This window comes from Pseudovibrio ascidiaceicola (assembly GCF_900114245.1).
In the GTDB taxonomy this organism is placed as follows: domain Bacteria; phylum Pseudomonadota; class Alphaproteobacteria; order Rhizobiales; family Stappiaceae; genus Pseudovibrio; species Pseudovibrio ascidiaceicola.
Window position 1 is genome coordinate 172,418 of sequence record NZ_FOSK01000008.1, and the last position, 54,576, is coordinate 226,993.

38 protein-coding genes and 4 tRNA genes (1 of these 42 running past the window's edge) are annotated in these 54,576 nt (G+C 51.2%); 21 read left to right on the forward strand and 21 right to left on the reverse strand.

The window, feature by feature from the left end; all coding sequences use genetic code 11:
• Positions 1-2,328: the 3' portion of a valine--tRNA ligase gene (locus tag BM231_RS16270; protein ID WP_093520980.1), read on the forward strand. Its footprint begins 510 nt before the window's first position; the window shows 2,328 of its 2,838 coding nt (coding positions 511-2,838); its start codon lies off the left edge, out of view; it ends in the stop codon at positions 2,326-2,328.
• A gap of 57 nt (positions 2,329-2,385) precedes the next feature.
• Here BM231_RS16270 and BM231_RS16275 read toward each other — a convergent pair whose 3' ends face one another.
• On the reverse strand, positions 2,386-4,473 hold the full coding sequence (locus BM231_RS16275; RefSeq protein WP_208860431.1) for a mechanosensitive ion channel family protein: 2,088 nt from the start codon (positions 4,471-4,473) through the stop codon (positions 2,386-2,388).
• A gap of 252 nt (positions 4,474-4,725) precedes the next feature.
• Between BM231_RS16275 and BM231_RS16280 the strand changes: the two genes are divergently transcribed.
• Positions 4,726-5,271: a DUF2155 domain-containing protein gene (locus BM231_RS16280; protein WP_063289056.1), complete on the forward strand. Its 546-nt coding sequence runs from the start codon at positions 4,726-4,728 to the stop codon at positions 5,269-5,271.
• A 13-nt stretch (positions 5,272-5,284) separates the two neighbouring features.
• Here BM231_RS16280 and aat read toward each other — a convergent pair whose 3' ends face one another.
• The 5 genes from aat to BM231_RS16305 all read right to left on the reverse strand — a co-directional run bounded on the left by aat (position 5,285) and on the right by BM231_RS16305 (position 10,633).
• Positions 5,285-5,974 (reverse strand): leucyl/phenylalanyl-tRNA--protein transferase, encoded by a 690-nt coding sequence (gene aat, locus BM231_RS16285; RefSeq protein ID WP_093520982.1) that lies wholly within the window; start codon positions 5,972-5,974, stop codon positions 5,285-5,287.
• A gap of 31 nt (positions 5,975-6,005) precedes the next feature.
• Positions 6,006-7,373, reverse strand: a complete 1,368-nt coding sequence (gene accC / locus BM231_RS16290) for an acetyl-CoA carboxylase biotin carboxylase subunit (RefSeq protein WP_063311518.1) — start codon at positions 7,371-7,373, stop codon at positions 6,006-6,008.
• Between the two features lie 14 nt (positions 7,374-7,387).
• A complete protein-coding gene (accB, locus tag BM231_RS16295; protein WP_093520984.1) occupies positions 7,388-7,870 on the reverse strand; it encodes an acetyl-CoA carboxylase biotin carboxyl carrier protein in 483 nt (160 codons plus the stop codon).
• A 525-nt stretch (positions 7,871-8,395) separates the two neighbouring features.
• Positions 8,396-9,139, reverse strand: coding sequence for a DsbA family protein (locus BM231_RS16300; RefSeq protein ID WP_093520986.1), 744 nt, complete (start codon positions 9,137-9,139; stop codon positions 8,396-8,398).
• Positions 9,140-9,190: 51 nt separating this feature from the next.
• Entirely contained in the window at positions 9,191-10,633 is a 1,443-nt protein-coding gene (locus BM231_RS16305) for a M48 family metalloprotease (protein WP_093520988.1), read from the reverse strand.
• Positions 10,634-10,818: 185 nt separating this feature from the next.
• Between BM231_RS16305 and BM231_RS16310 the strand changes: the two genes are divergently transcribed.
• A complete protein-coding gene (locus tag BM231_RS16310; RefSeq protein WP_093520990.1) occupies positions 10,819-11,961 on the forward strand; it encodes a pyridoxal phosphate-dependent aminotransferase in 1,143 nt (380 codons plus the stop codon).
• 57 nt (positions 11,962-12,018) lie between these two features.
• Here the strand turns inward: BM231_RS16310 and BM231_RS16315 are convergent, their stop codons facing one another.
• Positions 12,019-15,033: a ribonuclease E/G gene (locus BM231_RS16315; RefSeq protein WP_093520992.1), complete on the reverse strand. Its 3,015-nt coding sequence runs from the start codon at positions 15,031-15,033 to the stop codon at positions 12,019-12,021.
• Between the two features lie 805 nt (positions 15,034-15,838).
• On the opposite strand from BM231_RS16315, the gene BM231_RS16325 reads away from it, so the two are divergent.
• The 3 genes from BM231_RS16325 to prfB all read left to right on the forward strand — a co-directional run bounded on the left by BM231_RS16325 (position 15,839) and on the right by prfB (position 21,091).
• Positions 15,839-17,092, forward strand: a complete 1,254-nt coding sequence (locus tag BM231_RS16325; RefSeq protein ID WP_093520996.1) for an N-acetylmuramoyl-L-alanine amidase — start codon at positions 15,839-15,841, stop codon at positions 17,090-17,092.
• A 268-nt stretch (positions 17,093-17,360) separates the two neighbouring features.
• Positions 17,361-19,811 carry a penicillin-binding protein 1A gene (locus BM231_RS16330; protein ID WP_093520998.1) on the forward strand — a complete coding sequence of 817 codons (2,451 nt, stop codon included), beginning with the start codon at positions 17,361-17,363 and terminating at the stop codon, positions 19,809-19,811.
• Positions 19,812-19,959: 148 nt separating this feature from the next.
• Positions 19,960-21,091 (forward strand): peptide chain release factor 2 gene (gene prfB, locus BM231_RS16340; protein ID WP_099049688.1). Its coding sequence is split into 2 segments (ribosomal slippage): positions 19,960-20,028 and positions 20,030-21,091, totalling 1,131 coding nucleotides; the frame shifts between segments, so codons are not numbered across the junction.
• A 71-nt stretch (positions 21,092-21,162) separates the two neighbouring features.
• On the opposite strand, the gene BM231_RS16345 is transcribed toward prfB, so the two are convergent.
• The 3 genes from BM231_RS16345 to bcp form a co-directional block, all read right to left on the reverse strand.
• Positions 21,163-22,383 (reverse strand): M23 family metallopeptidase, encoded by a 1,221-nt coding sequence (locus tag BM231_RS16345; RefSeq protein WP_093521004.1) that lies wholly within the window; start codon positions 22,381-22,383, stop codon positions 21,163-21,165.
• A 154-nt stretch (positions 22,384-22,537) separates the two neighbouring features.
• Positions 22,538-23,425, reverse strand: a complete 888-nt coding sequence (locus tag BM231_RS16350; protein ID WP_093521006.1) for a ferritin-like domain-containing protein — start codon at positions 23,423-23,425, stop codon at positions 22,538-22,540.
• A gap of 3 nt (positions 23,426-23,428) precedes the next feature.
• Positions 23,429-23,926, reverse strand: coding sequence for a thioredoxin-dependent thiol peroxidase (gene bcp / locus BM231_RS16355; protein WP_063289046.1), 498 nt, complete (start codon positions 23,924-23,926; stop codon positions 23,429-23,431).
• Positions 23,927-24,221: 295 nt separating this feature from the next.
• Between bcp and BM231_RS16360 the strand changes: the two genes are divergently transcribed.
• Positions 24,222-27,392 (forward strand): YhdP family protein, encoded by a 3,171-nt coding sequence (locus tag BM231_RS16360; protein WP_093521008.1) that lies wholly within the window; start codon positions 24,222-24,224, stop codon positions 27,390-27,392.
• Here the strand turns inward: BM231_RS16360 and BM231_RS16365 are convergent.
• The 3 genes from BM231_RS16365 to BM231_RS16375 all read right to left on the reverse strand — a co-directional run bounded on the left by BM231_RS16365 (position 27,385) and on the right by BM231_RS16375 (position 30,135).
• On the reverse strand, positions 27,385-28,146 hold the full coding sequence (locus BM231_RS16365) for a class I SAM-dependent methyltransferase (protein ID WP_093521010.1): 762 nt from the start codon (positions 28,144-28,146) through the stop codon (positions 27,385-27,387). The genes BM231_RS16360 and BM231_RS16365 overlap by 8 nt on opposite strands.
• A gap of 159 nt (positions 28,147-28,305) precedes the next feature.
• Positions 28,306-29,559, reverse strand: a complete 1,254-nt coding sequence (gene tyrS, locus BM231_RS16370; protein ID WP_093521012.1) for a tyrosine--tRNA ligase — start codon at positions 29,557-29,559, stop codon at positions 28,306-28,308.
• Between the two features lie 192 nt (positions 29,560-29,751).
• Positions 29,752-30,135, reverse strand: a complete 384-nt coding sequence (locus tag BM231_RS16375) for a bleomycin resistance protein (protein WP_093521014.1) — start codon at positions 30,133-30,135, stop codon at positions 29,752-29,754.
• A 900-nt stretch (positions 30,136-31,035) separates the two neighbouring features.
• Between BM231_RS16375 and BM231_RS16385 the strand changes: the two genes are divergently transcribed.
• A complete protein-coding gene (locus BM231_RS16385; protein ID WP_093521018.1) occupies positions 31,036-31,908 on the forward strand; it encodes a hypothetical protein in 873 nt (290 codons plus the stop codon).
• Between the two features lie 191 nt (positions 31,909-32,099).
• Here BM231_RS16385 and glnA read toward each other — a convergent pair whose 3' ends face one another.
• Together glnA and BM231_RS16395 are read right to left on the reverse strand one after the other, a co-directional pair.
• Positions 32,100-33,509, reverse strand: a complete 1,410-nt coding sequence (gene glnA, locus BM231_RS16390) for a type I glutamate--ammonia ligase (protein ID WP_093521020.1) — start codon at positions 33,507-33,509, stop codon at positions 32,100-32,102.
• Positions 33,510-33,630: 121 nt separating this feature from the next.
• Complete coding sequence (locus tag BM231_RS16395; RefSeq protein WP_057461792.1) at positions 33,631-33,969, reverse strand: P-II family nitrogen regulator; 339 nt, start codon at positions 33,967-33,969, stop codon at positions 33,631-33,633.
• Between the two features lie 403 nt (positions 33,970-34,372).
• Between BM231_RS16395 and BM231_RS16400 the strand changes: the two genes are divergently transcribed.
• Positions 34,373-34,825, forward strand: a complete 453-nt coding sequence (locus tag BM231_RS16400) for a VOC family protein (protein WP_208860433.1) — start codon at positions 34,373-34,375, stop codon at positions 34,823-34,825.
• Positions 34,826-34,854: 29 nt separating this feature from the next.
• On the opposite strand, the gene BM231_RS16405 is transcribed toward BM231_RS16400, so the two are convergent.
• The 3 genes from BM231_RS16405 to BM231_RS16415 all read right to left on the reverse strand — a co-directional run bounded on the left by BM231_RS16405 (position 34,855) and on the right by BM231_RS16415 (position 38,512).
• Positions 34,855-36,585, reverse strand: coding sequence for a protein kinase domain-containing protein (locus tag BM231_RS16405; RefSeq protein WP_093521024.1), 1,731 nt, complete (start codon positions 36,583-36,585; stop codon positions 34,855-34,857).
• A gap of 171 nt (positions 36,586-36,756) precedes the next feature.
• On the reverse strand, positions 36,757-37,932 hold the full coding sequence (locus BM231_RS16410; protein WP_208860434.1) for a protein kinase domain-containing protein: 1,176 nt from the start codon (positions 37,930-37,932) through the stop codon (positions 36,757-36,759).
• Positions 37,933-38,062: 130 nt separating this feature from the next.
• A complete protein-coding gene (locus BM231_RS16415; RefSeq protein ID WP_208860435.1) occupies positions 38,063-38,512 on the reverse strand; it encodes a type III secretion system chaperone in 450 nt (149 codons plus the stop codon).
• Between the two features lie 210 nt (positions 38,513-38,722).
• Between BM231_RS16415 and BM231_RS16420 the strand changes: the two genes are divergently transcribed.
• The 11 genes from BM231_RS16420 to BM231_RS16475 all read left to right on the forward strand — a co-directional run bounded on the left by BM231_RS16420 (position 38,723) and on the right by BM231_RS16475 (position 49,889).
• A complete protein-coding gene (locus tag BM231_RS16420; RefSeq protein WP_244527186.1) occupies positions 38,723-40,243 on the forward strand; it encodes an NAD(P)H-hydrate dehydratase in 1,521 nt (506 codons plus the stop codon).
• Between the two features lie 200 nt (positions 40,244-40,443).
• Complete coding sequence (locus BM231_RS16425; protein WP_093521030.1) at positions 40,444-40,803, forward strand: helix-turn-helix domain-containing protein; 360 nt, start codon at positions 40,444-40,446, stop codon at positions 40,801-40,803.
• A 204-nt stretch (positions 40,804-41,007) separates the two neighbouring features.
• A tRNA-Leu gene (locus tag BM231_RS16430) sits at positions 41,008-41,090 on the forward strand.
• 233 nt (positions 41,091-41,323) lie between these two features.
• Positions 41,324-42,670, forward strand: a complete 1,347-nt coding sequence (gene tig, locus BM231_RS16435) for a trigger factor (RefSeq protein ID WP_063297429.1) — start codon at positions 41,324-41,326, stop codon at positions 42,668-42,670.
• A 348-nt stretch (positions 42,671-43,018) separates the two neighbouring features.
• Positions 43,019-43,654 (forward strand): ATP-dependent Clp endopeptidase proteolytic subunit ClpP, encoded by a 636-nt coding sequence (gene clpP / locus BM231_RS16440; RefSeq protein ID WP_093521032.1) that lies wholly within the window; start codon positions 43,019-43,021, stop codon positions 43,652-43,654.
• Positions 43,655-43,911: 257 nt separating this feature from the next.
• Positions 43,912-45,177, forward strand: coding sequence for an ATP-dependent Clp protease ATP-binding subunit ClpX (gene clpX, locus BM231_RS16445; RefSeq protein ID WP_093521034.1), 1,266 nt, complete (start codon positions 43,912-43,914; stop codon positions 45,175-45,177).
• Between the two features lie 461 nt (positions 45,178-45,638).
• Positions 45,639-48,068 (forward strand): endopeptidase La, encoded by a 2,430-nt coding sequence (gene lon, locus BM231_RS16450; RefSeq protein ID WP_093521036.1) that lies wholly within the window; start codon positions 45,639-45,641, stop codon positions 48,066-48,068.
• A gap of 191 nt (positions 48,069-48,259) precedes the next feature.
• Positions 48,260-48,535: an HU family DNA-binding protein gene (locus tag BM231_RS16455; RefSeq protein WP_008546789.1), complete on the forward strand. Its 276-nt coding sequence runs from the start codon at positions 48,260-48,262 to the stop codon at positions 48,533-48,535.
• 256 nt (positions 48,536-48,791) lie between these two features.
• Positions 48,792-48,867: transfer RNA gene (locus BM231_RS16465), tRNA-Val, on the forward strand.
• 33 nt (positions 48,868-48,900) lie between these two features.
• Positions 48,901-48,976, forward strand: a tRNA-Val gene (locus BM231_RS16470).
• 430 nt (positions 48,977-49,406) lie between these two features.
• A complete protein-coding gene (locus tag BM231_RS16475) occupies positions 49,407-49,889 on the forward strand; it encodes a hypothetical protein (RefSeq protein WP_057461782.1) in 483 nt (160 codons plus the stop codon).
• 79 nt (positions 49,890-49,968) lie between these two features.
• Here the strand turns inward: BM231_RS16475 and BM231_RS16480 are convergent, their stop codons facing one another.
• The 3 genes from BM231_RS16480 to BM231_RS16490 form a co-directional block, all read right to left on the reverse strand.
• The gene (locus tag BM231_RS16480; RefSeq protein WP_159437970.1) at positions 49,969-51,168 is read right to left on the reverse strand and encodes a peptidoglycan-binding domain-containing protein; all 1,200 of its coding nucleotides are present in this window, start codon (positions 51,166-51,168) and stop codon (positions 49,969-49,971) included.
• Positions 51,169-51,549: 381 nt separating this feature from the next.
• Positions 51,550-52,815: a hypothetical protein gene (locus BM231_RS16485; protein WP_093521042.1), complete on the reverse strand. Its 1,266-nt coding sequence runs from the start codon at positions 52,813-52,815 to the stop codon at positions 51,550-51,552.
• Between the two features lie 182 nt (positions 52,816-52,997).
• Positions 52,998-54,116, reverse strand: coding sequence for a peptidoglycan-binding domain-containing protein (locus BM231_RS16490; RefSeq protein WP_093521044.1), 1,119 nt, complete (start codon positions 54,114-54,116; stop codon positions 52,998-53,000).
• A 380-nt stretch (positions 54,117-54,496) separates the two neighbouring features.
• Here BM231_RS16490 and BM231_RS16495 point away from each other — a divergent pair.
• A tRNA-Asp gene (locus BM231_RS16495) sits at positions 54,497-54,573 on the forward strand.
• Positions 54,574-54,576: the final 3 nt, after the last annotated feature.

Below are 54,576 nucleotides of genomic sequence, written 5' to 3' on the forward strand. Positions count from 1 at the left end.
TACAAGGACAAGCGCCTTGTGAACTGGGACCCTAAACTTCTGACTGCGATTTCCGATCTGGAAGTTGAACAGAAGGAGATGCAGGGCAACATGTGGCACTTCCGCTATCCGTTGGCGGATGGCGCGACGTATCAGCATCCTGTTGCGTTTGATGAAGACGGTAAGGCGACCGAGTTTGAGACGCGTGATTACATTGTGATTGCGACCACTCGCCCGGAAACCATGCTGGGTGATACTGCTGTTATCGTCCACCCTGATGATGAGCGCTTTAAAGAGCTGCAGGGCAAAGACATTATCCTTCCGCTGGTTGGTCGCCGTATTCCGATCATCGCGGATGACTATGTTGATCTTGAAACCGGTACGGGCGCAATGAAAGTGACGCCTGCGCACGATTTCAATGACTTTGACATTGGTAAGCGTCATTCCTTGCGTCAGATTTCCATCATGGACCGTGAAGCCAATATTGTTCTGCGTGAAGCAGAAGGCTTTATGGACGGATTGGAGCTGACTGATGAGCTCAACAAGACACTGGAAACACTTGAAGGTGTTGAGCGCTTTGCTGCTCGTAAGCTGATTGTTTCCATGCTGGATGAAAAAGGTCTGCTGGATGAGGTCGTTGATCACCTGAACATGGTTCCGCATGGTGACCGTGGCGGCGTGCCAATTGAGCCTATGCTGACTGATCAGTGGTATGTTGATGCCAAGACCATGGCTCAGCCTGCTATTGCCTCCGTTCGTGAAGGCCGTACCAAGTTTGTACCTGCTAACTGGGACAAGACCTATTACGAGTGGATGGATAATATCCAGCCATGGTGTATTTCCCGTCAGTTGTGGTGGGGACACCGTATACCTGCGTGGTATGGCCCGGAAGGCAAGTTCTTCGTTGAAAAGAGCGAAGAAGAAGCACTGGCTGTGGCTGCGGAGTTTTATGGCAAGCCTGTAAAGCTTATGGAACAGAACGACGCTATAGCTGCGCATGATGCTGGTGAAGCCGACTTTGTTGCCATGTACCGTGATGAAGATGTTCTGGACACCTGGTTCTCTTCTGCGTTGTGGCCGTTCTCGACTATGGGCTGGCCGGATAAAACAGCTGAGCTTGCACGCTATTACCCAACGTCTGTTCTTGTTACCGGCTTTGACATCATCTTCTTCTGGGTTGCCCGCATGATGATGATGGGCAAGCACTACATGAAGACTGAGCCTTTCGACACGGTTTACATCCACGCCCTCGTTCGTGACGAGAATGGCGCGAAGATGTCCAAGTCCAAGGGCAACGTGATTGATCCGCTGGCGCTGATCGAAGAGTACAGTGCAGATGCTCTGCGCTTCACTCTGGCAGCCATGGCTGCACAGGGCCGTGATATCAAGCTGGCGACCTCTCGTGTTGCTGGTTATCGTAACTTCACCACCAAGCTCTGGAACGTTTGCCGCTTTGCTGAGATGAACGAGTGTCATGCTGTAGACGGCTTTGACCCTGCGCTTGTTAAGCAGACCGTGAACCGCTGGATCGTGACTGAAACAAGCCGCGCTATTCGCGAAGTTTCTGAGGCGATTGATACGTACCGCTTCAACGATGCAGCTGGTGGTGCATACCGCTTTGTGTGGAACACATTCTGTGACTGGTACGTTGAGCTGACCAAGCCGATCTTCTACAGCGATGATGAAGCGGCTAAGGAAGAAGTTCGTGCCACAACAGCCTGGGCTCGTGATGAGATCCTGAAGCTTCTGCACCCATTCATGCCTTTCATTACGGAAGAGCTTTGGATGCGTACGGTTGAAGATGGCGAGAACAAGCGTGAGAAGCTTCTGGCGCTTTCTGCTTGGCCAACTTCCATTGGTGAAGATGGAGAGGCTGCTGCTGAGATCAACTGGCTGATCGACATGATCGTCCAGATCCGCTCTGTTCGTTCTGAAATGAACGTTCCGGCTGGAGCGAAGGTTCCTGTTGTTCTGTGTGATGCTTCTGAGCAGACCAAGGCCCGTCTTGGTATCCACGAAGCAGCGATCATGAAGAACGCACGCGCTGAGACCGTGACAACTGCTGATGAGATCCCGCAGGGTTCTGCTCAGATTGTTGTTGGTGAAGCGACCGTTTGTCTGCCGCTTGCTGGTGTTATTGATCTGGATGCGGAAAAGGCCCGTCTTGGCAAGTCTTTGGACAAGATCGTTGGTGAACTGACCAAGATTTCCAAGAAGCTGGAAAATGAGCGCTTCCTTGCAAAAGCTCCGGAAGAAGTTGTTGCTGCTGAAAAAGAGAAAGTGGCTGAACTTGCTGAGCGTAAGGAAAAGATGGAAGCCGCTCTGGAGCGCCTTGCTGCCCTGGGCTAAAGCTCTTACATCCTTTGAAATCTACAAAACGCGGCTCCTCGAGGCCGCGTTTTTTTGTTAGGCCTTCCTCTTTTTTTCCTTTGGAGTTTTGGTTTTGGGCTTAGACCCCGCTTGCGGGCTGGATTCTTGCTTCGGCTTCACCACAGGGGAGCTTGGTGTTTCTGGCGGTTGGAGGGCGCTGTTTTCGCCGTAGTTGGTGACGAAGGGGTGGGCGACTTCGATGTTTTGGTCTGAAATGAGTTTCAGGGTGCGGATGATGATGCTCTCCTGAATGGCGAGATACTCATCACGAGTTGCGGCCTGAACGCTGTCTTCGATCTGGATTACAATGCCGTTCTCATCAATGTTCTCGAGTCTCACCTTTGCTGCATCTGGTTGGGACAGCGGATGTTTGGCCAGCATTCGTTTGATCTTGGTGATGAGCTTTTCCAGTTGCTCTGCGCTGGTGTCGTACTTCAATGCAAATCTCAGAACGACGCGGAAGTGATCTTTCAGCGTGTAGTTCATGAAGTTCATCTTGGCGAGGTCGGCGTTAGGAATAGTGACCAGTGTTCTGTCCGTGGTTCTAATCCGAGTTGAGCGCATACCGATGGATTCCACGTGTCCGCGCACCTTGTTGAACTCGCAATAATCTCCGACACGGACAATGCCGTCCGCATAGAGGATCAGTCCGCCGAGAAGGTTTTCGAGCGTGGGTTGAGCGGCCAGCGCGATCGCGAGACCGCCAACACTGATACCTGCGATGATGCCGTAGAGCGGGATATTCAGGCGGGTTGCGCCGTAAGTGAGCAAGATGAGGGCGCACAGGATGGCGAAGAACTGTGTTGCTGTGCGGATGATGCTGCGGTCGATGGAGGCTACGCCTCGGTTCTTGAGCAGCACCAGCTCGCTCAGGAGGCGCAGGACCTTGTAAATGATGACGGCGCCGCCAATCCAGACGAGCGTTTCGATGGTCAGGTCATAGACTTGCAGAACCGGGCCACCGATATTGATTTGATAGTCAGCCAAATAACGCAGGAAAATGAGAGAGCCGACAATGACGCCGGAAGTGATGATGCTGAGCACTTGCCGCCGAACCGGCTTTTTGCGATCTGGTAGGCGCCGCATGATGGTGATGAAGAAGAAAAGAATGACTGCGGCAATTGCTGTGATCAGGATCAGCGCGAACCATTGCCAGACGGCTTGTCCATAATACAGCTCCAATAGCCATGGAGGCTGGCTTTCAATCAGTGAGAACCAGGCTGGCGGAAGCAGGTGCCCAGGACTGCTGGCAAAGAAGTGATACAGGTCTTGCGGAATGGGAGAGCGGGACGGGAGCGCTTTGACTTCCTCATAAAACTCTGGAATCCGGTCCACTGTTTGTGCAGAGAAAACATACTCCCCTTGCTGCGGTCCTTCAGTCATCTTGGTGATGACGATTTGAGTGAATGGGATCGTCCAAGAGTTTTCTAAATCGGCCTGATTGAAGTCGTAAGTGCCTGCGGTCGTTCCGGGTATATCCGGGAAAGGCGGAAGTGGGATGCGGTCCAGTATCTCTTTGAGCTGCAGGACTAGCTCAAGTGATGTTTGCTGGCGTGTTGCGCTGGGGAGCCCGGAAAGATCAAAGCAGCCTCTGGCGCGTTCCAGAAGAATTTCGGCGAGATGGATCTTGTTTTGTATGTGCTCATGGTTCTTGCTCATGCCGAGCGTTTCCATAGAGAACGCCCCCATGCCGGTGTTCTCTTCATAAGCTTCCTGAATGAGGTGGTTTGTTTCCTCCATGATGTCGAGGAAGCTGTCCAGTGTTGCTCTTGGGGAGCTGGTGTCGGCAGGTGCGAGAGGGAACATCCCGATGATATCTTTTGCGCGGAACTCCATCAGCGGCATTGCTGGCATGCGTAGAGTCTCCGGCATGCCGTTCTCATCAGATGGCATTTCTGGCTTCTCGGAGGGAGCTTTCAGGATCTCTTTTTGCTGCTGTTTTATGTACTTTTGGTAGAGCGACTGGGCCGGTGCATGGCTGGGAAGTGCCACAAACAAAAGAACGCACAAAATCGCATAAATAACGCGCGCAACGCACAAATAACGCAAATCAACGCAAAGCACACTGGCGGCGCGGTATGTCCGTTGTTGTTGGGTTATCGGTTGCGGTTGCTCTGGTTGCATCTAGGTCTCGGTTGATGTCAGTTTCCTGTTCTATGAAACCAGCCACTCAAGACCATTTGGACAATCCACGCCCTGTTATTTAAGTAAAATTTGCCGGTGGGTTATCGTGGCTTTCGCGCAACGCCTGTGGGTTAGCTGAGATTCCTCAGCGATTGCCGCGTCTTTGCCTCGTTCTGGCCTTTTCCCCGTAGCATTCCAGTGCTAAGCCCTTTACAGCTCGGGCGTTTGAATCACTAGCTGCTGGAAATTTTTATGGGTTTTACAATGCGTAAATATCTTGGGCGCGCTGCATCTTGCGCACTTGCTGCGTTGATCGGTGGGGCAGCGTTTGCATTGCCGGCTCAAGCTCAGACACCAATTAAAAACCCGGTTGCAGTGTTCAAAGGGCTGGATAAAATCACCGGCCGTATTACAACGTTTGATGTCTACATTGACGAGACAGTCCAGTTTGGTGCGCTTCAGGTGACGCCGCGCGTTTGCAATTCCCGGCCACGGACAGAGGCTTCTCAAACGACTGCGTTTATTGAGGTTGATGAACTTACGCTGGACAGCAAGGTTCGCCGGATCTTCAGTGGCTGGATGTTTGCAAGCAACCCTGGTGTGCATGCTGTTGAGCATAGCGTCTATGATATCTGGCTGATCAACTGTAAGAAGACAACTTCTGTGCCTCCGCCAGAAGGGTACGCTGGTCCAGCTGTTGACTTGGTCTCCGAAGAGGATGATCTGGCTGGAAAAGACTTTGTTTCTTCAGGGGAAATCCCGGTGCCACGACCGAAGGTTGTTGCAACACTGCGATAAATAATGCGGCCTCTCAGATGAGGCCGTTTTTGGTTTTAGTTGGAGCAGGGCGCATATCCTCGATGATCTGTAGAACCAGCTTGCCAGAGCTTTCTTGCGGCAACGCATGGAAATCTCCGTGAACCATCAAGGCATTTTCCAGCAGCTTGCCATATTGTTCTTTAGGAACTTCGGTCGCGCCGAACTGTTCCAGATGCTCTGTCACGAACTGAGCGTCCAGTAACCTGTAGCCTCCATAGAGCAGGCGGCCATACAAATGTACAAGGGCAACCTTGGAGGCATCCCGCTCCAGCGAGAACATACTCTCCCCAAAGAACGCTCCGCCCAGAGATACACCGTAAAGGCCTCCAACAAGCTCGTCAGAAGCGTTGTAGACTTCGATTGTGTGGCAATACCCCATAGCAAAAAGCGCAGTGTAGAGCTTGCGGATCTCAGCGTTGATCCATGTCTCTTTGCGCTCTGAGGTGGTTGTCGCGCAGTGAGAGATTACTGCTTTGAAATCACGGGAGGCTCGAACGACAAATTTGTCGGAGCGGACGGTTCTTGCGAGCCGTTTGGGGATGTGAAATGAATCGAGCGGCAAGATACCTCGCCGCTCGGGATCAATCCAGAAAAGATCAGGAGAGTCAGCAGTCTCAGCCATTGGAAAGATGCCACAAGCGTATGCTTTAAGCAGAATTTGTGGGGTAATCTTAAATTCCATGCTGGTCTGCTTTTGACCTCCCTAAATCTCCTCAGTCTTCTTCGGAGTTCTGTGCTGCAATGTGCGCGTCCAGGAACTTCTCAAGCCAATGGATATCATAGGCGCCATTGGCGATATCCTGATTGTCCAGAAGCTCTGTGAAGAGCGGAACTGTTGTATTGATACCATCAACCACAAACTCGCTCAGAGCGCGACGCAGACGCATCATACATTCCACGCGGGTCCGGCCATGAACGATCAGCTTACCGATCAGGCTGTCATAATGCGGAGGAATTTTGTAGCCCTGATAAACGCCGGAATCTACGCGCACGCCCAAGCCACCTGGTGGGTGGTAGTAGGTGATTGTGCCCGGAGATGGAGCAAAGGTCAGTGGATGTTCTGCATTGATACGGCACTCAATCGCATGACCGGAGAAGCGAACTTCATCCTGGCTGATTGAAAGAGTAGAGCCTCCAGCAATACGGATCTGTTCGATCACAAGATCAATGCCGGTGACCATCTCTGTTACAGGGTGTTCCACCTGCAAACGAGTGTTCATTTCAATGAAGTAGAACTCACCGTTTTCATAGAGGAATTCGATGGTGCCTGCGCCGCGATACTTGAGCTTACGCATAGCGTCTGCACAAACTTCGCCGATCTCCATACGTTGTTCTTCATTCAGCGCAGGGGATGGACACTCTTCGAATACCTTCTGATGGCGGCGCTGCAAGGAACAGTCGCGCTCACCAAGGTGGATCGCGTTGCCCTGACCGTCACCCAGAACCTGCACCTCAATGTGGCGTGGTTTGCCGAGGTACTTTTCCATGTACAGAGCATCATCGCCAAAGGCTGCTTTGGATTCGGAGCGTGCGGTTGAAATCGCAGTATCCAGATCTTCTGCTGTCAGAGCGACCTTCATGCCACGGCCACCGCCGCCTGCTGCCGCTTTTACGAGAACCGGATAACCGATTTCCTTAGCGATTGCATGGACGTCGTCTTCAGGGGTGATGCCACCATCGGAACCTGGCACAACTGGAATACCCAGTTCTTTTGCCGTGGTCTTTGCCTGAATCTTATCGCCCATCACACGGATGTGCTCTGAGGTAGGGCCGATAAAGGTGATACCGTGTGCCTCAAGAATTTCCGCAAAGCGTGCATTCTCGGAAAGGAAACCATAACCGGGATGCACAGCGTCGGCGCCAGTGATTTCACAGGCAGCCAGAATTTGCGGGATATTGAGATAACTGTCACGCGCTACTGGCGGACCAATACAAACGCTTTCGTCAGCCAGACGCACGTGCATCGCATCTTCGTCAGCAGTAGAGTGGACCGCAACAGTGCGAATGCCAAGCTCTTTACATGCCCGAAGGATGCGGAGTGCGATCTCGCCGCGGTTTGCGATGAGGATCTTTGAGAACATAGAGACTTCGCCTGTTATTCGATGATGATAAGTGGTTCGCCGAATTCAACTGGCTGACCATCTTCAACCAGAATTGCAGTCACAGTGCCTGACTTTGGTGAAGGGATCTGATTCATGGTCTTCATCGCTTCAATGATCAGAATGGTGTCGCCCTTCTTGATGGACTTACCTACTTCAATAAAGACTGACGCGCCTGGCTCTGGTGCCAGATAGGCTGTGCCAACCATTGGAGAAGTTACTGCGCCCGGATGATTTGCAGCATCTGCAGAAACTGCAATCTCTACAGGTGCAGCGGCTGCTGGTGCCGGTGCTGGAGCAGCGACAGGAGCAGGTGCTGCTACTGGTGCCACTGCACCCACTGTCAGCTGACGAGCGACACGAACGCGGAGATCTTTTTGTTCCACCTCGATTTCGGTCAGGTTGGTTTCGTCCAGCACATTTGCAAGCTGGCGGATCATTTCCTGATCAAACTTAGTTTCTTTCGTCATCGTTTTCATCGTCCAGTTCGAAATGCCCTGACTAATGCCAGGAGCCTTCGGTTTGGCCCCCAAAGCGACTGTGCAGCAAGGATGGCCTTTTAATAATCTGTGAAAATCCAATTGCTCAGAGCAAATGCGGACTTTCTGACTGAATGAACTACGTAAGCAGTTGGTTATTAACTGCTTAGATAGCCATTAATTCTCTAGTTGCGAGATGCTGTCTTTTAAAAAGTATGCATCCGGAGTGCCTAGGCTGCGCATAAGGCAATATCATGTTTATTAGCGCAGAAAGGCACATAACGCTTTAGATTTACTCAGAAGTACACAAATGTAGTTGCGTCTACGCAACCAATCTGTTCTCAAAAACTCTGTGTAACAATCTAGGTTTACTTGACGTATTGGTAAAGTGTAGCCAGGCAAATAAACATAACTGGCCCTCTTATATGGTCAGAGCGGACCAAGGAAAAGACCTTTGTCCGCTCTGAGTTGAGTTCTTAAGGATAAAGCTGCGAAAATGCGTTGATATGCGCGGTTGAGATCAATCTACTCGCGTTCAGCTGCAATTTTTTCCTTCAAAGTGTCATAGCCAACGGCTCCAACAATCACTTCTTCACCCAAAATGTAAGAAGGAGTTCCGGTGATGCCGAGTTGCTCAGCAATAGTGAATACTTCCTGGAAGGTTTCGGCTGCGCGGTTGGACTTCATTGATTTTTCCAGATCTGCATCAGAGATCCCGAGATCTTTTGCAACTTTCAGGCTGCTCGCGAGGTTTGCACGGCCAGGCTGGCCCAGAAGTGCGAGGTGGAAGTCCTCGTATTTTTCTGGTGCAACTTCAGCAACTGCGATCGCAACGCGTGCAGCTTCCTGAGATGCTTTGCCCAGTACAGGGAATTCTTTCAAGACAACGCGGAGGTTCTTGTCTTCGTCAACGAGGCGAACAAGGTCAGACAGTGCGCGCTTACAGTAACCGCAGTTGTAATCGAACAGTTCAACAAGAGTGACGTCGCCGTCTGGGTTGCCGAGGACAATCTGGTAGTCGCTGTTGTAGATCTCATCAGAGAGGCTGGAGATAGCGCCTTTGCGTGCGCTTTCTTCTTCTGCGAGACGGCGCTTATCAAGTTCCTGAAGCGCTTCCAGCACGATTTCCGGATTTGCGACAAGGTATTCCTTGATGATTGTTTCGACTTCAGCGCGGTTCACCGATTCTGCTTGTGCAGAAAAGGTTGCTGGCAGCAGAGCGAGTGTTGCAGCACATGTGATCGCAGCTCGGCGAATGAGTTTCTTCATGACGTCTCCTGTAACCCTGTTCGGGTGCGTGGTTTTTATCAGTCTGATTTATTAGCGGCGTTTGAGCTGAGGCACTTTGACTGACAGTATATCGTCAGCTTGTTGCCAGGCAGGTGAGCCGACCTTTAACTTTTTTTGAGCCCGTTTCGCATAACGCTGTGCGCTGCGAATATCACCACGGGTCATATGGCTTTGTGCGGTTGCCAGATCTGCACCAGCAATGTCGCCCAGACGGGCATTTGCGATTGCAAGTTGCGCATAGCCGTTCATGGAATATCTGTCTTTTCGCAGAGCTCTGGTCAAAATGCTCTTTGCTTCTTTCAGGTACCGCTTGTCATCGGATGCGACCATTGCGAAGCCCAGCCAGATTTCAAAATGCGGATTGCCAGGATAAAGTGCCAGCGCTTTGCGGAATGGTGCAATTGCGGCTTTTGGTTTGCCACCCTCGAGCAGCGCCTGTCCTTTGATTTCATAAAAATACGGATATTCCGGCGCTTTTGAGATCAAGGCGTCGATTTTTCTGACGGCTTTTGATGCTTTGTCGGACCTCATGCTTGCAATGGCACGGGCATATTGCGCGGGGAGACTTTTGTCTCTTTCCGGATAGGCGCGGTAAACTGAGTTTCTATGACTGGTGAATGCCAGTAGTTTGGCTTTGACCATGTCATGCTTCAATTGAAGGCGCTCGGGATCCTTCTTATTGAAGTGTTTTGCCTTTTGCGCCTTGTTTTGAAGCGCGTTGAAACGGGCGCGTGGCATGGGGTGGCTGAGCGCGTATGGGTCTACATACTGCGCTGAGAACAGAGCCTGATCCGCCATGCGTTCAAATGTTGTGAGCATGCCCTTGGCAGAAACGCCAACGCGATCGAGGTAGCGCAGGGCTGCCTGGTCAGCTGATGATTCTTCAGATCTGCGATAGGACAAGAAATTTCGTTGGGCAAGCGCTCCGCCACCGGAGACTGCTGCTGCACCACCGCGTGCGATGGAGCTGTTGCCTGTGGTTGCACCTGCTGCCATAGCGCCAGCACCCAAAATCATGCCGATAACTGACATGATCTGTGCGTTCGAGGCTGCCTGGCGCATGCGAACCAGATGGTTGCCTGCAATATGGCCGGTTTCGTGTGCGATCACGCCAATCACTTCGCTTGGCGTTTTGGCATCCATGATGACGCCGAGGTTGATAAACATCCTGCGGCTGTCTGGAACGAAAGCGTTAAAGCTCTTGTCATTGACCAAAATGATCTCAACCTGATTGGCAGGAAGTCCAGCTGCCCGGAAGATCGGTTTGGCGTATTCGCGCAGCAGGTCTTCAGTTTCTGCATCGCGAACGAGGGGGAGCCCCTTCTTTTGTTGAGCTTGAGCTGTGGTGATTGCCACATTAGGTACAACCAGAGAAAGTGCGGTTGCTGTTATAAGAAATTTGCGCGCAAACTTTGTTGCTTGTGATTTGACTGGTTCAATCACACGTTTCAATGCATTGTTCTTAAATTGCACGTCAAGTCCCCTTAATTGGCTTGGCAGGCGCAGAGCGGTTCGCACTTAAAGTACTACATAGACTTTCAAATAAGCCTTAACCACCCAAGATAGGCAGTTATTAGGCAAAATTGCTAGGTAGCCCGAAAAATTAAAGCACAGGCTCTGAGAAGAAGAAATAAGAGGGAATGCATTTGTCAGTATTAATGGGATCAAAACGTAGTGAAGTCCTGCCTTTTCAAGCTATGGAAGTGCTGAATGCTGCTAACCGCCTTGAGCAGAACGGAGAACACGTGCTGCACATGGAAGTGGGACAGCCGGGAGCGCCTGTTCCTGACTCGGTTTTGAAGGTTGCGCATGATCATCTGTCTTCTGGCCGATTGGGATATACGGAAGCGCAGGGCATTCCGTTGCTGAAGAAGAGCATTGCTCGCTACTATAAGCAAACCTTTGGATTGGAGGTTCCTGAATCTCGCATCTTTGCAACCACTGGTTCTTCTGCTGGTTTCAACCTTGCTTTTCTTGCCGGATTTGACAGAGGGGACCGCATTGCAATTACCTCTCCCGGCTATCCGGCCTACCGCAATATCATTGAGGTGTTGGGGTTGGAGTGTGTTGAGATTGAGGTTGGGCCGGAAACACGCTGGTCACTCACCCCTGAGATTCTTGAGGCGGTGCATAAAGAGAAGCCGCTAAAAGGTGTGCTTGTGGCCAGCCCGGCGAACCCGACTGGGACCATGATGTCTCCTGAGGCGCTTAAGGCACTGGTTGAAGCTTGTGAGGCGATGGACTTGTGGTTCATCTCCGATGAGATTTACCATGGACTTGCCTATGACATGGAGGAGGAGACGGCGCTTCGCTTTACGGACAAAGCGATTATCGTCAATAGCTTTTCCAAATACTATTGCATGACGGGTTGGCGTATTGGCTGGATGGTGCTGCCTGAGGTGCTTGTGCGTCCGATTGAGCGAATTGCGCAGAGCCTCTACATCTCGCCGCCTGAATTGGCGCAAGTGACTGCGGCTGCTGCTTTTGATGCGACTGAGGACTATGAGAAGATCAAGGCTGGGTATGCTGCCAACAGGCAGGTGCTGCTTGATCATCTTCCTCAGCTTGGGTTTGACGTGTTGCCGGTTGATGGTGCGTTCTATGTGTATGCGGGTGTTTCTCAGCTCACTAACGATTCCATGGAGTTCTGTCAGAAGATGTTGGCAGAGACACACATTGCTGCAACGCCTGGCGTTGATTTCGATCTGACGCGCGGAAATCAATTCATGCGCTTTTCCTTTGCGGGGAAGGAGCCTGATATCAAGCTTGCGGTAGAGCGGTTGGAAAACTGGCTCAAGTAACAGGCAATAAAAAAGCCCGCTCAGTTGAGCGGGCTTTTTTATTGAACTTGTTTTCTCTTAGAAGAAAGAACGGCGTTGCCACCAGCCTGTGCGGCGCGGCGAGTCATCATCGCCTTCAACGGCAACGGTTTCCCCTTCAACAACCTTATGCGATGTCACGACCGGTTTGGTCGGAGCTTTCGGTTTTGCTGGTGCTTCGGCCTCAACTTCTGCTTCTGCAGCTTTGGGGGCCTCGACAGCCGGAGCTTCTTCTTTCACTTCAACCTTTGCGACTTCCGCAGGCTTTTCTTCTTTAGGCTGCTCAACAACCGGTTCCGCAGGCTTGCTCACTGGTTCTGCTGGAGCTTCTGCAGGTTGTTCTGCTTGCTGCGTTGCCACTTCTGCCGGAGCTTCTTTCACCGCAACGTCGGAAGCTTCTTCTGCCTGTGGAGCTGGGGTCTCGGATGCTTCTGCTGAAGCTTCCTTCTCAGCTGTTTCCTCAGGCGCAGGTTTTACTCTGCGACGACGGCGAGGCTTGCGAGTTTCTTTCTTCGGCTCTTCTTCAGCTGCTGCCTCTGCTACCGGCTCTGCAGGAGCAGCAGTGTCTTCTGCAGCTGCTGCTTCATCTGCGGTTCCAGATTTTGCGTCTGCGATGATCTCTTCAACGCTATCCGCAGAGCTTTCTTTTGAGCCTTCTGCTTCCTCGGAGCTTTCACCGTTCTCGCCGTTTTCATCAGATCCGCTTCTGCGACGGGAGCGGCGGCCACCACGGCGACCACGGCGACGCTTGCGGCGGCGATCTTCTTCCTCGTCTGTTAGCTCGGTACACTCCGCGTCAGCTGATTTCTCTTCAGAGGAGGTGTCCTCTTCAGCAGACGGCTCTTCAGAGCTTGCTGATGTTTCCTGCTGTTCGGCTTCGTCTTTCTCGTTGCCAGTGCGACGACGACGGCGACGACGGCGACGACGACGATCATTGCTGTCGTCTTCAGCTGTCTCTTGTTTTTCTTCCTCTGGAGCCTCTTCAACGATGTCTTCCTCTTCCTCCTCAACGGGGAAGATGGTGTCTGGCTGAACTGTAGCTGGTAGAGGCTGTGTGCGCTCGCTTGGTGTTGCCAGCTCGCCGCGCTCCAAAGTGAAGTGCTGCTCGGTGACGGTGTCGTCTCCGAGAATAGAGATTTCCAGGCCGAAGCGACGCTCGAGATCCATCAGGTGATGACGCTTCTGGTTGAGAATGTACATCGCCACTTCATTTGGCGTGCTCAGATTCAAGTTGTGAGTAGAGCCACGCAGCAGCTGATCTTCCAGAGAGCGGAGGATGTGCAGAGCAACAGATTCTACTGAACGTACGATGCCTGAACCATGACAGTGCGGGCAAACAACTGATGAGCTTTCGAGTACGCCGGTGCGGATGCGCTGACGTGACATTTCCAGCAAGCCGAAATGCGAGATACGGCCAACCTGAATGCGGGCGCGGTCAGACTTCAGGCATTCTTTCAGGCGACGCTCAACAGCGCGGTTGTTGCGGTTCTCTTCCATATCAATGAAGTCGATAACCACAAGACCGGCGAGGTCGCGCAGGCGAAGCTGACGTGCAATCTCTTCTGCTGCTTCAAGGTTAGTTGCCTGAGCCGTGTCTTCGATGTTCTGTTCGCGGGTTGCTTTTCCGGAGTTCACATCAATTGCAACAAGAGCTTCTGTCTGGTTGATGACAATGTAGCCACCGGACTTCAGTGTCACCTGTGGTGAGAACATTGCGTCAAGCTGGGCTTCTACACCGAAGCGGGTGAAGATTGGCGTTGCATCACGATAAGGCTGAACATTCTTGGAATGGCTTGGCATCAGCATGCGCATGAAGTCTTTCGCTTCACGGTAGCCTTCTTCGCCAGAAACCATAACCTGATCGATGTCTTTGTTGTACAGGTCGCGAATAGAGCGCTTAATCAGGCTGCCTTCCTCGTAAACGAGGGTAGGGGCTGCTGAATCAAGGGTCAGTTCACGGACATTTTCCCAAAGACGCAGGAGGTATTCGAAGTCACGCTTGATTTCTGCTTTGGTTCTGCTGGCACCCGCTGTACGCAGGATAACGCCCATACCGTTCGGCACATCCAGATCACCAGCAACCTGCTTCAGGCGCTTGCGGTCTGTTGGCTTTGTGATTTTGCGGGAGATCCCGCCACCACGGTCGGTGTTTGGCATCAGAACAGAGTAACGGCCAGCGAGGGACAGATATGTTGTCAGAGCAGCGCCTTTATTCCCGCGCTCTTCCTTCACGACCTGTACCAGCAGCAGCTGACGGCGTTTGATGACTTCCTGAATCTTATAGTTGTCGCGCAGACGGCGAGGGCGTGCGGTAACTTCTTCTTCCGCTTCCTCTTCGCTGTCATCCTGCTCTTCAGCTTCAGATGTCTCTTCTGCAGTTTCTTCTGATGCAGCTTTGGCGGAAGCATCTGCTTGCTCAGAAGCGTCAGCTTTTGCTGCTTCAGTTACAGGCTCATCTGCAGATGGCTTATCGGCCTCTGCTTTATCAGCGTTTGCTTTTTGCGCTGTAGCGTCGCCAGCTTCGTCTTCTTCAGCAGCTTCAGCTTCGATATCCTCGATGCTGTCATCCTGAAAAGGAGCATCCATGCTGGCAAGGGCTTCGGCCTCGTGCTCTGCTTCGAGCGCGCTGGTTTCAGCTTCGATCAGTTCAGCAACAACGTCTTCAGAGGCTTCTGCGGCTTTTGCAGCAGCAACCTTTTGAATTTCGGCTTCTCGCTTTGCTTCTTCTTTTTCTCTACGCGCACGCTCACGCTGGTTTGCAGCGGCTTCGGCTGCAAGCTGAGCTTCAAGAGCCTCCCGATCTTCTTTCGGAAGCTGATAATAATCCGGATGGATTTCGCTGAAGGCGAGGAATCCGTGTCTGTTGCCGCCGTACTCGACAAAAGCGGCCTGAAGTGATGGCTCTACTCGTGTGACTTTAGCTAGGTAGATATTTCCGCGAAGCTGCTTTCTGTTTGCGGCTTCAAAGTCAAATTCCTCAACCCGATTCCCGCGCACGACCGTAACCCGGGTCTCCTCCGGGTGGGTCGCATCTATCAGCATCTTGTTTGCCATGAAGTGAGTTCCTTAGGACCAAACACTGAAGACGGCGCGAGTGGCGCTGAGATTTGTACATCGTCAGGTCGGTCAACTTGTTATGTAAGTTGCTAGTAGAAAAGGAGAGACGGCGGCGCGCATGACCACGGCAAGAAGGGACCGACTGACACGTCGGCGCACTGCTTCTTGACTCATGTTCATTTGTATTTGCGCGTAGCTTTGACAAACCGTTCGCCCTTAATGATCTCTTTTTGACCGCCCATAAGGCGGTATGCTTGAAATGGAAGCGCTTCTTCAGGCTTCCAATCTGTAAACGTCTGTTCCTGCGCCTAGCTGCCGTATCTCTCCGAAAATTCGAGGATAAAGCACTTATCCAAAGCGACAGAAAATCTGTTCACAACCCGCCATGACCGAAAATGTCACGGCAAAACTCTGTCTTGGCTCTCGAGCAGACTGCTCTTCCAGTTGGTTTATACCGCATCCTCATCAACAAACCGGAAACGGCACAAATGGCTCATATAGGCTTTTTGAAACATTTCGATCAGTTTGAAAACTGCGAAAATCTCAGGATATCAGCTTCAAAAAATATGGCTCACAACTTTACGGAACAATTCCAAATCGAAGTCCTAGTAAACCTTTTACGATCCCTCGAGACGCTTGGCAAGCTTGGGAAAATCGATCTGGCGATGTCTTGCTACGAAAGCTGCAGTTGTTAATCAATGCTTAATGATAGGTTTGGCGGGGTGACTTTCGCTTAATCGTGTTTTAATCGTTCAACTTGATTTAAACTAAATTGCCAGTGTTTCTATAGGGGAGTGAAAAGGTGAGCCGCATCAGTCATGCATTCAGGTTCTGTGCTCTCAGCTTTTATTGTGTCGCGTTTTCTCTCATTGCAACTGTTGCCATGAGTAATGCTGCATCAGCGCAAAACGCGGTTTCGGTCGTTTCTGATGCACGTGTTGCCGGAGATCTGGCACGGACGCGCTTCATTCTGGATATGGATGGTGAGGTTGGATATAACCTTTCATTCTTGTCCCACCCTTATCGGTTGGTGATTGACCTTCCGTCTGTCACTTTCGAGTTTCCAAGAGACTTTGTGCCAAAAGGGCGGGGATTAGTTCGGTCCTGGCGGTATGGCTCCATCTCCAAAGGACGTTCCAGAGTCGTGCTGGATCTCAACTCTCCGGTCGCTTTGGATAAAACCTTTTTGCTGCCCGGTGTGCAAGATCAACCGACACGGCTGGTTATTGATCTGACCGAATCTTCTCCTGCTGAGTTTGAAGCTGCTGTTGGTCAGGCCACTTCACACGCGCAGCCCGTTGGGGCAACGGCATCCGTTCCTAAGCAAGATACTCAAGACCCTGCTGCAAGGGCTGAAAACGATCTGCCCGTGATCATTATCGATCCGGGGCATGGCGGTATTGATTCTGGCGCAGTTGGCAGTAATGGCACGCTTGAAAAGGCGATTGTTCTGAATTTTGGTCGGTTTTTGAAAGAGAAACTGGATAAACTTGGCTACTATCAGGTCTATCTAACCCGTGATGATGATAAATTCATCTCTTTAGGAAACCGGACCAAGTTGGCGCGCGGGAAGGGGGCTGATCTGTTTATCTCCATTCATGCGGATTCGATCACAAATGGGGCAGAGACGACACGTGGGGCCTCAATCTACACTCTCTCAGAGCGAGCATCTGACCGAATGGCAGCTGCGCTGGCACGCCGTGAAAACTATTCGGATGTGATTGGCGGCGTCGATTTTTCTGATGAACCTGAAGAGGTTACAGATATTCTGGTCGAGCTCACCCGCCGCGAAACCAAGAATTTTTCGATCCATTTTGCGCGATTGGTGGTTGAAGAACTTAAAAGCGCCACAACAGTTATCAAAAATCCTCTTCGTTCTGCGGGGTTCCAAGTGCTGAAAAGCCACGATGTTCCGTCTGTTTTGATTGAACTTGGATTTCTTTCCAATAATCTGGATGAGAAAATGTTAGGTTCTGATGAGTGGCGGGAACGCGTGTCGGATGCGATTGTTCAAGCGACGAACGGTTTCTTTCGGGCTAGAATTGCGCAGCAATAGCCGTTTGGTGTGATTGTTTTTCGGGTGCGTATATGTCGCTGCTGCAGTGGGATAAAGGCTAAGTTCCTGCCTCAGCTTTGCCATAATGAAAAGCGATTGGGTGCCAAACTGTAACAGTGAAGTCTGGATTCGATTCTGCTGCATTCATTCAGGACGTGACCTCTTGACCCTTAGCGGGAAATGCATCAGGAACGGCGTTTGAAACTGGCTCTGGAATGCTGGCTTCACCATACGAACATTCTTAGCGGGAAAGCAAACGAGCCCGAATATGAGATTATTTTTAAAGTTCATTGGATATCTCTTTGGGATTTCAGTTGTTCTGGGGCTGATTGCAGCCGCCGGATTGTGGATTTATCTCAATGACATAACCAAGGATCTGCCGGACTACACCGCGCTGAAGGATTATGAGCCACCAGTCATGACACGTGTGCATGCTGCTGATGGACATCTGATGTATGAGTTCGCGCGTGAACGGCGTTTGTTTATTCCGATTCAGGCTATTCCGGACCGTGTGAAGCAAGCTTTCTTGTCTGCTGAAGATAAGAACTTTTATGAACACATTGGGATCGATCCATGGGGCATTGGCCGTGCGGTGATCACCAACGTTCGTAACAGTGGGTCTGGTCGCCGCCTTGTTGGTGCGTCCACGATTACGCAGCAGGTTGCAAAGAACTTCCTTCTGACCGGTGAACAGAAGTATGAGCGCAAGATCAAAGAAGCGCTTCTTGCTCTGCGTATCGAGCAAGCGTTTACAAAAGAAGAGATCCTTGAGCTTTATCTGAATGAGATTTATCTCGGTGTTGGCGCTTACGGTGTTGGTGCTGCTTCCCTGATCCTTTTTGATAAATCTGTTCACGAACTGGAACTCGAAGAGATTGCATATCTCGCTGCTGTTCCTAAAGGCCCGTCCAACTATCACCCATACCGCTATAGAGACCGTGCGATTGAGCGCCGAAACTGGGTTATCGACCGTATGGTTGAGAACGGCTATGTGACAGTTCAAGAAGGTATTGAAGCCAAGGCCAAGCCTCTAGACGTTAAACTGCGTCCAACCGGTAACCTCGTTAAAGGCTCTGAGTATTTCTCTGAGGCTGTGCGACGCCAGTTGGCCGGTCAGTATGGCGAAGAGAAGCTTTATGAGGACGGTCTTTCCGTTCGTACATCCCTTGATCCAGAAATGCAGCTGAAGGCGCGTAAGGCACTGCGTGACGGTCTGGTAGACTTTGACCATAAACGCGGTAAATGGCGTGGTCCGATCAGCACGATTGAAATCACCTCCAGCGACTGGGGCGCGGCGCTTGCCAAAGTTCAGACGCTGAACGATGTTCCTGAGTGGACAAGTGCAGTGGTTCTGTCTGTGAGCAATCAGAAAGCCGTTGTGGGACTTCGTCCAAAGCGCATGGCAAACCGGAAGCTTTCTACTGAGCGCGTCCGTGCAGATCTCTCCCTGAGTGATATGAAATGGGCTCGCGTCAACGGTCGTGCTCCTCGCAATGTGCAGGAAGTGCTGAGCCCGGGCGATGTGATTTACGTTCAGCGTCAGGTGAGTGGCAAGTATGTTCTGCGTCAGGTGCCTGAGGTTTCGGGTGCTATTGTTGCCATGGATCCGAATACTGGCCGCGTTGTCGCGCTGGTTGGTGGTTTTAGCTACGCCGAAAGCCAGTTTAACCGCGCAACACAGGCATGGCGTCAGCCGGGATCTGTGTTCAAACCGTTCGTTTATGCAGCTGCACTGGATAATGGTTATACGCCGTCTTCAGTGGTGCTTGATGCGCCTGTTGAGATTGAACAAGGACCGGGGCAGGACCCGTGGAAGCCACAGAACTATGGTGGCAAATTCTACGGCCCATCTACTCTGCGGACAGGTATTGAACTTTCCCGTAACGTGATGACTGTTCGTCTTGCTCAGGATATGGGCATGGATTTGGTTGCTGAATATGCACGCAGTTTTGGCATTGATGACAATATGATGCCGGTGCTCTCCATGTCTCTTGGTGCTGGTGAAACCACCGTGATGCGCATGACAGCAGCTTATTCCATGATGGCCAATGGCGGGCGCCGAGTGCAGCCAACTCTGATTGACCGTATCCAAAACCGTTATGGTGAGACAATCTATCAGAACGATCAGCTTGTTTGCACAGACTGCTCCGAAGAGTATTGGAGTAATCAGGGTGAACCTGAGCTTATTGATACTCGTGAACAGGTGCTTGATCCTATGACTGCCTACCAGATCACCTCCATGATGGAAGGTGTGGTCAAGCGCGGTACGGCGACAAGTGTTAAAGCTGTTGGTCGTCCTGTTGCCGGTAAAACTGGTACTACCAATGATGAGCGCGATGCATGGTTTGTTGGCTTTACACCAGAACTGACTGTGGGTGTTTTCGTTGGATATGATACTCCGCGCAAGATGGGCCGCGGTGCGACTGGCGGTCAGGTTGCTGCGCCAATCTTCACCGCCTTCATGAAGGATGCTCTAAAGGATGCGCCTCCCTTGGAGTTCCGTGTTCCAAACGGATTACGGCTGGTGTCTATCAACCGTCGTACTGGTCTGCGGGCTGGTGCCGGAGCTCCAGGTACAATTCTGGAATCCTTCAAGCCGGGTACATCGCCACCAGACAGTTACTCTGTCATTGGCTTCCAGGATGAGATTGGTATCCGTCAGGATCTGTCTCCGGAAGCTGGGCGCGCCGTTATGTCCGGCACAGGCGGACTTTACTAAAAACTTCATGGGCTGGTCTTGCTAACTGCATGACCAGCCCACAGTTTCTGTGGTCTGGCTGATTGCGGAAATCGTTTGCTGCGATTATGTTCGCACCCGACGCAGTGTTATTGACTGCGCAGTTGTTTTCAAAAAAGTGAGGTATCCGATGCGCGCCGAAATGGAGGCCATCGTCGACGAAATCAAGCAGGCCATAAGCCTGCTGAGGAGGCATCTTTGACTGGGACACTGCACTTATCCGTCTAGATGAACTCAATGCGCTTTCTGAAGATCCAAATCTTTGGAATGACCCGACGAATGCGCAAAAACTGATGCGTGAACGTCAGCAGCTGGATGACAGCATTGGCGGTGTTCGCAAGCTTGAGCAGGATCTCGTTGACAATCAGGAACTGATTGAGATGGGCGAGATGGAAGATGATCAGTCCGTTGTTGACGAGGCTGAAGCTGCTTTGAAAGCTATGCTGGAACAGGTCAATAAGCTGCAGTTGCAGTCCTTGCTCTCCGGTGAAGCCGACGGAAATGATACTTATATTGAGATCAATTCCGGTGCTGGCGGTACTGAAAGTCAGGATTGGGCCAGCATGCTTTTGCGCATGTATCGCCGTTGGGGTGAACAGCACGGCTATAAGGTCGAGCTGATGGAATACAATGACGGCGAAGAAGCGGGCATCAAGTCTGCAACTTTGCTTGTTAAGGGTGAGAATGCTTACGGCTGGATGAAGACCGAAGCAGGCGTTCACCGCCTTGTTCGCATCTCTCCATATGACTCCAATGCTCGTCGCCATACGTCCTTTGCGTCCGTCTGGGTTTATCCGGTTATTGATGACAGCATCAATATCGAGATCAACGAAAGCGATTGCCGCATTGATACCTATCGTGCCTCTGGTGCTGGTGGTCAGCACGTGAACACGACTGACTCTGCTGTTCGTATTACGCACAATCCAACAGGTATTGTGGTGCAGTGTCAGAGTGAGCGTTCACAGCATAAAAACCGCGCAACTGCGTGGGACATGCTTCGTGCACGTCTTTATGAGGCTGAGTTGCAGCGCCGTGAAGATCAGGCGAGCAAGGATGCTGCTTCCAAGACCGATATCGGTTGGGGGCATCAGATCCGCTCTTATGTTCTGCAGCCGTACCAGCTTGTGAAGGATCTGCGTACAGGCGTGGAAAGCACTGCGCCTTCTGACGTTCTGGATGGTGATCTGGATAAGTTCATGGAAGCGACACTGGCTCACCGTGCATTCGGCAACGCGCCTGCTGCGGTTGAAGATCTGGATTAAGCCTTATCTTCTCTAGTGAATTAGAAAAACCCCGGAACTTAGTTTCGGGGCTTTTTGTGTAGTGAATGGTCTTATGGCAAATTGAGTGCGATTTTGGTTTGTTTTTTGCGCTTGAAAATCGCTGCTAGCCTGTCGCCGGTACGGATGAAGCGCATTGGGTTGACTGGCTTGCCGTTGAGGCGCACCTCATAGTGGAGGTGAGGGCCAGTTGAGCGGCCCGTATTGCCGACAGTCCCTATAATATCGCCCATGTTGATGCGTTGACCTTCGCTAACGAGTAGCTTGTGCATGTGAGCGTAGCGGGTCACGAGGCCATTGTCGTGCACGATTTCCACGGAAAGGCCGTAGCCGCCGTTGTACCGTGAGAGTGAGACAATGCCGGTGCCGGTTGCTTTGACTGAGGTTCCGCGAGGTGCTTTGAAATCCAGACCAGTGTGGATCGCAGGTTTGCCGAGGAACGGGTCTGTTCGGGCTCCGTACGCACTGGAGATATTGAAGCTGGAGAGCGGGCGGCCAAATGGCAAGGCATCCACTTTGGTATTTAATTCAATGCGTTGTTCAATGATCCGGCGCGCTGCAATCATGCTGCTGTCCAAATCAGCAGACCCAATGTCCTGATATATGCCGCCAGCAGACGAACTTGGGGTAACAAAAACAGGCTGTGCAACGCCGGCTTTCTTTAGCAACGTGTTGGCACGTTTAATGTCGTCCATTGCTGCTTGTGTGTAAGCCGTGAGCAGGAATTGCCCTTGCGCCTGCTTTGCGTAGAAGTCTTTGTGAGGGGAAGCTGGCTGTGGCGCGGTGTATTGCTTGCCTGACAGTGTGTTCAGAATATCGAGCGGAGCACTGTTTTTCTGTGGCGCAAAAGATAGTTTGTTGGTGTGTGCAGCACTGACTTCTCTTTGTTGCGGTTTGCGCTTTGGAGAAGGTGGGATGGCGGAAAGGACGAGGTTTGATTGTTCTGCCAATGTCACCAGCGCTTCGATTTCCTGAAACTGTCGTAATAGCTGTGCTTGTTGTTTGCGAGCAGGGGCACTTAGGCCGGATGTATCCTGATCCAACCGTCCACGCATCTCACCGAGCTGAAATTTAAGGTCCCGAATTTCACTTTCATAGTTTTCACGGAGCGCCAATTCTCTGGATAATGTTGAATTAAGTCGCATCTCGCTGAGAGACTGTTGAAAGCTGCTTGCCAATACTGCGGAGACGACTGCCGTTGCCGCAAGACCGGAAACCCAATAGGCCATTGGAGGAATTACGCGCAGCTCAGATGTGATGCGCGAAAGCCACATTGGGCCATCCAATTTCAATTGGTTGTAATTGTTAGAAAACTCACTGCACCTGGAAAGCTTCATCGGATGACCACTTGCTCAGTTTGCCTACTGGAAATGATTTGTTAAATTCAATTAAAGTTAGTTATGGTTAATAAAGTCTAAGTGCAGTGTATCATTGGGTCAATTTGATGAGCGGGCGATAGAAGCCCGGAGTGAGGCCTGCTTCAGATCTTGCTCTGTCATTAAACGGGGGCTTCAGCGGTCCTTTAAAATGCTGTTTTACGAGCTGTTGAAAACGTGGCTCAGGGCGTACACGGTGCCTGTCACACATGAAGCGGAACCATTTTGCTCCATACGCAACATGCCCTTTTTCATCGTGGTAGATCACATGCAAGACACTCGCGGTATCTTCGTCCCCAGTGGCGTTGGCCTTTTCAATCATGGATGGGGTGATGTCGAGGCCTCTGGCTTCGAGCACGAGCGGAATAATCGCCAGACGTGCGATCAGATCCTTGCCGGTTGACTGGGCTGCTTGCCAGAGACCGTCATGGGCTGGCAGATCGCCATAGGCGTGCCCAAGTTTTGCAAGGCGTTCTTGGATGAGTGTGAAATGCTTTGCCTCTTCCAAGCCAACGCGGACAAAGTCGTCGTAGTAGGAACGCGGCATGGGCACGTGGGTGAAGCGACCTATCAGGTCCCAGGTGAGATCGATGGCATTGAGTTCTATGTGAGCTAGGGAATGGAGCAGGGCGACCTTGCCGTTTTTCCCTCCAACCGCACGTTTGGGCATGTCTCGTGGTGGGAGAAGTTCAGGCTTTGCCGGGCGACCAGGGCGATCCGGCATGGGCTTCTCGCCTGTCCCGCGAGAAATTGACAAGGCACCTTTGAACCATTGATTTGCAACGTAGTATGCAAGCGCGACTTTTAGGTCCAAATCAGGTGTCTCGAGGATTTGGCGGGCGCCGTCCTTAAGGGACTTTACGCTTGTGTTTTCAGGGAGGGATAGATGCGCTTGCCCTGCAAACGCATCTGCATCATTCTTGCCTGGAAGTTTTGGCATTCTTTACTGGCTCAGACCTTGTAATTCTTCCAAGACCTTTTCGACATGGCCGGGAACGCGGACCTTACGCCAAATCTTGGCAATCTTGCCTTCTTTATCAACGAGAAATGTGGAGCGTTCAACGCCCATGTACTTCTTTCCGTACATGTTTTTTTCCACCCAGACGCCGTAGGCCTCACAAACTTCTTTCTCGATATCTGCCCCAAGTGTGACGTTAAGTCCGTGTTTCGCCTTAAACTTGTCATGCTTTAGTGGTGTATCGGGCGAAATGCCGATGATAACTGCATTGTGTTTTTCAAACTCAGCCGCATTTTCGGTAAAGGCGATTGCTTCTTTTGTGCAGCCTGGTGTGTCATCTTTTGGATAAAAATAAACGACGACCGACTGGCCAGTTTGTTCTGATAGAGTGAATTGTCCTTGCGAATCTGTGGCTAAGGTAAAATCCGGTGCCAGCATGCCTTCCTGCGGTAAGGAAGGTGTCGCATCTTTCGTATCAGGCATTCTTTATTTGCTCCTGGGGGCCATTTGGTCTCTTGGGACGCCGTTTTTTTGAGTATGGTGTAGATAAGCAATTAATCTTGCAGAGCACCTGTGATCACGCGATGCTATCGCAGGTTACGATTCGGTCAAAATCGAACGTACCACTAAAACAGGGAATAAGATTCTGGCTGTTGATGTTGGGACCACAGCAGAGCTTGAGAGCTCTCCTGTTACACGTCGTTTTAAGCGACGCGTAATATGGGGTGTTGTTTGCGTTTTTCTATTTTTTGCGTTTGGTTTTGGCGGTTACCGGGTGATGAGTGGCCCGTTTTCTGTTCCCTATCTGGTAGATTGGGCAATCAAACAGTTTGAGAGTAAAGCGCTGAATGTCACCGTTGGTAGTGCGCAGTTTGATCTGTTTGGCGAAAACGGCAGCCGTATTCTCCTAGAAGACTCTCTTATTCGCATCAAAGGTCGCACTGCTGCGACTGTGTTGCTTCCGCGAGCCGAGATCGGCATCAATCTGTCTGGGCTGCTGACCGGTGATCTGGAAATCACCAGTGTCGCGCTGGAACGGCCTTCTGCGACCATCAAACTGGCGAGTGGATCAGAACCGTTGCCACGGGTGCAAAACCGCGTGGTGGCGATCGACAAGTTTAGTGTGATAGCTGTTGAGGAGCTCAAGCGCTGGCATCTTGAGAAAGTTGCTATTGAGTATGGGCGACTGGTGATCAATGCGCAGGGTGAAGAGTTTGTTGCTGACGGTATTGATGCAAATGCCGTGTTGCTAGATGACCTTTCCTTCGCAGTGAATGCCAAGATCGTAGGCCGTGAAGGGGACTGGTCATGGGATCTGAAGCGTACTGTTACGCCTGAAACTGGTGCGAGAAACATTTCCGTCAATCTGCGTGATGCCTCACTGCGAGATTTGTTGCCAACGCACAGCTTTGCACGTGATGACAAACTGGCGAATACGCGTCTGTTTGTTGAAGCGAATGCAGAACTTTGGGCGACAGGAGAGTTTGTTGGTGCGGATATGAATGTTCGTACCTCTCCAATATTTATCCGCACTGCTCCTGATAATTCTATCACCATTGACGAAGCGTTCCTGGATCTCAATTTGCAGCGCGATAATCCCGATATCGTTATCGGGCGCTCTTATCTGCGCCGTAAAAACACACGCGTTGTGTTTGGCGGCGTTGTGCAGCCTCCTGTAACTGAAGGTGCGGAATGGAGCTATTCTCTTGGTTCTCGCGAAATCGTATTGGCGCCTGCTGATGTAAAGTCGCCGCCGCTGCTGTTTCCTGATGCTTATGCATCGGGTACGTTTGATCCGACGAACTCCTTGATCTCTATTGAGCGCGCACGTGCTGTCGGACTTGATGCTGACATCAATGTTGCAGGATCGTTCTACTACGGGAAACCGGGTCCATCCCTTGCGCTTTCAGTTTACAGCCCAAGCCTGAGCTTTGGCGAAGTGTTGCAGGTTTGGCCGACAGTCACGGCGCCGAAAACTCGTAATTGGTTGATCGACCATCTCGGCCCTGGCCGGGTTGATAACATTGCCTTGGATCTGGCGCTTGGGCCTGAAGCCTTTGATGGAGACCGGAGTACGCCTGCGTGGCAGGGGGATGGCCTTACAGCATCCTTTGATGTGATTGATGGCTCGGTCAAAGCGCTCAAGACACTGCCTATGGTGCGAGACCTTACTGGGGCTGGCAAGATCGAGAATGAAGATTTCACGATCTCCGGCAGCAATGGTCATTTCCGTATGCAAGACGGGAACATCGTTAAGGTGCCAGAGGTCCAGTTTGGGATCAAGAATATCGCAACACCAGGCGCTCTGCCTGCTGAATTGTCTGTGCTGCTGACGGGGCGTGCCGATGATTTGGGTGTGCTAGCTGACGCTGAACCTATAAATGCGTTGGAGGGTTTCAGTGTCGTGCCTGCAGACCTTTCTGGCATGGGTGAAGTCCGTGTTGAAGCCTCGTTCCCGCTCCTCAAGAATCTCAAGGTTAAAGATGTTGAGTGGCGGGCTAATCTGGATCTGAAGGATTTTACCAGTAAAGCGAAAATCTCAGGGCAAACCATTGAGAATGCAAATCTGACCGTTCAAGCGGATACAAAGCAAACCCAGATTTCAGGCAAGGGGAAGCTGAATGGCTTCCAGTCTGAGATTGACTTGAGCACCAGCCGCGATGGTAGTGGGGCTGAAGATCGGCAGGGCGTGACGTTTGTTGCCAATGCTAAAGATCTGACTGACTACGGCGTTGATCTTCAGGGCTACGTCAAAGGTTCTGTTAAAGTCAGCTATGAGGATAGTGGCGGTGCACAGGTGTTTGAGCTGGACCTTTCAAAAGCTGCCATCAACGTGCGTGAGGTTGGTTGGAGTAAGGCTCCGGGTGTTCGTGCAACCGCACGGTTCCGTGTGACAAAAAATGGCAATGCCAGAACGCTTCATAACTTTTCATTCCTGTCTGAAGGTGTTGAAGTTCGCGGCAACCTGAAGATTGATGGCAATGGAAAGCTGGCCCTTGCTGACTTCTCTGCGTTCAATCTGCGGCCCAACGACAAGGCCAAGATGACCATTCGGCCTCGTCGTGGTGGTGGGTACCAGGTCGTGATGAATGCGGATCGCTTTGATGGCCGCGCATTGCTGGATTCATTTGGAGCCGACAATGCGCCTGTTTCGGCAAAGCGCCATCGGGATTTGATTGCGGTTGATCTTACGTTTAGGCGCTTGATTGGCTTTAGAGGCGTGCAGGCTCAAAACGTGCGTGTTGACGGGCTTTTCCGTGGAGAGAGTGCTGTGAACCTTGTCGTTTCGGGTGCAACATCCAGCCGTGGCCAGTTCAACTTCACCGTGGGCGGAGAGGGGAAGCATCGCTTTGCTAAAGGGAAGCTGAACAATGCAGGCGAGTTCCTGCGGTTTATGGATCTCTTCCCACGTATGCGCGGTGGTAGCGGGCGTTTGGATATTCAGATGCCAAGCGATACCAATTGGGCTGGTCAGCTGACTGTAAATGATTTCTCCATTACGGAAGATCCTGCAATTAAAGCGTTGAAAGGGATCAAGCCGAAGGAAATTCGCGGAACGCGGAACAGTGAAGTGTATTCTGCTGCAGTGAACTCTGGTGAAGCATCGTTCCAGAAGATGCGCATGCAGTTCTCGCGCAATGGCGATATTCTTAACGTTTCCAAGGGAACGTTGAGTGGTGCCATTATCGGCGGGACCTTTAGCGGGGATGCCAACCTGAAGAGCCGTCAGTTGGATATGGCAGGCACGTTTGTTCCAGCCTATGCTTTGAACAACCTGTTTGCAAAGCTGCCGGTGATCGGTCTTATTCTTGGTGGGGGCTCTTCTGATGAAGGGTTGTTTGGCGTGACCTATAAGCTGGACGGCACCTTTGAGAAGCCTAAGTTCCAGGTCAATCCGGTCTCTGCGATTGCGCCGGGTGTGTTCCGCCGCATCTTTGAATTTAAGTAGGTTTGAGAGGGAGGTAGGCTGCAAAGCGCATGCAAACGTAGTCTGCTTCCCAGCCTTTGCTTCTTGAGTAAAGCAGTGGTTTGAGGTGCTTAATTGTCTCTTTGTAAAATCGCTTTTTATGGGCCTCGCTCAGCTGCTCTGTAAGGCTGCTGGTGAATAGTTGCAACCATCCCTTCATTCCGGTTTCCAGCGGTGTCTTACGCTCTACTTCTGTATGGTAGGTAACTGAGAAACCTGCCTCTTTCAGCGCTCGCATATAAGTTTCCGGTGGTGGGAAAATCCAAGGGCTTTTGTAGGGACCGAAAGCGGGATTTTCGGCAAATACGTTTTCCATGGCAGATCGGATGATACGGCAGTTCCGGTCGCATCCCATCTCACCAACGAACCGACCTCCCGGTTTGAGTGCCCTCACCACACCGCGAATGACGCCCTTGTAATCCTGCATCCAGTGGAGGGCGGCGTTGGAGAAAACTGCGTTGAACTCATTGTCAAAATTGAGCTTCTCGCCTGAGATCAGGCAGGTTTTAATGCCTTTTTCATTTGCTTGTTGGAGCATGTCTTCGGCGGTGTCGACGCCAGTTACGATTGCCCCTCGGCTTTGGATTTCCTCGGCTAATGTGCCTTCGCCACATCCCAGATCCAGAATGCTTTCTCCGGGTTGGACTGCGAGCAACTCAAGCGCATCGTGTCCAAAATCCGCAACATAAGCTGCGTGCTTTAAGTATTGCTGTGCCTTCCAATCCTGCACCGCCATGAGGGCTGCTCCTGAATACGACAGAAGCACTTTAGGTTATCCGGCCTAGTTCCAGGTGCAGCAGATCGGACGCAATTGCTTAAACTTGCAGTATTTGCGGGCAAAGAAAAAGCCGGGCGAAAGACCCGGCTTTGTCAAAAACAGTGTGCTGTCAGATTGTTAGACTGGCTTTACAAGAACGTGTTTTTTCTTGCCGAGGGAAAGTTTGATCACGCCATCATCGGTCAGGTCTGCCTCGGTGATGGAGCGGTTGTGATCCTGCTCTGCCTTATCGTTGATGCGAACAGCGCCGCCTTTGATGTTGCGACGAACTTCTCCGTTGGACGTACAAAGGCCTGCGGTGACGAATGCGTTGAGGATGCCGAGGCCTTCTTTCAGTTCTGCAGCAGCAATCTCGATGGTTGGCAGGCCAGCGGCATTAGCGCCTTCTTCGAACGCCTTACGAGCGGTCTCAGCGGCTTTCTCGGCTTCTTCACGGCCATGGAGCAGGGCGGTGGCTTCGGTTGCCAGAACCTTCTTGGCTTCGTTGATCTCAGCGCCTTCCATTCCTGCCAGACGTTTGATCTCGTCCATTGGCAAAATGGTGAAGAGTTTCAGGAACTTCTCGACGTCAGCATCTTCGGTGTTGCGCCAGAACTGCCAGTAATCGTAGGGGCTGAGCATGTCTGCGTTGAGCCATACTGCGCCTGCTGCGGTTTTGCCCATTTTCGCGCCAGATGCTGTGGTGAGCAACGGGGTGGTGAGGGCGAACAGTTCTTTGTCTGCTAGCCGGCGGCCAAGGTCCACGCCAGAGAGAATGTTACTCCACTGATCAGAGCCCCCCATCTGCAGGCGGCAGTCTGTGCGGCGATGGATTTCGAGGTAATCGTAACCTTGCAGAAGCATGTAGTTGAACTCGAGGAACGACAGGTGCTGCTCACGTTCCAGACGCAGGCGCACACTGTCGCGCTGGATCATCTGGTTGACGGAGAAGTAGCGGCCAACATCACGCAGGAAGTCCATGTAGTTGAGTTTGAGCAGCCAGTCGGCGTTGTCCATCATCATTGCATCAGATGGGCCGTCACCGAATTTCAAAAATTTTTCAAAGACTTGCTTGATGCCGTTTTTGTTGCCTTCGATGTCTTCATCGGTCAGAACTTTGCGGCTCTCGTCTTTACCGGTCGGGTCGCCAACGCGTGTTGTACCGCTTCCCATGAGGGTAATCGGTCGGTGGCCGGTCTTCTGGAACCAATGCAGCATCATGATTTGTACAAGGGAGCCAACGTGCAGGCTGGAGGCTGTACAGTCAAAGCCAATATATGCGGTGACAGACTCTTTCGCACAAAGTTTGTCCAGGCCTTCGGCGTTAGAGAGTTGGTGCAGGAAGCCGCGTTCTTCCATTGTCCGCATAAATTCGGATTTATATGAGCTCATTGGTCAAGCCTGTTCAATTTACTGAGTATTTCAAGTTGAAAGGTCTATACCTGAGTTTTCAGCGGGATTCACTCGTTTTTTCAGGCAAAGCTCAAAAGCTGTGTTGGTGATTTGAGATTGTGCGGAGAATTTGGTGTTTGAGTTTGTTGAGTGAATTCTCCGCGACGCAGATGTGTTTCCCTTGTGTTCTGTTCAGAGCGGAATACGGCCAAATTTCAAGAGGTTGCCGTGAGGGTCGTGGATGTAAAACTCTTCCATATCCCAAGGGCGTTTGGCGAGTGGTGTGAAGCGGGGTTCGCTCTTGCTGTCTTCCGGAAGTCCGAGTTTGCGATATTCTTCGTGAAGATCGGCGATAGGTCCTCCACGGAAATAAACGCTGCTGTTGTTGCACAAGTGCTTTTCTGTGGTGAGCCAGAAGTGGATTTCCAAGGTGTCTCTGCGCAGAATCAGAAAGTCGTCCTGTTCGTAAATGACGTTGGAAAAGCCGAGCTTGTCGGCGTAAAACGCCTTTGTTTCCTGAATGTTGAGGGATGGGAGCGTGGGGAGAAGTTCAATTGTGTCAGCTGCTGTAGTCATTGTTTTCTCTAAAATATGAATGTAATTAGTATATTTTAGAGAGCGCAGGCTACATTGCAATGGCCAAAAGAAAACCCCGCGTCCTTCTCGAAGGTCTTAACGGGGTTTTGCTTTTATAGTCGGATCGCCGCGATTTACCGTTTCAAGGCTATATGCTGGGGCGTTTGATATGATTTCCGCCCGTGTACGTCCGGGTTCGATCCGTGCTTACCGTCTGATGACGCTCAGTCGCTCAGGCCGTTTTTTAGTCTTGCTATATTGTAGCATCTTGCAGAGGGTCGTCATAAGTGCCGAATTGCCTTTATAAAAACCGTACAACATGCAGGTCCGGTGGAGTCATTGGCTCTCCTTTTGTTGACCTGTACCTAACTTAGGAACGCTTGGGTTTTCTTTCAAGGGATGGGGAGAAAAATAGTTAGTTCTGGTTTGCCGGAACCTGTGGGTTTTATCGAAAAACTTAAAGCAGCTGCACAACGTTTTGAAACGGGTGAACTGCTTTTGTTTTTGATTTTACGTCTCTTTATCCAAGCGCCTGTGTTCACTTTCAGGCGATATACCTTAAAAAAAAGAAGGCGACCTTTGTTGGTCGCCTTTAAAGGGTATGCGGGCCTAATCAGCACGGTCAGTTGCTGATAACCTTGCTGCACTTAAACGCAGTTTCGTGACGGGGTGATGACATACTTCCCTTGCGCTGTAATGTGCGTTGGTTTGCGTTCTTTTGTGTTTTTCCGCGTTGTTGTGTTGAGGTGGAACGCATCTTAGTATCGCCTGTGTCCGGGAGTTTTATGTGAGAAACTTAACGTCCTCGGATGGTCCCCAAGTTTTGGGTTAGTGCTTCTCCGTGTCGCGATATTTGAGGTGTTCTGTACAATCCTGAATGTCTCTATGAGGTGAGGTTGAGTGAAAAAAATTCTCTTACATATTGGAGCTCACAAGACGGCAACTTCGACGTTGCAGCAAACCGTCCTTAAAAAGTTTCCGGACAAGTTTCTTCACTATGATGATTATCGGCCCAGTGCATTTGATAACGGCTTCCGGTTTTTGACAGATGAGCAGGACCCGAAATTTTTGGCGCAATTGTTTAAACGTAGTTTTTCTCGGGAGGGCCAGTCGACGCTCAGAATGTCCCGAGAGCACTTAATGGGGCGTGCTTTCTCTGCAAAGGGATTTTATCCAGAACTCTGGAGAGTACGAAAGCTGGTTGAGGTGTTAAATGAGGAAGGCATGAAAGTGCGTTTGTTGATGACGACGCGTCGGCGGTTTGATTTCATGATATCATTATATCTACAAAAACTCTCTGAGCCCAATGGACACCGCAACTTCCAGAATTTTGAGAATGTGGCAGTGACTGCCTCTTACGACTGGAGACAACTGGCGAAGGTATTGGAGGGGCTAGATGTAACCTATCTGCCTTATGAAGCAATAAAGCTGGAACGAGCGATATTTGTTGCGCAAGTAAACTCGTTCTTCGAAATGGAAGCGGTTACAGCAGCAGATCTTGATCGAGTTTACAATCCGCGCGTCAATGCAGAGGGTTATGAGGTCTTAGCTAAGCTTGCTGAGATTAAGAATGAGGCAGCTAGAAAAATGCTCGTCAGGTATACGAAAACGCTTTTTCGTAAGGGGAAGAAGCCACATATTATCTCTGAATATATTCGTGGTATTTATGAAAAGCACTTTCAAGATGGGGACCAGCAGTTTGCTAGAACGTATTTTCCTGAAGGGTTGAAACATATCTATCATCAAGACAAGGAACTCACCCCAGTTGAGTGATATGGTTTGTGTGAATGTAGCGTAACTGCGTTTGGCTCTTTACAAAACAAAACCCCGACCGGAAACGATCGGGGTTTTATGGTGCCTAAATGATGGAACCGCTCTTTAAGGACGTATCCTGATCCGAAGTTTTGTCTGCACTCTTCGGGGGTACGTCCTGTGCATTGGAGTTCGAGCGGCGCCTTCAAAACTTAGACTGAGTAGTACATGTCGAACTCAACTGGGTGAGGGGTCATGTCTGTGCGCATGACTTCTTCCATCTTCAGTTCGATGTATGCGTCGATCTGGTCGTCATCGAACACGCCGCCTGCTTTGAGGTACTCACGGTCTGCATCGAGGCATTCCAGAGCTTCACGCAGAGATGCTGCAACAGTTGGGATCTCGGAGAGTTCTTCTGCTGGCAGATCATACAGGTTCTTATCCATTGCATCACCAGGATGGATCTTGTTCTTGATGCCATCAAGGCCAGCCATCAGCTGTGCAGCAAACGCCAGGTATGGGTTTGCGGAAGGATCCGGGAAGCGAACTTCAACGCGCTTGCCCTTTGGAGAAGATGTGAATGGAATACGGCAGGATGCAGAACGGTTCTGGGAAGAGTAAGCCAGAAGAACTGGAGCCTCGTAGCCCGGTACCAGACGCTTGTAGGAGTTGGTAGAAGCGTTGGTGAATGCGTTCAGAGATTTCGCATGCTTCAGGATACCGCCGATGAAGTACAGAGCAGTCTCGGACAGGTCAGCGTACTGGCTGCCAGCAAAGGTTGGCTTGCCGTCTTCCCAGATGGAGAAGTGGCAGTGCATGCCGGTGCCGTTGTCGCCGAAGACTGGCTTAGGCATGAAGGTTGAGGACTTGCCATAAGCGTGTGCAACTTGGTGAACCACGTACTTGTAGATCTGCATGTGGTCAGCACAGGTTGTCAGGGTCTGGAACTGCATGCCGAGTTCGTGCTGAGCAGCTGCCACTTCGTGGTGGTGCTTTTCAACTTTAACGCCCATGTCAGACATGACGGTCAGCATTTCAGAGCGAATGTCCTGCGCGCTGTCAATTGGTGGTACTGGGAAGTAGCCGCCTTTTGTGCGTGGACGGTGACCGAGGTTACCGGATTCGTATTCGCTGTCCATGTTGGATGGCAGTTCGGAGCAATCCAGCTTGAAGCCGGTGTTGTATGGGTCTGCTGCAAAGCGAACGTCGTCGAAGATGAAGAATTCAGCTTCCGGGCCAACGAATACGGTGTCACCAGCGCCACATGCTTTTACATAGGCTTCTGCGCGCTTAGCTGTCATGCGTGGGTCACGGTTGTAACCTTCGCCTGTGCGTGGGTCGAGAACGTCACAGAAGATGGACATGGTGGACTGCGCGAAGAATGGGTCGATATGAGCTGTTTCCGGATCTGGCATCAGCATCATGTCGGATTCGTTGATTGCTTTCCAACCACCGATAGAAGAACCGTCAAATGCGACGCCCTCTGCGAACATGTCTTCGTTCACCTGGGAGATATCCATGGTGACGTGCTGCAGCTTGCCGCGCGGATCAGAAAAACGAAGATCTACGAACTTTACGTCTTTTTCCTGGATTTCTTTCAAGACATCAGCGGAGGTTGTCATAACTTCCTATTCCTCTTATTAAAATCGCCAGTGGCGCAGTGTTGTAAACTGGAAGACCAAGCGCGTGGGGTCGTTGCCCCTAAATCATTCAGTCTTCGTGATTTCCTAGTGGTACTCAGAGTTAAACGGCGTCTTCGCCTGTCTCCCCGGTACGAATGCGGATTGCTTCTTCGATGCTGGAGACAAAAATCTTGCCGTCACCAATGCGGCCGGTCTGTGCGGCGTCGCGAATGGCTTCTACAGCTTTTTCTACAAGATCATCGTTGAGTACGATTTCGACCTTTACCTTTGGTAGGAAGTCCACCACGTACTCGGCGCCGCGATAGAGTTCTGTATGGCCCTTCTGGCGGCCAAATCCTTTTGCCTCGGTAACGGTGATCCCCTGAAGACCAACCTCCTGAAGTGCTTCTTTCACTTCATCCAGTTTGAACGGCTTAATGATCGCCTCAATTTTCTTCATGGTCTTCACACTCTCAGTTCGTCTTGTATCTGCGTGCGCTGCTGATCTGGCATGCTCTTAAAAATGATCAGCGCGTGTGCAGAAAGTTCGCGATTCAAAACTTACGGAAATATGAATGCAGAAACCGTGCCAGTTTTGAAATTTTCTTAAAAAGCCGCGAAAGCGGGCAGTTTGGTCCCTTAATAATAATGGGCAACTGCATCTGAAATATATCTGGTGCACAAACACTGCGCATAATGGTTAAAAAATAGGCAGTGTACCTTTTGTTCATCTCGCCTGAAACTAGGTGTTGGTTCCTTGTGCAAGGCAGGGTTATGGTTGTGTCAGCAAAAGCTGTTGCAGTTTTTGTGTGTTCCTATGGAAGCTGGCTGTCAGTTTTTTGGGCGCGCGTTTAAAGGAGCGAGTGATGAGGTTGGTTTCTCTCGACCATGTCGTGCTTACCGTTCATGATGTTGAACGTACCAGTCGTTTTTATCAGGATGTGCTGGGTATGGAGGAGATCATATTCGGAGGCGGGCGGAGGGCTCTGCATTTCGGTCATCAGAAGATCAACCTTCAGCCCACTGATGTGGACCATTCTCCCATAGCGCAGGAACAGGTGCCCGGGACGGCGGATCTTTGCTTTCTGGTTGAGAGCCTGGATTCGGCGATTGCGCGGCTGAGTGCGGCCTCCGTGACGATTGTGGAGGGGCCTGTTTTCCGTACAGGTGCCAGTTCGCCGATCCTGTCTGTCTATATTCGCGATCCTGATGGCAACCTGATTGAGCTTTCGCAGCCTCAGGATGTGGTGATTGCCAGTGATGAGCGGGAGATTGCCAAGAAGGCGAAGAAGAAGCCGCCAAAGTCCAATAGCTAGAGGATTTTGTGAGAGTTGGTCCTGCTAGCCTAGCTTTTCTCTGATGCGGATTTGGAACTGTTCTGCTGCATGATGTAGGCGAGGACTTTTTTTGCTTCGTCCGGTTGCAGGAGTGGGTCCTGTAAAAACTGGCTTTGCTGCATGTCGTCCAGACTGCTTCTCTTTTGAGGATCAATCTGCATGGAGTTGTTGACGAAGCGGGCGTACTCAGACTCGTAACTCTCGTTGTAAAAACCGGGCTCTCCAGCCAGGTCTGGGTCATCTGTTGGCGTGAGGGCTTTTTCCGGGCTGTCTTCCTCGTCAGCTTGCGCGTCTTGGGATTTGGAGTTGCTCAGTTTGCGCACAACATGGAGTGCGAACGCATAAGGATTGTCGCAATCCGGGGCACCCAGCAGATTGAATTCACCTTCACCACCGCCATATATCATTTGCCCAACCGCATAGCCATCCTGTTTATCGTCCAGACGGTCGCGGTCCTTTTCGTCTTTGAAGGCGGCGGCGATGGCTTCCGGGCTAGAGTATTCCGGAGTGCCGAAATCCAGTGGGTCTTCTCCAATGGTGCCTGCAAAACCAAAATCAGCGATCTTGAGGGATTGGCTGTTCTTGTCGAACAGGATGTTGCCCCCTTTAATGTCGTTGTGGCTGATGCCTGCCGCGTTGACATGCTTCAGACCGTCAATTGCTTCATTCGCCATGAATTGTAAGGCGCCCCAATATTGAGAGTGGCTGAGCTTGTTCTCTTGGAGGAGTTTTTCTGCTCCTTCGAAAAGGTCACCTGCTTCACAACCTTCCACGTACTCCATGGCAAGGCCAGTTTCTCCGTCGATCTCATGTATTCCGTAGCACTGCACAACGTTTTTATGCGGGCCGGCGGCCATTAGTTTCCCGTAGATCTGAGCTTCTTTCTCCAGGGCGTCTTTGCCTTTCTTTGAACGCGCTGTTTTGAATGCAATAGACTTTCCGCTCTTCTCGTCCGTGTACAAACTCACTTCCCCGAAAGATCCGGCACCCAGTCTCTTGGCGCGTTTGAGATTGTCGGAGGGGAGAGGCATTGTTACAGGTGGCAGTTCTTCCGCACTCTCTTCATCCTCGGAGAGGCTTGGTTCATCGACGTTGCTGACTGTGAACCTGTTGGCGGGTGAAGCTGTGGATGTTGGTGGTTGCTCTAACTCATCTTCTGAGGAGCTGTCCTCGTCCACATTGCTGACCTCAAACCGACTGGCGGTGGGCTGAGGCTGTTCCGGCTCAGTGTCGCTCTCTTCATCCTCGGAGAGGCTTGACTCATCGACGTTGCTGACTGTGAATCTGCTGGTGGGTGAAGCGGTGGGTGTTGGCGGTTGCTCCAACTCATCTTCTGAGGGGCTGACCTCCTCCACGTTACTGACTTCGAACCGAGTGACAGTGGGTTGTGGCTGTTCCGGCTCAGTGTTGCTCTCTTCATCCCCGGAGAGGCTTGGCTCGTCGACGTCGCTGACTGTGAACCTGCTGGTGGGTGAGGCTGTGGATGCTAATGGCTGCTCCAACTCATCATCACTCTCTTCATCTTCTGAGAGGCTGACTTCTTCGACATCGCTGACGGCAAATCTGCTGCTGGCGGGAATTTGGGGATGGTCGAAGTCGGGCTCTGTCTGTCCGTCTTCTGCCGAACTCTCGCTCAAGCCCAGCAGGGTGATGACATTGTCGGCCCACGCGCCGATCTGAGCGTCCTGAGTTGGTGGCTCGTTTGGCTGGTTCTGAAGGGGGCGAGGCGACTTCGTCATGTTACAGGTCTTGAGCTGTTTGCGATTGCTTGCTCACGCCAGTTTAGACAGAGGGCATGTTGTTAAAGTGTATCGAAATGGAGGGATGTGATTAAAATGTCCTTGAAGGTGCGCAACAAAAAAGCCGACCTGGAGGCCGGCTTTCTGATGGTTGGTCTTTCAACGAGCAGATCAGGTTTGCTGCATGAAAGCGGCTAGTTCTGCCTTGTGGTCTTCTTCCATTTTGGTCATGAGACCTGAAATCACCTGACGGGCTTCATCTGGCTGACACAACGGATCTGAGATGAAGTTGGTCTTCAGGAGCTCTTCCGCGGTGCCGCGCACATCAATGTCCAACAGAGTGGAGATGTTGACGAACTCAACATAAGCGGTTTCGCCTCCGCCCTTGCCGAAGTGGCCGGGCGTGCCTGCAACAGCTGGGTCATCTGCCTGATTGATCGCCTGATATTCAATGGTCTCACCACGACGCTCAATGTCTCTGAGCTTGGAGTGCATGGAATAGCTGAGCGTTGCCGGGTCACCCGTATTTTGCGCGCCGAAGAGATTTTCGGCATGTTCACCTGCACGATAAGTCATCTGACCAACGGCGAAGGTGTCCTGCTTTTCATTGGCGCGTGGCTTGTCTGCATCTTTCTGTGGAAGAGACAAAAGGGCTTCCGGTGCTGAATGATCTGGAGTACCAACAGCGACAGGATCAACTCCGATTTTGGCGGCGTTGCCGAGGTCGACGATTTTAATCGCCTGACTTTCCTTGTCATAAAGGAGGTTGCCGCCCTTGATGTCGCTGTGGCTGATGCCAGCCTGTGCCAGATGCTGCACACCGCTCAGAACATCGCGCATAATGAACTGCACGGTGCCCCAGTACTGGGAGTGGCTGAGCTTGTTGTCGGTGTAAAGCTTTTCGGCGGTGGTGAAGAGCTTGCCTGCTTCGTGGCCTTCTACGTACTCAAGGGCGAGGCCCTGTACGCCCTGAACTTCCACGATGCCCATGCTTTTGACCACATTGTCGTGCGGACCAATTTCGGCAAGTTTGCCGTAGACCTGTGCTTCTTGTTGCAGGGCCTGCCAACCTGCTTCGGTACTTGCGACTTTAAATGCGAAAGACTTGCCATCCTGTTTGACAAGATAGACTTCGCCATAGGCACCAGCACCAAGGCGCTTGGCGTTTTGCTCAAGAGCGGTGCGGTCTGCTTCAAAAGGGGGTGAGGCCTCCTGCGTTACACTTTCTGAACTGGTTTGGCTCGGTGGCTTTATCCGGTTTGCGAGCGTTTCAGTTGAAGCGGTGTCGAGAGGCTTCGTATTGCTTGTTGATGGTGGTGTTGAGCCCTTTTGGGTTTCAACGGACACGCCGCGCGCTTCCAACTTCTCTGATTTTTTTGGCGCAGAGTTTTGTTGTGCACTTACGTCGTTCTGGAGTTGGCTCTGATCAACTGGAGTATGCTTGGGAGAGTTGACGGAATGCATGGGTGAGAGACCTTTACAGGCGAATAGACGTCGTGCTCCAGTCCGGTTCTACGGCTTTGGAGGTTTGGGTGGATTTCGTTTCAGAAAGCCGTGCGCATACCTGCTCGCGAATTTGCATCAGGTTGACCAGTGTATTCTCCAGTGCAAGGTCATCTGTGAACCGGAGTGTGGCCTGAGCATTCAGTTGCAAGTCACCAGATTGAGACAGGCCTAGGAAAGCTCCGCGTAGGAGATCCACATCCTGATTGAGCTCCAAAGCCGCCTTCAGTGTGTTTTTATCTTCTGCAAGAAGGAGGCTGGTGCTTATGTAAATGAGGTCCGAGCTTTCATTGAGTTCGACCGACCAACGACTTCCGTTTGCTTCTTCAATAAGAAATAGTCCAGTATCAGGCTGGGTGGTCATACCCAGACGTCGTGCGAAAGCAGTCATTAGCTGGTCGTAGTGGGCTCGTCTCTCGTGCATGTTTTCGTAGTTTTCCCAAAGTGGTGCGCTGGTATCAACATTTACTCAGGAAGTGCCTCTTAAATCTGTGCCTTTTAGCACTAGCTTATGTTTTGTGATTTTTCGTGATCGAAAAAACGCGGCGGCAGTTGGGTAACGATGAACCAATTTCTTAGGGATAATGGGTAATAAATTTCTCAGAGCCTGACGAATAGGGAAATGGAGAGCTTTATGCATGAGTTGTTGACACCATTGCAGATGAAGAAGGCAGATCGCCTGACCATTGAGGGTGGCTTTCCCGGTATTGAATTGATGCATAATGCGGGCAAGGCTGTGTTTGAGGTGATGCGCCAGATTCTGCATCCTTATTCGCGGGTCCTTGTGTTTTGTGGACCCGGAAACAACGGTGGAGACGGCTTTGTTGTTGCGCAACTTGCTGACAATGAAGGCTTTAATGTCTCTGTCGGGCTGGTGTGTGATCCGGAAACTCTCGAGGGTGATGCAGAGCTTGCCTATGACGAGATGGATCTTGACTTAACCTCAATGGATAACATGCGGGCTGCGCTGGAAGAGCTGGGCGAAGATGACCTTATTGTTGATGCCTTGTTTGGCGCAGGCCTCTCTCGTCCTCTTGACGATGAAGTTCTGGCGCTTGTGCAGTTGATAAATGACAGTCCGGCGCAATGTGTCGCAGTTGATCTGCCGTCTGGCGTGAGTGGCCGCAGTGGAGCTGTGCTGGGTGAGGCTGTGCATGCGGATATGACTGTGACGTTCTTTCGCGCCAAACCGGGGCATTACCTTTATCCGGGCCGGGGGCATTGCGGAGAGATTGTTATTGAGCAGATTGGTCTGGAGGACGCTGTTCTTGAGAAGGTTGGTCCAACCGCGTTTTACAACTGCGATAAGATCTGGGGAGATCTGCCCGATCAACCGGCTGTGGCTGGGCACAAATATAACAGGGGACACACTGTTGTTGTGAGTGGTCCCAAGTTTGCCACCGGTGCGAGCCGTCTTGCGGCGTTGGCTGCACAGCGGGCGGGGAGCGGGCTTGTGACTGTGGTGGCGCGGGAGCAGGCGGCTCTGGTCCATGCAGCACATCTGACGAGTATCATGATCCGCCCGGCTGAGCGTATTGCTGATTTTGAGCGGATTTTGGAAGACGAGCGGCTCAACTCCGTGGTGATCGGACCGGCGGCAGGTGTTGGCCGTGAGACGCAGGAGCGGGTGGCTGAATGCCTTTCCGGGGATCGTGGTGTGGTTCTGGATGCGGACGCGCTCATGTCCTTTGAGGAAAAGCCAGAGCATTTGTTTGCGTATATTGCGGATTCTGACTGCGCTGGGCGTGTTGTGCTGACACCTCATGAGGGTGAGTTTCGTCGTTTGTTTCCTGAACTGCATGATCCCACCTCTACTGATTGCAAAGTTGAGCGCACCAAGAAGGCTGCGAAGCGCGCGGGGGCTGTGGTCGTGTTGAAGGGTGCAGATACAGTTATTGCAGACCCTAGTGGTCATGTGTCCATCAACGCCAGCGGTACGCCGTGGCTTGCGACAGCTGGATCTGGTGATGTTCTGGCGGGCGTGATTGCCGGATACCTGGCGCAAGGCCTTGGCGGTTATGAGGCTGCTGCAAAAGGCGTTTGGGTGCATGGCCGGGCTGCTGAGATCGCTGGGGAAGGGCTCATTGCCGAAGATCTGGTTGCGCATATTCCGGATGTGATCACCGAGCTTGTGCAGTTCCTGGGTGATTTTTAGAGGTTTTTGACCCAAAGAGTGGGGTTCTCCTCTGAGATATCTGGTGGGAATCATCAATATTTGTGATAATTAATCTGCCAAACGTGATGCGTATCCTTTAGTGAGACAGGCAATGCGATAGGCATGCGAGAGAGAGGTGAGGGTTGCGCGTAAAACGTGTGGTCGTACTCGCCCTCTGGACGATTAATACGGATATTCTTATGAGCAAGACGACACAGCACTCTGCAGCACTCCGCCAGATCATCGAGGCGCTGGCACCGTTCAAAGACCATGATGCTAAGATGCAGGTCTCGACGGTTTTGACATTGCTTGAAATTGCCGTCCATCAGGAGGAGCAGGTGACGATCCATCCTCATAGCCTTCAAAAGAAGATTGGGTATCAGTCAGGAACCGCGACCCGCAATATCTATTACTGGTGCGAAGGGCACAAGGATGTGCGCGGCGGACATAACTATGCCCGTGTTGAGGCGGATAAAACGGATGGCCGCCGCCGGGAGCTGTATCTGACGGAAAAAGGCGCGGCTTTTATACAGCGGGTTTTAACGCCACTTTGTGAGTGATCACAGAGGCCCGCTTGCTGGCTATGTGAAAAAGCCAGATTAAGAAAAAGGATGTGATGCGATCTCCTGCTTGAGAAATAAGCCCCGGATTGTCGTAATGCACAGTTTCATAGGTAGAAATGGCGTGGAAAACCGAGAACTGGGCATAAACAGCGTATTAGGTGGTTGACTTCTCTTGGGTTCCCATTTAGCTACCCCTCCAACGCGGCTGTGGCGAAATTGGTAGACGCACTAGATTTAGGTTCTAGCGGGAGACCGTGGGGGTTCGAGTCCCTCCAGCCGCACCATATCCCCGGTGATACGGTGCATAAATAAACGACCGTAGCTTATCGGAAACGGAAAAGTTGAGGGCGTTGTCGAGGTTCGGTTTATGCTCACCTTTTCGTCAGGCGGATAAGAGCTGAGGGATTTTCTCCCGAAGCGTTTTCCCCCCTTCGAAATTGGTGTTATGTTTACCGTGCTGGGACAAACCATATTGGTTTGTCGGTACGCGTCCTAAATCAAGGACGAAGCAAAGACCATGCAGGTATCAGAAACCCTGGCCGAGGGCCTAAAGCGCGAACTCAAAGTCGTTATCCCGGCGACGGATCTGGCGACCCGCCTCGATGAATACCTTAATGACATGAAGTCAAAGGTAAACATTAACGGCTTCCGTCCGGGTAAAGTTCCAGTTTCTCATCTCAAGAAAGTTCATGGCCGTCAGGCAATGGGTGAGCTGATCGGTAACCTGATCAACGAAACCACTGCTAAGACCATTGAAGAGCGCAAAGAAAAGCCTGCTCTTCAGCCAGAAATCGATCTTTCTGATGATGATGCTGAGAAAGTTTTGGCTGGTGAAGCAGATCTCGCTTACACCATCTCCTATGAAGTTCTGCCACAGTTCGACATCGTAGATTTCTCTGCGATTGAGCTTGAGCGCCCAATCGTTGAAATTTCTGAAGACGAAGTTGACGAGCAGGTCAAGCAGATCGCAGAAAGCAACCGTCCATTTGAAGCGCGCGAAGAAGGTGCTGCTGCTGAAGACGGTGACCGCGTTACCATGCATTACCTCGGCAAGCTTGACGGCGAGCCATTTGAAGGTGGTGAAGATGAGAACGGTCAGCTGGTTCTGGGTTCTGGTCAGTTCATTCCTGGCTTTGAAGAGCAGATCGTTGGCATGAAAATCGGTGACAAAAAAGTCATCGACGTGACCTTCCCTGAAGAATACGGCGCAGCAAACCTTGCTGGTCGCGCAGTTACCTTCGACATCGACGTTAAAGGCATTGAAGCTGCTGGCGAAGTTTCCATTGACGATGAAATGGCAACCAAGCTGGGTCTTGAATCCCTTGAGAAGCTGAAAGAAATCGTTCGTGGCCAGATTGAAAGCCAGTTCGGTGCAGCTACCCGTCAGAAAGTAAAGCGCGCTCTGCTGGACAAGCTGGACGAAGAGTACTCCTTCGAGCTGCCTGAGAAACTTCTGGAAACAGAATTCGACGGTGTTTGGAAGCAGGTTGAAGCTGATATGCAGCAGTCCGGTAAGACCTTCGAAGACGAAGAAACAACCGAAGACGAAGCTAAAGCTGAATACCGTAAGATCTCTGAGCGTCGTGTACGCCTCGGTCTGGTTCTTTCTGAAGTTGGTGAGCAGAACAAAGTTCAGGTTACCGACGAAGAAGTTCAGAAGGCTCTGTTCGACCGCGTTCGTCAGTTCCCAGGTCAGGAACAGCAGGTGTTCGAATTCTACAAGAACAACGAACAGGCTCTCGCGTCCCTGCGTGCCCCAATCTACGAAGAGAAGGTTGTGGACTACATTCTGGAGCTCGCGAAAGTTTCTGACAAAGTCGTGTCCAAAGAAGAGCTGATGGCTCAGGACGAAGACGAAGCATAATTTTTGGGATTACCCGAGAATTTCGGAAAGGGGGCCTTGTGCCCCCTTTTTCTTTTTTCACATCTTGAATTTTGAGGTGGAAAGCCGAAATATCTGAAGCCGTCTTAAGTGCATAGGGCCAATGTGGTCTTTAAGCTCCCTTATAATTGGGATAAGACTAGGGGGTCTTATGGAAACACTCCATAAACCTTGTGGCTTTACCTTTTGGCAAGTGCCTTTAAGACAAGGGCGACATCCCGTGGGTGGGCATGGCGCTTTTTTCGACATAAGTTTCTTGCAGGCTTACCGGAATGCCGGATAAGTTACCGAGCTTCACGAAGCTTTCTGCATATTTAAAATGGATGACGCATGACCGATCCTGTTGAGTATTTCACGAACAGCCTGGTGCCGATGGTTGTAGAGCAAACCAACCGGGGTGAGCGGGCCTATGACATCTTCTCAAGGCTGTTGAAGGAACGCATTATCTTCCTGACCGGTCCTGTGGAAGATACTATGGCTACACTGGTGTGTTCCCAGTTGCTTTATCTGGAAGCGGAAAACCCGAACAAAGAAATTGCGCTTTATATCAATTCTCCGGGTGGCGTTGTGACCAGTGGTCTTGCTATTTATGACACTATGCAGTTTATCCGTCCGAAGATTTCAACTCTTTGTATCGGCCAGGCTGCAAGCATGGGTTCCTTGCTTTTGGCTGCTGGTGAAAAGGGTATGCGCTTTTCTTTGCCTAACAGCCGCGTCATGGTTCACCAGCCTTCCGGTGGTTTCCGCGGGCAGGCGGCAGACATTATGCTGCATGCACAGGAAATTCTGAAGCTGAAGCGTCGCCTCAATGAGATCTATGTTGATCATACGGGTCAGACTCTTGATGCTGTTGAAGAAGCGCTTGAACGTGATAACTTTATGAGTGCAGATGCGGCGAAAGAGTTCGGTCTGATTGATAACGTTATTGAAAATCGTGAGAGCTTAAACGTTATTGAACCAGCTTAAAGCCGGTTTTTTAAAGTAACTCGCGCGCAAGTTTTTTTAACAGGGAATGAACTTTGCGTGCGGGGCTTAAAGGAATGTTGATTATTGCGAGCCAAATATCGCATAAGAGAATGGCTATTAGTGATTTCCAAAGCTTCCCTCTGGAAGCGGAACACAAAACGCGATAAGTCAGTAGAACGTCGCGGCGAATGTATCGCTGTCGAACTAAGAATTCTAACAGGGGCTGTGTCCCTTGAAACGATGCGGGGTTATATCTCATGAGCAAAGCCAGCGGCAGCGACAGCAAGAATACGCTTTACTGCTCGTTTTGCGGAAAAAGCCAGCATGAGGTCCGTAAGCTGATTGCGGGTCCGACCGTATTCATCTGCGATGAGTGCGTCGAGCTCTGCATGGACATTATTCGCGAAGAGAACAAATCTTCGCTGGTGAAGTCTCGTGATGGGATTCCGACGCCTCAGGAAATTCGTGGTGTTCTTGATGATTACGTGATTGGTCAGGGTCGAGCCAAAAAGGTTCTGTCTGTAGCGGTTCATAACCACTACAAGCGCCTGAATCATGCCTCCAAGAACAACGATGTTGAGCTTGCAAAGTCCAACATCCTTCTGGTTGGTCCTACCGGATGTGGTAAAACCCATCTGGCACAGACGCTCGCCCGAATTCTGGATGTTCCGTTTACGATGGCTGACGCAACCACGCTGACTGAAGCGGGTTACGTTGGTGAAGACGTTGAAAATATTATTCTGAAGCTTCTCCAGGCTGCAGACTACAATGTTGAGCGTGCGCAGCGCGGTATTGTCTACATCGATGAGGTGGACAAAATTACCCGTAAGGCCGAAAACCCATCCATCACCCGTGACGTTTCTGGTGAAGGTGTTCAGCAGGCATTGCTGAAGATCATGGAAGGGACTGTTGCCTCTGTTCCGCCGCAAGGTGGTCGTAAGCATCCGCAGCAGGAATTCCTGCAGGTAGATACAACAAACATTCTGTTTATCTGCGGTGGTGCATTTGCTGGTCTGGACAAGATCATTTCTGACCGTGGTCGCAAAACCTCTATCGGCTTTGCTGCTTCTGTGCTTGCACCTGAAGATCGCAAGACCGGTGAGTTGTTCTCAGAGCTTGAGCCTGAAGATCTGCTGAAGTTCGGTCTTATTCCTGAGTTTGTTGGCCGCTTGCCGGTTATTGCAACTCTTGAAGATCTGGATGAGGACGCTTTGGTGTCCATCTTGAGTGAACCTAAGAATGCGCTTGTTGCGCAGTACCAGCGTTTGTTCGAAATGGAAAACGTAGAGCTGACCTTCCATGAAGACGCTTTGAAGGCAGTTGCTCGTCGGGCGATTGAACGTAAGACCGGTGCTCGCGGACTACGTTCTATTCTGGAAGCAATTCTGCTGGAAACCATGTATGAGCTTCCTGGCCTTAAGGGCGTGAAGGAAGTTGTGATTTCCGGTGAGGTGGTCGAAGGCGATGCGCGTCCTTTGTATATCTACGAGGATCGTGCGGAGAATTCAGCAACCAGCGCGTAAGGCGATGGGGACTGATGAGGCAGTAGGCTTCGCTCACGGGTATTGAGTTTAATTTGGGCGGTAACTTCTTGAAAAAAGTGCCGCCCATTTTTTGTCTCATGCGTCTAGCATGATGATGCGTATGAGTGTTCTGCGTAAACGGCGAACCAAGACCGAAAAGGATGGTGTTCCAGCTAAAGTGTGAGGACGATCAAACGGTGTTATACGCTCCTGATAACAGGAAAAAAGCTTATAATATCAACAGATCGCTGAAAGACTTGGATGCGGAGTGCTTGACACTTGGAGGCGGTGTCTCCACCTAATAGGTCTAGTTCGCAGCTTGGCGAATTTGTTTGTGCCCGTTTTGGGGCGAATGAGTTCGGCCCTCGAAATTCTACGAATGCCCTATGGGCCTTAGTTGATTTTTATGTTGCGCTTTTTCGTAGCTTTCGTTGGAAAGCTGCAATTTGAAAGGAATAGAGATGGCTGACAATGAAATGCGCCCGGAAGAAGAGACAGAAAACTCTGTTTTTCCTGTTCTCCCACTGCGCAACATCGTCGTATTCCCTCATATGATCGTGCCGCTGTTTGTAGGGCGCGAGAAATCGATCCGCGCTCTGGAAGAGGTGATGGAGTCTGACAAGCAGATTTTGCTTGCGACCCAGATGAACGAGGCGGATGACGATCCGGATACCGATCAGATTTATAAAGTCGGTACCCTTGCAACAGTTTTGCAGCTGCTGAAGCTGCCAGATAATACCGTAAAGGTTTTGGTTGAAGGTGGTGCGCGTGCCGAAATTGGCCAGTTCACTGATCGCGAAGACCTTTATGAAGCAGAAGCCGTTATTCTTGATGAAGCTGGCGGTGACGAGGTTGAGGTCGAGGCGCTTGGCCGTTCAGTGATTTCCGAGTTCGAGAACTACGTGAAGCTGAACAAAAAAGTGTCTCCTGAGGTTCTCGGCGCCGTTAATCAGATTGACGACTTCTCGAAGCTTGCTGATACCATTGCATCCCACCTTGCTGTGAAGATCCAGGACAAGCAGGAACTGCTTGGCACTGTGGCTGTCACTGAGCGCCTTGAGAAAGTGCTAGGCATGATGGAGAGCGAGATCTCCGTTCTGCAGGTGGAAAAGCGCATCCGCTCCCGCGTGAAGCGCCAGATGGAGAAAACCCAGCGCGAGTACTATTTGAATGAGCAGATGAAGGCCATTCAGAAGGAACTCGGCGATGGTGAAGATGGCCGTGATGAACTTGCTGAGCTGGAAGAGCGCGTTGCGAAGACGAAGCTGTCCAAGGAAGCTCGCGAGAAAGCCAATGCTGAGCTGAAAAAGCTTAAGCAGATGAGCCCGATGTCTGCTGAAGCAACTGTGGTTCGCAACTACCTTGACTGGCTGATCGGCATTCCGTGGAGCAGGAAGTCCAAGGTCAAGCATGACCTGAAGCTTGCTGAGAAGGTTCTGGATACCGACCACTTTGGCCTTGAGAAGGTCAAGGAACGCATTGTGGAGTACCTTGCAGTGCAGAAGCGCGCGAACAAACTGCGCGGTCCTATCCTGTGTCTTGTTGGCCCTCCAGGCGTTGGTAAAACGTCTCTTGGTAAATCTATCGCGAAAGCTACCGGACGTGAGTTTGTACGCATGTCCCTTGGCGGCGTGCGGGATGAGGCTGAAATTCGCGGTCACCGCCGCACTTACATCGGCTCCATGCCGGGTAAAGTCATTCAGTCCATGAAGAAAGCGAAGAAATCCAACCCGCTGTTCCTGCTCGATGAGATCGACAAGATGGGTATGGACTTCCGTGGTGATCCGTCTTCCGCATTGCTTGAGGTTCTTGACCCAGAGCAGAACGGCAGCTTCATGGATCACTACCTTGAAGTGGAATATGATCTGTCCGACGTCATGTTTGTGACCACGGCCAATACGCTGAACATTCCTGGGCCTTTGATGGACCGTATGGAGATCATTCGTATTGCTGGTTACACTGAAGATGAGAAGATCGAGATCTGCCGTCGTCACCTGTTGCCAAAGGCTGTGAAGAACCATGGTCTGAAGGATGGTGAGTTCGAAGTCTCTGACAGCGCTTTGCAGAAGGTTATCCGTCTTTACACCCGTGAAGCTGGTGTGCGTAACCTTGAGCGTGAGATGAGCACTCTGGCCCGTAAAGCTGTGAAGGACATCCTGGTCAATGACAAGAAGACCATTAAAGTGGATGAAGAGCTGGTTGAGGAATACCTCGGCGTGCCGCGCTTCCGCTTCGGTCAGGTTGAAGACGAAGATCAGGTTGGTGTTGTCACCGGTTTGGCATGGACTGAAGTGGGCGGCGAGTTGCTGACCATTGAAGGCGTCATGATGCCAGGTAAGGGTAAGATGACCGTAACTGGTAACCTGCGTGATGTGATGAAAGAGTCCATCTCTGCTGCTGCCTCTTACGTTCGTTCTCGTTCTGAAGACTTCGGCATTGAGCCTCCGCTCTTTGAAAAGCGCGAGCTGCATGTGCACGTGCCAGAGGGGGCGACTCCAAAGGATGGTCCATCTGCTGGTATCGCCATGGCGACTACTGTTATCTCCGTGATGACCGGTATTCCGGTTCGTCGTGATGTGGCGATGACAGGCGAGATCACACTGCGTGGTCGCGTGCTGCCAATCGGTGGTCTGAAAGAGAAGCTTCTAGCTGCTCTGCGTGGCGGCATTAAGAAGGTTCTGATCCCTGCGGATAACGCCAAGGATTTGGCTGATATTCCTGACAATGTGAAAAACGAATTGGAAATTATTCCAGTCGCTCGCATGGACGAAGTGCTTGAACATGCTCTTGTTCGTATGCCTGAAGCCATCGAATGGAGCGAAGAGGAAGAAAAGTCCAGCTCCGAAGCATTGGTCAAAGATGACAAGGGTTCAGGGGTCGTCGCACACTGAACCAGAGCGTCTGCTTGTGGATACAAAAGCCTCGGACAAGTTCCGGGGCTTTTTTTGGTTGATACTACACAGAAAATGGCCGTTTTCTGCGGTTCGCGGCTTGATTTGAACGCAATTTCGCACGAATGTCCGATTCAGGAGTGCAGCGCGAATCTAAAGCATTCCCCACGTTATTTTAGAAAGGGACTGTCATGAACAAGAATGATCTGATCGGGGCCGTTGCGGAAAAAACTGGCTTGACCAAAGCACAGGCAGGCGAAGCAGTAGAAGCATCTTTCGAAGCAATCACTGAAACCCTGAAGAGCGGCGATGAAGTTCGGATCATCGGATTTGGCAACTTTTCCGTTTCCGCTCGTGCGGCAACTGAAGGCCGTAATCCACGCACAGGCGAAACCATTCAGATTCCGGCTTCCAAGACGCCGAAATTTAAAGCTGGTAAAGGCCTGAAGGACGCGGTCAACGCCTAATTGGGCTTGTTCGTTTTGGGTTTAAAAGTCCCTGTTGTTCATTGGAGCAGCAGGGGCTTTTTTTATGCGCTCATTTCTGATGGGTTGCCGGTTTTTTGCTGTGACGACAAGCCTTTGTTTAATCAGGTAATTCACAGGGTGGATGGCGGTTTTAAGTTTTTTGCTGGTAATGTCGGTTTTTTCAATCTCAGGCCTTGCCAAGGGTAGGGAGGGCGGCTAAATAGCTCCCCACGCCACACGGCGTACCACCCTGCGGGGGCGATTAGCTCAGTTGGTAGAGCGCTTCGTTTACACCGAAGATGTCGGGAGTTCGAGTCTCTCATCGCCCACCATTCTCTTCCAGAGGATGTTCAACGCTCCAGGATGGGCGATTAGCTCAGTTGGTAGAGCGCTTCGTTTACACCGAAGATGTCGGGAGTTCGAGTCTCTCATCGCCCACCATTCCTCTCAGAGGATTTCAAGTCTCCCGGAGTTCCGCGGAGGCTTTTTTGTTGTCCGCACTCCTGAAAATTACCGAGGACAGGGCTGTTAAGCTTAAGGGGGTGTTTCGGCAATTGGTTTCTTAAGGTTGTAGGGCAGGGCGCCAATCTGAGCAAAAACCAAAGGGTGATCTCAGGATCTTATCGTTAAGCTTGCTGCAATAGCCTGTGGAGCTTATTCGCGGAGTGTGCTCTCTTTTCGTCAATTTTTCGAGAGCTGCTTTGCCGTTTAATGAGTGAAATCCTGGTGTTCGGTTGGAAACAATCGTGTAGGACTTGCTCAAGAGCTGTAATTGCGTTGCTAAGTGTGCCGTAGATAACAGCTTGCATGACTGAGATCGTTTTTAACTCCGCGTGGCAAACAAGTATAACTACGTGGAGGCATGCGCCGTATGAGTGGTTCAAGTCATAAGCACCCCATCTGTCCGCCACTTGTGTGGCACACTCTGGTCACCATCCTTCTGGCAGGCATCGTTGCAGATGTGAGCTGGGAGATCTGGGCGCGCTATATCACGCCGTTCTGGGTTGGTGGTCCACTACAGCCAGCTGCTCTTGTGCAGTCTGTCTTTGGTTTCAGAAGCCTTTTCTGGGCTGAAGTTATTCACGCCGTGGTTGGCGTCGTCTTCTATCCTATCGGATACCTCTACATTGCTCGTCCGCTGGCACGTGTGATCATCCCGCCGCTGCCATGGTGGGTTGTTGGCCTTTGCTATGGCGTTGGTCTCTGGGTGTTCGCGCTTTACATCATGGCGCACATCTTTGCTGGTCTTCCACCGTTCCTCGGCTTCATTCAGCTGACATGGGCGTCTCTGGTTGGTCACATGATCTTTGGCTTCATGACAGCCCTGATCGTGCGTATTCGCCACGGTTGGTGAGCTTTTTAAAGCTTTGATGCAAAATAAAAGGCAGCTTCCCTGGGGAGGCTGCCTTTTTGCTTTGGTTGGGCTGTATCTATTAGAAAGTCAGGTCTTGTGCTGGCTTTGAAGAGATCTGGAACGCACCCTTGCGGTTTTCAATCGCCTCTTTGATTGGCTTGCTGCTGTAAAATACAAGGCGCAGGCCGCTCACGGTGTCTTCTCCAAAGACCTCCAGGCTATGGTAGTCCGTGCAGTTGTCTGACAGCTGGCGAAGAGCTTCTGCGTTGGATGGTTTCTCCAAAGCTTCCTTCAGGAGTTCACCGCTGTTGTTGACGTATGTAATGCGGCAGGTTTTGTCCTCGGTGGCGGTCATGTTCTCTAAGTGAGTGAGGACAGGGTAGGCGTCCAGCAGCTTGCCCATGATTGCAGCGCGGGGAGCTGGGTTTTTGAAGCTGACTTCACGCTGCAGTCCGTAGATGTTCTCGTCCTGAGTGAGCACGCTTACGGTTTCAGAGAGCGTGTCTTTCTCGAGTGTACAAACTGTCTTTGTCTCATCAACTAAGCACCCCTGATACCCGACTTTTTCTAGAAGGCCTCTTACATCATGCTCAAAGCGCTCAACGGTTAAGCCGTGAATTGATGGAAGGTTGGCCCGATCAAGAGCGGGATGCTTCGAGGTGGTCACCGCGACTTGTGTCTCGTTTTTGGGAGACACGTTCGGAGTGACATTTACCACCTGAGCGTTGTTGGTTGCGTTTGAACCGGGGGTGACAGGTATTGTAATGTTGATTTGCTGCGATGGTGCGGCTGTTGCAACTGGTGCGACTACTGGCGTTGGTGCAACGATCGCCACTGGTATTGGGGTCGTGGCTGCAACCGGCGCTGGGGCAGAGGCTACGACCGGTGTTGGCACTGCCGGCTGTTGTGGTGTTGTCAACTCATAGAGCTTGGCAATTTGTCTGTTATCGAGCTTGCCATTTGCATAAGCACCGATGGAAATTTGGAACTGGCGTATGGCGTTGCGTGTGCGGCGGCCTGAAACGCCGTCTGGTGTTCCAGTATCAAAGCCCAGCATGTTCAGGCGTAACTGGATGTCCTGTGTCTCTGCTGAAAAGTTAGTTCTTTTCCGTGTTGTTCTTTTCTGCGTCTGAGCTGGCGCATTCTTTTTAGCACCATTTACAATAGCGCTACCAATAATGCCTGCGCCAAGGCCGAAGATGAAATCCTCAGAGCCTGCACGAGCGGTGGTGGCGCTGACTGCTAAAGAGAGGCAGAGAGCGGATGTAAGCTTTGTCATTTTGCGCATTTTGTTGCCTTGCACACATAAAAAATCAAAGGAAAGGCGGGAAAGGCCCACTTGCAGCAAATTTATCTCAAACTCTAAAAAATGTAAGTTGAAATAAATTAAGTTTTTCACTCTTAAGTTGAGAGATCTTATTGCTGATATCTCGAAGATATCGGTCATAATTGAAGCGTATCTGCTGTTTTACGTCGGCTTGCGATGAATGCATTTCATGTGAGTGGGCGCGTTTCAGGCAATGATTTAAGGTATCGGACCTTAGAAATGACGCTGAAGCAGATATCTCAGGTTTGGCTGATGTAGAAAAGGCAGCTTCCGATGGGAGGCTGCCTTTTCTGTCTTGAGATTCTTGATCTGTTTTGATGGATCGGGGTTGAGCTACTTCACACCCCAGATGGACAGCTTGACCTGTTGGTTCTCGCCAATGAGGGCTACGACGAAGTTTGCATCGTAGTTTTGGATAGGATGAAACTCAGCTAAGGCGACGTCGTAGTATTTGCCGTTGATACGACCTGAGGCGTCTTTGTCGTAGGTGGTGCCAGCGTGATCCCATAGGTGGACCTCCATTCGCTGTTTGCCGCGGTTCTTCGGGTTTCTTTTGCAGAAGGTGTCAAAGCCCAGGTGGCTGCTGACCAGATAGTCGCCATTGCTGATTACTTCTACGGCGACTTCCTTTGCGACGCCTCCGCTGCCCTGAAACTCACGCTCAGCCCTTCGGCGGAGGTACTGGGTGCCGTCGGTTCCAATATCCCATTCGATTAGCTTGCCACGCCCATGGGGTTCTTTATGTATGGTCTGACCTAAGCATCGATGCCCGGTTTTGAACTCGCTGGGGCCTTTGCTTGTTGATAGGGTGATCCATCGGCCATTGGGAGTGCCATCGGCAGCAGTAATTGCGGCTTTCTGGATTTGGCCCATGCTTACAAGTGTCGGGCCGCGTTCGATCACAGATGCGTTCTGACGTTTGCGAAGGCGAGTAACTCGCTGTTTTCCATCCTCATCACGGAAGGCGAGAAGGTTTGCAGTTCCATCGCTCAGGGCAAGTTGGTCCGCAGAGCCAGCAAATTCATAAATGCCGCGACGGTCGAGTGCTTTCTCAGTCGGGATGTCTTCTGCTTGCTTTAATTTGAAGGCTTGTGCAAACAAGGTGCCGTTCTTTCGTTGAGCGACGACCATGGCAGCAGAGCCAGAACTTGCAGAAGTGACTTCTGTAACTTCTGGGCCGGAGCGAAAGCCACGATATGTGATGGTCCCGTTTCCTGTGATCTTCCAAAGCATGACCCGCAACTTATTATCTGCATCGATGATCGGTGTGATGAAGTGGGTGTTGTCGATCTTTGCAATGGATACGCTGCGAGCTTTGCCCCGGTTGACAAGATATTCCGGTGTTTCAGCATTGGAGTGCCATGTAGAGATGACGAGATTATCCGCTGAATCTGATGCCACGAGGATGTACCCCAGATGTCCATTGGCATCGTAGCTTGCTGCTTCGATTTCTTTGGCGAGGAACGGAAAGGAGTATGACGTCTCTATATATGAGACGTCAGGTTTGAATTCTTTCAGTTTGTATAGCTTTTCAGCAAGGGCGGGGCTGGTGCCTAGGCACAGTACGGCCAGCAGAACCAGCGCTTTTACTCTCAACATTTTGGAGCTCCCAAAAGGACAAATTTGCGGGTGAGCAGAAATGATTTTTTGGGGTTACTTTAACTGTGTATGCAGCAGGAATAATCTCTCGGTTATGGGGAGGTAATCCTTACGATGGAGCTTGGGGTGATCTGCTGTATTGGCCTCGGGAGGTATGAGGCCAATACAAAGGAGGATGGAGTTCAGAACTTTAGCTCATCTGCGGCTTCGGATTTGCTTTGGAAGATACCGGTTTGCTCTTCCTCTGCTTGTTGAATTGGGTGGCCGTCGTAGAGGGTGATACGCATGGATTTGAGGTTGCGGGTGCCTTCCAGTTCGATGGCGTAGAAGTTGCGGCAGTTTTCGGTGAGCGTCAGAAGCGTTTCAGGATCGGATGGGTTGGCTTCTGTTGGTGCTAACAAGCTGCTTCCATCGCCTGCGTATTGCTCCAAGCAGGTTTTAGAGCTGGATGTTGCCATCTTTTTGAAGCGGGTGAGGTTTGGGTAGGCCTCTGCTAGCTTTGTGAGGACTGCAGACCTTGGGGCGGCGGTCTTGAATGTTACAGTGCGGCTCACTCCATAGATGACGTTTCCAACCTTATTGACGCTGACAGTTTCTTCGAGGTTTTTGGTGGCTTTCTTGCAGATGGTCAGTCCGGTTGTCTCTACACACTCTTCATAGCCTTCTGTTTTTAAGAAGCCCGCGGTTTCGTCACTGCGCATGCCAGTGATCAGTCCGTAAATGTTGGGTGGATTTTTAGGGTCCAGAGCAAGCTTGTTTTCTTTTGGGATTCTGACCGTTGCTTTTTCTGCCTCAGAGTACCCACCGGGATTGGATTGGGGCAGAGGTGGTTGAGCTGGTGTTGGCTGCGCCTGATCGATCTGGGTCTTCTGATAGCGCTTCTTTTGCGTGCGGGTGTAAAGCTCTTCTAACTGAGACTGTGTGAGCCGCCCAGTTGCCACGTAACCAAGTGTGCTTTGAAACCTGCCTATTGCGCGCAAGGTGCGCTTACCAGCTACGCCGTCAGGGAAGCCGGCGTTGTAGCCCAGCAGGTTCAGGCGATACTGGACGTCTTTCAACTGAATGCGGCTGAGAGCCACTGTTTGTTGAGTTGGGATGCGGGGAATGCTGCGCGCCTGCTGCGATTGAGCGGTGACGACATGCGGTGGTGGTTGTTGAGCTGCGGTGTGATCAATGATCGTGTTTCCGATCGCTCTTACACCAAGCCCGATGATGAAGTCCCCTGTATCAGCCTGGGTGGATGAGGGGATTGCGACAGCTGTCGTTGCTGCAAGAGCAAGCGCTTTGAAAAATGTGCCCATAAAACCGGTCCTTGAAATGAAATGGACTGTCGACTTTTTTGTATTTTGATTGAGATGATTGTTCCTGAGTTTATCGCAGGAGCCGCCCCAAGCTAAGTAGAATTACGAGATTTGACTTTTTTGAGGCGGTTTTCAAATTTTCATTGATGGCGAATAAGATATTTTTCAGGGCTAGCCAAAAAGTCCTTGAGTCCAGAAGGGGATAAAATGGGTGATACGCAGTCCTGTTTTCCACATCTGAACGCATTTCGAGGCCGATTTTCACAGTGAAAACAAGTTATTCAGGAAAAACTCGCAAAGTCGATCCAACTTCGCTTGACTTGGACCCGCCCCCGCCGTAAATCAGCGCCACCAACAACGACACAACGTTGCTGACCCAAGCGGGTGTAGCTCAGTTGGTTAGAGTGCCGGCCTGTCACGCCGGAGGTCGCGGGTTCGAGTCCCGTCACTCGCGCCACTT

What these genes read in the sequence shown, in the direction of transcription:
- BM231_RS16420 (WP_244527186.1), top strand. Translation starts at nt 38,723, where the DNA reads ATGCATGAGTTGTTGACACCATTGCAGATGAAGAAGGCAGATCGCCTG.
- clpP (WP_093521032.1), top strand. Translation starts at nt 43,019, where the DNA reads ATGACCGATCCTGTTGAGTATTTCACGAACAGCCTGGTGCCGATGGTT.
- accC (WP_063311518.1), bottom strand. Translation starts at nt 7,373, where the DNA reads ATGTTCTCAAAGATCCTCATCGCAAACCGCGGCGAGATCGCACTCCGC.
- BM231_RS16360 (WP_093521008.1), top strand. Translation starts at nt 24,222, where the DNA reads ATGAGTGGCCCGTTTTCTGTTCCCTATCTGGTAGATTGGGCAATCAAA.
- BM231_RS16345 (WP_093521004.1), bottom strand. Translation starts at nt 22,383, where the DNA reads ATGTGGCTTTCGCGCATCACATCTGAGCTGCGCGTAATTCCTCCAATG.
- BM231_RS16425 (WP_093521030.1), top strand. Translation starts at nt 40,444, where the DNA reads ATGAGCAAGACGACACAGCACTCTGCAGCACTCCGCCAGATCATCGAG.
- aat (WP_093520982.1), bottom strand. Translation starts at nt 5,974, where the DNA reads ATGGAATTTAAGATTACCCCACAAATTCTGCTTAAAGCATACGCTTGT.
- BM231_RS16455 (WP_008546789.1), top strand. Translation starts at nt 48,260, where the DNA reads ATGAACAAGAATGATCTGATCGGGGCCGTTGCGGAAAAAACTGGCTTG.
- BM231_RS16330 (WP_093520998.1), top strand. Translation starts at nt 17,361, where the DNA reads ATGAGATTATTTTTAAAGTTCATTGGATATCTCTTTGGGATTTCAGTT.
- glnA (WP_093521020.1), bottom strand. Translation starts at nt 33,509, where the DNA reads ATGACAACCTCCGCTGATGTCTTGAAAGAAATCCAGGAAAAAGACGTA.
- BM231_RS16485 (WP_093521042.1), bottom strand. Translation starts at nt 52,815, where the DNA reads ATGTTGAGAGTAAAAGCGCTGGTTCTGCTGGCCGTACTGTGCCTAGGC.
- BM231_RS16315 (WP_093520992.1), bottom strand. Translation starts at nt 15,033, where the DNA reads ATGGCAAACAAGATGCTGATAGATGCGACCCACCCGGAGGAGACCCGG.
- accB (WP_093520984.1), bottom strand. Translation starts at nt 7,870, where the DNA reads ATGAAAACGATGACGAAAGAAACTAAGTTTGATCAGGAAATGATCCGC.
- BM231_RS16475 (WP_057461782.1), top strand. Translation starts at nt 49,407, where the DNA reads ATGAGTGGTTCAAGTCATAAGCACCCCATCTGTCCGCCACTTGTGTGG.
- BM231_RS16415 (WP_208860435.1), bottom strand. Translation starts at nt 38,512, where the DNA reads ATGCACGAGAGACGAGCCCACTACGACCAGCTAATGACTGCTTTCGCA.
- BM231_RS16310 (WP_093520990.1), top strand. Translation starts at nt 10,819, where the DNA reads ATGGGATCAAAACGTAGTGAAGTCCTGCCTTTTCAAGCTATGGAAGTG.
- lon (WP_093521036.1), top strand. Translation starts at nt 45,639, where the DNA reads ATGGCTGACAATGAAATGCGCCCGGAAGAAGAGACAGAAAACTCTGTT.
- BM231_RS16490 (WP_093521044.1), bottom strand. Translation starts at nt 54,116, where the DNA reads ATGGGCACATTTTTCAAAGCGCTTGCTCTTGCAGCAACGACAGCTGTC.
- BM231_RS16365 (WP_093521010.1), bottom strand. Translation starts at nt 28,146, where the DNA reads ATGGCGGTGCAGGATTGGAAGGCACAGCAATACTTAAAGCACGCAGCT.
- BM231_RS16405 (WP_093521024.1), bottom strand. Translation starts at nt 36,585, where the DNA reads ATGACGAAGTCGCCTCGCCCCCTTCAGAACCAGCCAAACGAGCCACCA.
- BM231_RS16275 (WP_208860431.1), bottom strand. Translation starts at nt 4,473, where the DNA reads ATGCAACCAGAGCAACCGCAACCGATAACCCAACAACAACGGACATAC.
- BM231_RS16280 (WP_063289056.1), top strand. Translation starts at nt 4,726, where the DNA reads ATGGGTTTTACAATGCGTAAATATCTTGGGCGCGCTGCATCTTGCGCA.
- BM231_RS16375 (WP_093521014.1), bottom strand. Translation starts at nt 30,135, where the DNA reads ATGACTACAGCAGCTGACACAATTGAACTTCTCCCCACGCTCCCATCC.
- BM231_RS16480 (WP_159437970.1), bottom strand. Translation starts at nt 51,168, where the DNA reads ATGACAAAGCTTACATCCGCTCTCTGCCTCTCTTTAGCAGTCAGCGCC.
- clpX (WP_093521034.1), top strand. Translation starts at nt 43,912, where the DNA reads ATGAGCAAAGCCAGCGGCAGCGACAGCAAGAATACGCTTTACTGCTCG.
- bcp (WP_063289046.1), bottom strand. Translation starts at nt 23,926, where the DNA reads ATGCCTGATACGAAAGATGCGACACCTTCCTTACCGCAGGAAGGCATG.
- tig (WP_063297429.1), top strand. Translation starts at nt 41,324, where the DNA reads ATGCAGGTATCAGAAACCCTGGCCGAGGGCCTAAAGCGCGAACTCAAA.
- BM231_RS16300 (WP_093520986.1), bottom strand. Translation starts at nt 9,139, where the DNA reads ATGAAGAAACTCATTCGCCGAGCTGCGATCACATGTGCTGCAACACTC.
- tyrS (WP_093521012.1), bottom strand. Translation starts at nt 29,559, where the DNA reads ATGAGCTCATATAAATCCGAATTTATGCGGACAATGGAAGAACGCGGC.
- BM231_RS16350 (WP_093521006.1), bottom strand. Translation starts at nt 23,425, where the DNA reads ATGCCAAAACTTCCAGGCAAGAATGATGCAGATGCGTTTGCAGGGCAA.
- BM231_RS16395 (WP_057461792.1), bottom strand. Translation starts at nt 33,969, where the DNA reads ATGAAGAAAATTGAGGCGATCATTAAGCCGTTCAAACTGGATGAAGTG.